Below are 55,856 nucleotides of genomic sequence, written 5' to 3'. Positions count from 1 at the left end.
CTGGGGCAGTCCATGCCGGTGACTTTCCAGCTGAAACGTTGGCTGCCGGAAGGGGGAGCGGCGGCCGGCCTGTCGCTTTCCTCATCCGGATCGTCGGGCGCGGCGGTGCAGCAGCCGCTATCGCCATGATCGTGATGGTGGTGGGTGTGTTCGGCCTGTGCGGCGGCGTTTTTCGGCGTGCTGCTGCAGCCATGCTGAGTTTTGCTGTGGCTGTGGTTGCAGCCGCATCCGCCTTCGGCGTGGTGATGTTCCTGATGATTATGATTTTGCTGATTGTGCATAACGTCCCCTTCGAGCTGTTAAACGGGTTTGCTCAGCTGACTCTACACCCTGGAGTCAACTCCAGAGTCAAGCGTCGGATGAGAATTATTGCTAACGGCGTTCGAGCCTATAAAGGGGTATTCATTCAATAATGAATAATGCGAATTTAAATCTATAGGCTTTCCTTATCCCCTATTTGGGGGAAAAGGCTCACTGCCGTTAGTTTAAATAAGAAAATAATATTCCTATAGAAACTAAAAAGTCGCCCGACCTAATAATAAAGAGTTATTAATCTATAACGCTTTAGCAAAATTTACCTTTTTGCCCGTACCAAGCCAGCATGATTCGCTTGTGGCTGCAGGCCGCATTGTTATTGAAGTTTGGTGCCAACTTATCCTCGTTAATTTTCATTTGTTTTGTAAAGAAGCCTAAAAAGCAGCATAACAAACTTTCGTTGAGACAATAAAAGGTTGATTATTTTATGTTCAGTTTCGCGACCCTGCCTATAATTGGAATCGATTACCATTTTTAATGGCAATCTTATTTGCTGATATATATGCATTAATTCTACCTAACACACTGCCGGCAACGGCGCATAAGCCCCTTCCAGCAAGCTTAAGGTTCATTAACCGTAGCTTACGGGGAGGTTATGTCTATCTGTCTGATTGATAACGATCAGATAATGAGTGGAATCGAACCAATGCAATCTACTAAAAAGGCAATTGAAATTACTGAATCCAACTTCGCAGCCGCCAAAACCGGCTACGATGCTGTAGCCGACCTGCTGCATTATCATGAGCGTGGCAACGGGATTCAGATTAATGGCAAGGATTCATTTTCTAACGAGCAAGCTGGGCTGTTTATTACCCGTGAGAACCAAACCTGGAACGGTTACAAGGTATTTGGCCAGCCGGTTAAATTAACCTTCTCCTTCCCGGACTATAAGTTCTCTGCCACCAACGTCGCCGGCGACACCGGGCTGAGCAAGTTCAGCGCGGAACAGCAGCAGCAGGCTAAGTTGTCGCTGCAGTCCTGGGCTGACGTCGCCAATATCACCTTCACCGAAGTGGCGGCCGGTCAAAAAGCCAACATCACCTTCGGCAACTACAGCCAGGATCGCCCCGGCCACTATGATTACGGCACTCAGGCCTATGCCTTCCTGCCGAACACCATTTGGCAGGGCCAGGATCTGGGCGGCCAGACCTGGTACAACGTCAACCAATCCAACGTGAAGCATCCGGCGACCGAAGACTACGGCCGCCAGACGTTCACCCATGAGATTGGCCATGCGCTGGGCCTGAGCCACCCGGGCGATTACAACGCTGGTGAAGGCAACCCAACCTACCGCGACGCGAGCTATGCGGAAGACACCCGCCAGTTCAGCCTGATGAGCTACTGGAGTGAAACCAACACCGGTGGCGACAACGGCGGTCACTACGCCGCCGCTCCGCTGCTGGACGACATTGCCGCCATTCAACACCTGTATGGCGCCAACCTGTCGACCCGCACCGGCGACACCGTGTACGGTTTTAACTCCAATACCGGCCGCGATTACTACAGCACCACCAGCAACTCGCAAAAACTGATCTTTGCGGTCTGGGATGCGGGCGGCAACGATACCTTCGACTTCTCCGGTTACACCGCGAACCAGCGCATCAACCTGAATGAGAAATCGTTCTCCGACGTGGGCGGCCTGAAGGGCAACGTCTCGATCGCCGCCGGGGTGACCATCGAGAACGCCATTGGCGGTTCCGGCAATGACGTGATCGTCGGCAATGCGGCCAACAACGTGCTGAAAGGCGGCGCGGGCAATGACGTGCTGTTCGGCGGCGGCGGGGCGGATGAGCTGTGGGGCGGTTCCGGCCAGGATACCTTCGTATTCACCGCTGCCAGCGATTCTGCACCGGGTGCTTCGGACTGGATCCGCGACTTCCAGAAAGGGATCGACAAAATTGACCTGTCGTTCTTCAACAAAGAGGCGCAGAGCAGCGATTTCATCCACTTCGTCGATCATTTCAGCGGCGCGGCCGGTGAAGCATTGCTCAGCTACAATGCTTCCAACAACGTGACCGATCTGGCGGTGAACATCGGGGGTCATCAGGCGCCGGACTTCCTGGTGAAAATCGTCGGTCAGGTAGACGTCGCCACCGACTTTATCGTGTAACACAGCAACGACACGCCCGGCGCAGTCTCGGCCGGGCGTGATGCGGGAGCCCGGTATGAAAGGTACTTTAACGCGCACCGCTCTGGCGGCGGGCGGCATGATGGTGACGAGTGCGGTCATGGCCGGCAGCCTGGCGCTGCCGACCGCGCAGTCGCTGGCGGGACAATGGCAGGTTGCCGACAGCGAACGGCAATGCCAAATCGAGTTTTTGGCGAATGAGCAAAGTGAAACCAACGGCTATCAGCTGGTGGATCGGCAACGCTGTCTGCAAAGCGTGTTTGCGGCCGAGGTAGTGGGCTGGCGCCCGGCGCCGGACGGCATCGCCCTGCTGCGGGCGGATGGCAGCACGCTGGCGTTCTTCTCGCGCGACGGCGATCTGTATCGCAATCAGCTGGGCGCCGATGATGCCTTAACATTGAAAGCGTTGGCTTGATGTGGAAACGGGTTCGGCGTGCCGAACCCGCGGTAGGTCGTTACAGGTAGAGTGAGCGCACGATCAGGAAGTGGCCGGAGAAGTAACAGAAAGCGACGATGGCGTCCGCTGCGCGGAAGGTGAAACGGTAGCGGTTGATCAGCCAAACCACGTTGGCCAGCAGCAATAGCGAGGTGCCGGTCAGCAGCGAGAAGCCGAAATCGGTGCTGCGCAGGAAATATTGTTCGCCCGCCAACCAGACCATCAGCAGCGTCATCGCCACATAGGTGACGATCGGCCAGCGCATCTCTTCCAGCCGGGTCCAAAGGGTGGCCAGCAGCAACGCGCCTATCGCCAGCAGCGCCAGCGGCAGCGGCCAGAACAGACTGAACGTCATCTGGCTGGCAAAGCTCAGGGTATACAGCAGGTGCGAGAGGAAAAAGGCGCCGATGGCGTATAGCACCCGCTCGCGCGGCAACAGGAGCAGCGCGTCGCCGATCAGCGTCGCCAGCAGGCCGAGTACGATCAGATAACCTGCCGCGCTGAGCACCGGCGCCTGCCAGGCCAACAGCAACAGCAGCAGCAGCGTGACGGGTTTGAACACCCAGCGTTGCCAGCGCGGCCCACGGTATGAGGCGTCGACGAACAGCCAACCGGAAAAGAATACGGCAAGGAACGGCCAACTCATTATGTCTTCCTTATGTATGAGGGAACCGCAACAACCGGCTCCAAACTGTCACCCATGTCACTTCTTATTTCAGTGTAGGTAGCCTGCCGACGATCGACAATGCTTTCTTGAGAATGCTATGTTTACGCCGATTTGGCCGCGAAGGAAATGGGAAACCGATGAGTAAGCCACCGTTGTTTTTTGTCGCCGTGATTGCGCTGATCGCCGTGCTGGCCACGCAACGCTATTTCAAACAGCGCCAGCAGGAGGCGGAAAACGACCGCGCACCGATGCGCAGTCTGCAGGTGACGGTGAGCGACAAACGCAGCTTCCCGGTCGCCAAAACCCGTGCGCCGCAGCGCGAACCGCTGGTCAATGAGCCGATGTATTACGAGGTGGTGTTCCGCCCGGTACAGGGCGGTGAAGACATCACGCTTCGGCTGAAACAGTGGCAATACAACCCGATAGAACAAGGCGCGCAGGGCACGTTGAACATGCAGGGCACGCGCTTTGTCTCTTTCACCGTTCAGCCGTAGCGGTCACTTCTTCTTGATGGGCGGCTGTTTCTTCTGCCAGGCCAACAGCTCGAACACGCCAAAGATAAAGATCTTGGCTTCTTGCCAGTAGCTGATCGGCTGATCCTTCGGCTGGGTGGATTTCAGTAGCACCAGCTGCAGGCCGTGCATCACCACCATAAAGAACAGCGCCACGTCGATGAAATACTTCAGCGGCTTGGGAAACGGATGGAACAGGTTAGAGAGCAGGAAGCCCCACACGCACAGCATCAGCAGGCGGCCCAGATTAATCAGCATGGTCGGTTTTCTCTTGCGAACGAATATAAAGGCGATAGGCCACCTGGCCGGCGACTTTCTCCCGGTGCAGCTGCCAGCTGGCAGGCACGTCCGCCGCGGCGCTTTCCGCCTCGGCTTCTACATAGATCCAGGCCTCGTCGGCCAGCCAGCCTCGCTGCTCCAGCAACAAGGCGGTCTCCGCCAGCAGGCCTTTGCGAAACGGCGGATCGAGAAACACCACGTCAAACGGTTGGCCCTCGCCCGCCAGCCAGCTCAGCGCGTTGGTGTTGATAACCACCCCTTTGCCCTGCAGCAGCGCCAGATTTTTTTCCAGCTGCTGCGCCACCGGCCGTTCGAATTCCAGCAGCGTGGCGCTGCCGGCGTAGCGCGACAGCGCTTCCAGCCCTAATGCGCCGCTGCCGGCGAAACAGTCCAGACAGCGCGCGCCCTGAATCACCGGCGCCAGCCAGTTGAACAGGGTTTCACGCACCCGATCGGTGGTGGGGCGCAGCCCCGGGCTGTTCGGCACCGGAAGCTTGCGACCGCGCCATTGGCCGCCGATGATGCGGATCTGTCCGGCTGCGGCCTGGGGCGGTTTTTTGGCCGCCGCCCGTGGCGAGAGTCTTGTCATAAGCGTTGTTTGATTTCTTTTGCGGCGCGGGGCCGCAGAGGTTAACGAAAAGTTGCCCCTATTCTACCGGTGACGGGCGTCGGGGGGAACGGTAAAACTTTGTTGTCTGATTTCACACCGGAAAGCATGCCGGATGCGTGTTGCTGCGCGAGGGAAAGTGATAGACTCGGCGGATTATTGTCAGCATATATCCTTCAGGTATGTAGGGTAAGCGAGCCTTCGGTACGGAGTAGAGTCATAACATGGCAAAAGATAAGAAACGTGGGTTTTTCTCCTGGCTGGGCTTTGGCCAGAAGGAAAAGGAAGAAGAGCAACAGCAACCTGAGCAGCCGGTAGAGCAGGCGGAGCCTCAGGCCGCGGAGACGCCGGCTGAACCGGCAGCCGCCAAGCTGGATGACAAGCTCCCCGCCCAGGAATCTGAACCTGCCGCCTCCGTCGACACCCCGGGAGAGTGGGATAACGGTCAGGCCGGCGAACAAATCGCGGAGAACCTGCCGGCGGCGGCCGAACACCCAACGGCGCAAGCGTTGGCCGAAGAGATTGTCAGCGTGACCGAGCAGGTGGTGGCGCAGCAGCAGCCGATCGTCGAGTCAGAGCCGGTCGTCGAACCTGAGCCGGTCGTCGAGCCAGAGCCAGTTGTTGAACCTGAGCCGGTCGTCGAGCCCGAGCCGGTTGTTGAGCCTGAGCCGGTCGTCGAACCTGAGCCGGTCGTTGAGCCCGAGCCGGTTGTTGAACCTGAGCCGATTGTTGAGCCAGAGCCGATTGTTGAGCCTGAGCCAATTGTTGAGCCCGAGCCGGTCGCCGAACCTGAACCGGAGCCGGAAGAAGAAGCGCTGCTTGAACCTGTGGTGCCGGCCGCTGCGCAAGAGCAGGAGCGCCCGACCAAAGAAGGCTTCTTCGCTCGCCTGAAGCGCAGCCTGCTGAAGACCAAGCAAAACCTTGGCTCCGGCTTTATGGGGCTGTTCCGCGGTAAAAAGATCGACGACGACCTGTTCGACGAGTTGGAAGAACAGCTGCTGATCGCCGATGTCGGCGTGGATACCACGCGCAAGATCATCACCTCCCTGACCCAGCACGCCAGCCGCAAGCAGCTGAAAGACGCCGAAGCGCTGTACGGCAAGCTGAAGGAGGAAATGTCCGGAATTCTGGCCAAGGTCGATCAGCCGCTGGATGTCAGCGGGAAAACCCCGTATGTCATCCTGATGGTCGGCGTGAACGGCGTGGGTAAAACCACCACCATCGGTAAGCTGGCGCGCCAGTTCCAGGCGGAAGGCAAGTCGGTGATGCTGGCGGCGGGGGATACTTTCCGCGCCGCGGCGGTAGAGCAGCTGCAGGTGTGGGGCGAACGCAACCGCATCCCGGTGGTGGCGCAGCATACCGGCGCGGATTCCGCTTCGGTGATCTTCGATGCGGTGCAGGCTGCCAAGGCGCGCGGCATCGATGTCTTGATCGCCGATACCGCCGGCCGTCTGCAGAACAAATCGCACCTGATGGAAGAGCTGAAGAAGATCGTCCGCGTCATGAAAAAACTGGACGACCAGGCCCCCCATGAGGTTATGCTGACGCTCGATGCCAGCACCGGCCAGAATGCGGTCAGTCAGGCGAAATTATTTAATGAGGCCGTGGGCTTAACCGGCATCACGCTGACTAAACTGGACGGTACCGCCAAGGGCGGGGTGATCTTCGCCATCGCCGATCAGTTCGGTATCCCGATTCGCTATATCGGCGTCGGGGAAGGCATCGAAGATTTGCGGCCGTTTAAGGCTGACGATTTTATTGAGGCACTTTTTGCCCGAGAGGATTAATACGGATGATTCGCTTTGAACAGGTCAGTAAAGCTTATCTGGGCGGACGGCAAGCGCTGCAGGGGGTCGATTTCCATCTGCGCCCGGCGGAAATGGCGTTTCTGACCGGCCATTCCGGCGCGGGGAAAAGTACCCTGCTGAAACTGATTTGCGGTATCGAACGGCCCAGTGCCGGCCACATCTGGTTTGGCGGCCACGACATCAGCCGTTTGAAAAACCGCGAGGTGCCGTTCCTGCGTCGGCAGATCGGCATGATCTTCCAGGATCACCATCTGCTGCTGGATCGCACGGTGTATGACAACGTGGCGATGCCGCTGATCATCGCCGGCGCCAGTACCGAAGACATCCGTCGCCGCGTCTCCGCCGCGCTGGACAAGGTCGGTTTGCTGGATAAAGCGAAAAACTTCCCGATTCAGCTGTCCGGCGGTGAGCAGCAGCGCGTGGGCATCGCCCGTGCGGTGGTGAACAAGCCGGCGGTGCTGCTGGCGGATGAGCCGACCGGCAACCTGGACGACGCGCTGTCGGAAGGCATTCTGCGCCTGTTTGAAGAATTCAACCGCGTCGGCGTCACCGTATTAATGGCGACGCACGACACCGGGCTTATCGCCCGCCGTAATTACCGCATCCTGACGCTGAGCCAGGGCCGCATGCAAGGGGGCGCTCACCATGGCCAATAACGCAAAAACCGCCAAGAGCAAGGCGCTGCGCGGCGGCTGGCGCGAACAGTGGCGTTACGCCTGGATGAACGCCATCAAAGACATGCTGCGTCAGCCGTTGGCGACGCTGCTGACGGTGATGGTGATCGCCATCTCCCTGACGCTGCCGAGCGTGTGCTACATCGTGTGGAAAAACGTCAGCACCGCGGCCAGCCAGTGGTACCCGACGCCGCAGCTGACGGTCTACCTGGATAAGTCGCTCGATGACGACGCGGCGCTGAAAGTGCTCGATGCCATCAAGGCGGAAGCCGGCGTGGAGAAGGTGAACTACCTGTCGCGTGAAGAAGCGCGCGGCGAGTTCCGCAACTGGTCGGGCTTTGGCGGCGCGCTGGACATGCTGGAAGAGAACCCGCTGCCGGCGGTGGCGATCGTCACGCCGAAGATGAGCTTCCAGAGTTCGGACACCCTCAACACCCTGCGCGATCGCGTAGCGGCGGTGCAGGGCGTGGAAGAAGTGCGTATGGATGACAGCTGGTTTGCCCGCCTGGCGGCGCTCACCGGGCTGGCGGGCCAGATCGCGGCGATCATCGGCGTGCTGATGATCGTGGCGGTGTTCCTGGTGATCGGCAACAGCGTGCGTCTGAGCATCTTCAGCCGTCGCGACACCATCAATGTGATGAAGCTGATCGGCGCCACCGACGGCTTTATCCTGCGGCCGTTCCTCAACGGCGGGGCGATGCTGGGCTTTGCCGGCGCGCTGCTGTCGCTGGTGCTCTCCGGCGCGCTGGTGTGGCAGCTGGAGTCGGTAGTCGCAGGGGTAGCCAAGGTATTCGGCACCACCTTCACCCTGCACGGGCTGGGCTGGGACGAGGCGCTGCTGCTGCTGATCATCTCCGCGATGATCGGCTGGATCGCCGCCTGGCTGGCGACAGTGCAACATTTACGCCGATTTACACCACAGTAAGATTTTTTTGGTATACTCTTCTCCTGCTGCTTTTGATCGCGTTGCGGGAGAAGAGTGACCTCAAGCGAAGTCAGCACCACACCTCTCTTCTTAGCGCACAAATTCCCTATCGGCCTGCACCTTCGTCACGTATTGTCAGCAACAATGCTTGCAAAAAAGGGTGAACTTATAGGGCGGAGTACGGTCAAAAATTGCAGCAAATGTTAAGGTGCCCGGCGTGTGGAACCGCTTTTGCTTCAGCAACTGCCGTAGAATCAATCATTTCCCCGCTGTAATAATCACCTGCATGATTTTGTATTCTCATAGAGAGGGTTTGAATGACCAAAGAAATGCAAACTTTAGCCTTAGTACCCCAAGGTAGCTTGGAAGCCTATATCCGGGCAGCCAACGCCTATCCGATGCTGACGGCAGAGGAAGAGCGGGAGCTGGCTGAACGGCTGCATTATCAGGGCGATCTGGATGCCGCTAAGCAGCTCATCCTGTCTCACCTGCGCTTTGTCGCTCATATTGCCCGCAACTATTCAGGCTACGGTCTGCCGCAGGCGGACCTGATTCAGGAAGGCAATATCGGCCTGATGAAAGCCGTTCGCCGCTTCAACCCTGAAGTCGGCGTGCGTCTGGTTTCCTTTGCGGTGCATTGGATTAAGGCGGAAATCCACGAGTACGTATTGCGCAACTGGCGCATCGTGAAAGTGGCGACCACCAAAGCGCAGCGCAAGCTGTTCTTTAACCTGCGCAAAACCAAACAGCGTTTGGGCTGGTTCAACCAGGACGAAGTGGAGCTGGTGGCCCGCGAGCTGGGCGTCACCAGCAAAGACGTGCGCGAGATGGAATCTCGCATGGCGGCGCAGGACATGACTTTCGATCCGACTCCGGACGACGAGGCCCGCGATGGCCAGGCGATGGCGCCGGTGCTGTACCTGCAGGACAAGAGCTCCGACTTCGCCGAAGGCATCGAGGAAGATAACTGGGAAAGCAACGCCGCAGACAAACTGGCCTATGCGCTGGAAGGTCTGGACGAGCGCAGCCAGCATATCATCCGCGCCCGTTGGCTGGACGACGACAATAAGTCGACGCTGCAGGAGCTGGCCGATCAGTACGGCGTTTCCGCCGAGCGCGTGCGCCAGTTGGAAAAGAACGCCATGAAGAAATTGAAAATGGCGATTGAAGCCTGAGTCGATGCGATATTCGAAAAAAAAAGCCCGGCAAGCCGGGCTTTTTCATGCCTGAAATTCGGCGTTATGGCGCAACAGTGGCGAAGTCCGGCGCCGGGCAGTCGTAGCCGAATTTTGCCGCCCACGGGTAGCGGGTGCCGGTGTTGATGTAGCGCTGATAAAGTGCCCGGCCGGTCTTGGCGTCACGCTTGATAACCCAGCTGGCGGCGTTACACAGCACGGCGGCGTAGGCCTGGCTTTTCGGCGGCAGCAGATCGGCCGCCTGCTGCGCCAACCCCACGGCCTGCCAGCGATAGTGCAGGAAACGGTTGTCCTGCGCCGGCAGCGCCGCCTTGGCGCGCGCCGCTTCTGCGCTGTCTATCCAGCTTTTGTGCTTCAGCTCGCGAGTATCGAACGCATCCCCCAGATAGGAATAGCCGGCGCCATAGATGGCGTAGTCCGGCGTCATCTCATAGCCGGTAAACTCCAGCCCCTGGGCGCGTAGCAGGTTGGCGGCGCGATAGTAAGCCTGTGCGCGCGTCAGCGGCGCGGCGGACTTGTCCTTGGCGGCCTTCAGCTCGTCGGCATACTGCTGCGCCGCCTGGCGGTAGTTGGGGATATCGAAGTAGGCCTGCGCCTCTGCGGCCCGCCCGGCGCGCATCAAGCGCCGCGCCAACAGTTCGCGCAGCTGCACTTCCGGCGTGATCTGCTGGCCGCCGTAGTCGTCCGGGTTAACCGGCTTGAGCGGCGTCGTCGGCGCCGGGGCGTGCTTATCGACAAAGCCTTTCAACTCATCGACGGTCAGCACCCGCTCCGCCACGTCGGCTACGTCGGCCCAGTAGATCGCCTTGCCGCGATACAGCAGGTCCATCGCCTGCAGATAGTCGCCGCGGTTGAGCGCCAGGATAGCCTGTTCGCCGGCCACCCGGCACTCGGGCACGATGGTTTCCGCGACGAAGTCGGCGTTGCGCTGTTCGCCCCAGCTTTCGTCGGCGGGGAATGCGCTTGCCGCCTTGGCATAGGCGGCGGTGGCAGCTTTCACGTCACCGTCACGCAGCGCCATTTTGGCGCGCAGCCACCACGCCAGGCCGCTGTCGCCGGCGTTTTTCAGCAGGCTGGCCGCCATCGGGTACTGCCCGGAACGGTAGGCCAATGCCGCCAGCCGATCGCTGCCGGCGAAGCCGCTTTTCACCGTGCCGTCCAGCAGCGTCAGGATCTGGCTGATGATCTGTGCGGAGCGGCCGTTGCCGTCGGTATCCGCCATCTGCAGGTTGCCGCTGCGGGCGAACAGTTCAATGGTCACCAGCTGTTGGATTAAGGGATCGCCGATAACCTGTTTCAGCGTTTCCAGATGGTCGGGATTGACCAGGAAACTGGAGACGTACTGCAGCGACTGCCCGCCGCTCGGATCGCCCTGCGCCGCCTGCTGTGCGTACAGGTGGGCGGCGGGAGCGACGTCACCCAGCCACAGGTGGATGCGCGCCTGCTGCCCGAGGCTGCTCAGCGCCAGCTGATCGGGGTCGGCGGCGCCGCTTTTCACCCGATCGATCACTTGCTGGAACGCCGCCAACGCCTGTTCAAGTTCGGCTTTAGGCGGATGCTCGGCGGCGGGCGCCGCTTCACCCGATTCATTCATCGGCGTACCGTGGTCAGCCATCAACACCCGCCCAAGCGAATACTGCGCCCGCAGTCCCCAGTCGCCCTGTTCGGCGGCCGGCAGCTTCAGCACCTGCTGGAAATACTCTGTGGCGCGCGGATCGTGGTTGGCGAAAGCGACGGCGCCCAGTTGATAAAGGCGCGCGGCGTTGGACAACCCCTGAGTATTGACGGCGTCAGCCTCTTCCACCGTTTTGGCGGCGCGCATTTTGCCGATTGCCACCGTTTCCGGCGACTGCGGCATCGGTTTCGGCGGCATCGGCGGCGGGGGGGCTTGCCAGTGCGGCAGCTGCTTATCCGCCGGCACCAGTCGGCCGGCTTCGAAGGCGAAATTGCCCTCCGGCATATACAGCAGGGTGCCGTTGCGGTCGATCAGCAGCCGGTTAGGAAAATCCGGACCGCAGGCATAGCCGTTCAGCGGCAGCGCCAGCGCGGCGCCGATCAGCATGGCCAGCGGAAGAAGGCGGCGGGTGTTCCGTGCCGCGCGCGAATCAAGGTGTGACAAGGGTGCCTCCTGGCGTCAGTTGTTGGCAGCGCAGCCAGCCCAGCGGCCGGGATTGCCCGGCGCGCAGCTGGTCGCCGCTGATGCGGATAAAGCGTTGCCGTTGCGGTGCGGATTCCAGCCGGTAGTTGCCGACCGCGTCCGCTGCCAGGCAGTCGTCGGCGCGGATGACCACCTCTTGCGGCAGCGGGGCGTCCACCGGCCCGTTGTTATGAATTATCAGATCATACAGCCCGTTTTGCTGTGGCTGAGGCCTAAATTTTACCTGCCAGTCGACGTTCAGTGGCCGCCGTTCGATCACCGCTCGCAGCGTGGCGAGCGACCAGGCGCGCCGATCGTCCGCCAGCGGCAAGCGGAACCAGATAATGCCGCGCAGCCGGGGCGGCGTTTGCTGCGCCAGCGCTTGCAGAAAATCGGCGATCTGCTGCGGCGCGACCGTCAGCTCGCGGCCGTTGCCCGCCACGCGCAGCGAGGATTCGCTCTCCACCTGCGCGCCCTGCGCATCAAACCCCAGCAGCGCCATGCCGTAGGCCGGCAGCGCGATGCGAAACGGCTTCGGTGTGACGGCGGCGTACTGCCGCACCCAATGCAGCGCCAAGGGGCCGTCAAACAGCCCCTGCTGCGGCGAGAGCACCGCGTGCACCTGCAGGACGGAGCTGTCGGCCTGCTGCAGTACGCCGGGCAGAGCGGGTGAGCCGATCCAGGCCGGCAGGGCGGTGATGCCGAGTTGCAAAGCGGTGGGCAGCCGTTGGCGCAGCCGCTGTAGAAAGCGCTGGTAGTCCGGCAGGCGGGCGGTGGCGGCGTCATGATCGATCTCGACGCCGGTGACGGGCAGCCCGGTCGCCTGCCAGCGTTGGGTGAGCGCCAGCAGACGCTGGATAATGGCTTCTTGGTCCAGCTGCGGCAGCTGGCCGTCGAGGCGTGCTACCAGCCAGAGCGGGCGGCCGTCCTGCTTCAGCAGGCTGAGATCGGCTGGGATCTCCCGCCAGCCCTCGCGCGGATGTACCTGCAGCGCCAGCACGCGCAGCCCACCGAACAGATCGCGGCTGTGCGCCAGCGCATCGGCGTGCTGCGGCGTCCAGACCCGCTGCCAGACATAAACCTGCTGATCCCAGCTTGAGGCCAGGCGCAGCGCCTGCTGGCGCCCGAGGAGCGCGGCCGCCAGCCCCAGCGCAATCAAGACCAGCGCCGCCAGCCGGCGTTTCATTTTTGCCAGAGATCGCCCAGCGGTGCGAAGCCGCAGGCGCGCATGAAGTTATCGACTTCCCCGCGTTCGCGCGGCGCCAGGCCGGCGGTCGACAGTTGCCAGTGGGCGACCTGTGGCAGCTGACGCTGCGCATCCTGCACCAGGTAAAGACCGACGCCGCGGCGGCGCGTCACTTCGCGCACCAGCAGGTCCTGCAGTTCGGCGCGGTCGTCCTGCAGCGCGATTTTCACCGCCCCCAGCAGCCGCTCGTTGAAGCGGGCGGCGAACAGCGCCTTGCCGTTGCTCAGCCAGCTCTGCCACTGTTCCGGCTGCTGGTGCGGCCAAATTTTACCGAGGTCGATAAGGTCTTGCGGGGACAGCGCGGTCAGGCGCTCGATGGTCAGTTTCATGCAGAATTTCCGCGCAGCTAAATGATGCCGACAGTGTAATAGATCTTGTGCAGAGCGTTGTGTAAGTTTTTCTGTACGATTACTGTGCAATATGTTTTTTGCACGGGGCATTTTCCGAGTAAATAGTTAGTAAACGGATTGTTAACCAGCACAACGCACTACGCCTCAAGGTAAAGAGCGCAGATTTAATTCGAATTTTATCCTGTTTACACCGCTTGTTTCTGCCGGATGAAGTTGATTTGCAGAAGAAAATTCCTGTTTAATGGTATGAAAAATAAAGTCTTATTAGAAAATAATGCCGATAAAACGCCTAAATCATTATTACTTATAACAAAAGCGGTCAATAACGATCGGGCGCAGGCAAACACAACAGGTACGTTCACAACGACAGATGGGGATTTGCGGATGAAATTAACAACAGGTAAGGCACTGCTGGCGGGTTGTATTGCGATGGCCATGAGCCAGGCGGCCATGGCGAAAGACATCAAGGTGGCGATCGTCGGGGCGATGTCCGGCCCGGTCGCGCAGTATGGCGACATGGAGTTTACCGGCGCGCGCCAGGCGATTGCCGACATCAACGCCAAGGGCGGCATCAAGGGCGACAAGCTGGTCGGCGTGGAATACGACGACGCCTGCGACCCGAAACAGGCGGTTGCGGTCGCCAATAAGGTGATCAACGACGGCATTCGCTACGTGATCGGCCACCTGTGCTCCTCGTCCACCCAGCCGGCGTCCGATATCTATGAAGACGAAGGCGTGATCATGATTACCCCGGCGGCCACCAACGCCGATCTGACCACCCGCGGCTACAAGATGATCCTGCGCACCACCGGCCTGGACTCGGATCAGGGCCCGACCGCCGCCAAATACATCCTCAGCGACATCAAGCCGAAGCGCATCGCCGTGGTGCACGACAAGCAGCAATACGGCGAAGGCCTGGCGCGCTCGGTGCGCGACAGCCTGAAAAAACAGGGCACCGAAGTGGCGATGTTCGAAGGCATCACTGCCGGCGACAAAGACTTCTCCACCCTGGTGGCGCGCCTGAAGAAAGAAAATATCGACTTCGTGTACTTCGGCGGTTACTACCCGGAAATGGGCCAGATCCTGCGTCAGGCCAAGCAGGCCGGGTTAACCACCCGCTTCATGGGGCCGGAGGGCGTGGGCAACTCCTCGCTGTCCAACATCGCCGGGGCCGCTTCGGAAGGCATGCTGGTGACGTTGCCGAAACGCTACGATCAGGTGCCTGCCAACCAGCCGATCGTCGATGCATTGAAAGCCAAGAAGCTGGATCCGACCGGCCCGTTCGTCTGGACCACCTATGCCGCGCTGCAGTCGCTGACCACCGGCATGGAGCGCAGCGGCAGCCAGGAGCCGGCGGATATCGTCAAGGATCTGAAAACCGGCAAGCCGGTGGAGACCGTGATGGGGCCGCTGACCTGGGATGACAAGGGCGATCTGAAAGGCTTCGAGTTCGGCGTGTTCGAATGGCATGCCAACGGCACGTCCACACCGATCAAATAAGCCATAATGATTAGGGTGGGGCGCAGCCCGCTGCGCCCGGCGGGTCGGCTTGCCGGCCCCGTCTCCCTTTACCCGCCGGTTCTCCGCCGGCGGGTTTCGCAGCCAAGGGTTCAGAGTATGTCAGAGCAGCTCCTCTATTTTCTGCAGCAGATGTTCAACGGCTTAACGTTGGGCAGCACCTATGCATTGATCGCCATCGGTTACACCATGGTTTACGGCATCATCGGCATGATCAACTTCGCCCACGGCGAGGTGTACATGATCGGTAGCTATGTCTCCTTTATCGTCATCGCCGCCCTGATGATGCTCGGTATCGACGTCGGCTGGTTGCTGATCGGCGCCGCGTTCCTGGTCTCGATCGTCATCGCCAGCGCCTACGGCTGGAGCATCGAGCGGGTGGCCTACAAGCCGGTGCGCAACTCCAAGCGCCTGATTGCGCTGATCTCGGCCATCGGCATGTCGATATTCCTGCAAAACTACGTCAGCCTGACGCAGGGCTCACGCGATCTGGCGCTGCCCAGCCTGGTGACCGGCCAGTGGGTGCTGGGGGAAAGCAACGGCTTCGCCGCCACCATCAGCACCATGCAGCTGATCATCTGGCTCGTGACCTTCCTAGCGATGCTGGCGCTGACGCTGTTTATCCGTTATTCGCGCATGGGCCGCGCCTGTCGCGCCTGTGCGGAAGACCTGAAGATGGCCAGCCTGCTGGGCATCAACACCGACCGGGTGATCTCGCTGACCTTCGTCATCGGGGCGGTGATGGCGGCGGTGGCCGGGGTATTGCTCGGCCAGTTCTACGGCGTCATCAACCCTTACATCGGCTTTATGGCCGGTATGAAAGCCTTCACCGCCGCGGTTCTGGGCGGTATCGGCAGCATTCCCGGCGCGATGATCGGCGGCCTGGTGCTGGGCGTGGCGGAAGCGCTGACCTCCGCCTACCTCAGCACTGAATATAAAGACGTGGTGTCGTTCGCGTTGCTGATCGTGGTGCTGCTGATCATGCCGACCGGCATCCTCGGGCGTCCGGAGGTTGAGAAAGTATGAAACTCAATCTGCTCAATGCGCTGATCGCCACGGCGGTGCTGTTCGTGATGGCGTCATTCCTGATGGGCATGCAGCTTAGCCTGGACGGCACCAAGCTGGTGGTGCACGGCGCGGCGGAAGTGCGCTGGATGTGGATCGGCATCGGCTGCGTCATCGTCTTTTTCTTCCAGCTGTTGCGCCCGCTGCTGCAGCAAGGATTGAAAAAAGTCTCCGGCCCGGCGTTCGTGCTGCCGAGCTTCGACGGCACCACGCCGCGGCAAAAGCTGCTGGCGGCTCTGCTCATCGTCGCGGCGGTCGCCTGGCCGTTCCTGGTCTCGCGCGGCACGGTGGATATCGCCACCCTGACGCTGATCTACGTGATGCTGGGCCTCGGCCTCAACGTGGTGGTGGGCTTGTCCGGTCTGCTGGTGCTCGGCTACGGCGGTTTCTACGCCATCGGCGCTTACACCTACGCGCTGCTGAATCACTATTACGGCCTCGGCTTCTGGGAGAGCCTGCCGCTGGCGGGCATCGTCACCGCCGCCTTCGGCTTCCTGCTCGGTTTCCCGGTGCTGCGGCTGCGCGGCGACTATCTGGCAATCGTGACGCTCGGCTTCGGTGAGATCGTGCGCATCCTGCTGCTGAACAATACCGAGATCACCGGCGGACCGAACGGCATCAGCCAGATCCCGAAACCGACCTTCTTCGGCCTGGAGTTCAACCGCAGCGTGCGCGACGGCGGCTGGGATACCTTCCATAACTTCTTCGGCCTGAAATACGATCCGAGCGATCGCATCGTGTTCCTGTACCTGGTGGCGCTGCTGCTGGTGGTGCTGACGCTGTTCGTCATCAACCGCCTGCTGCGTATGCCGCTGGGGCGCGCCTGGGAAGCGCTGCGCGAAGACGAGATCGCCTGCCGCTCGCTGGGCCTCAGCCCGACGCGCATCAAGCTGACCGCTTTTACCATCAGCGCCGCTTTCGCCGGGTTTGCCGGCACGCTGTTCGCCGCGCGCCAGGGGTTCGTCAGCCCGGAATCCTTCACCTTCGTCGAATCGGCCTTCGTACTGGCGATCGTCGTACTGGGGGGCATGGGCTCGCAGTTCGCGGTCATTCTGGCGGCGATCCTGCTGGTGGTGTCGCGCGAGCTGATGCGCGATCTGAATGAATACAGCATGTTGCTGCTGGGTGCGCTGATGGTGCTGATGATGATTTGGCGGCCGCAGGGGCTGTTGCCGATGAAACGGCCGCAGCTGAAGCTGCAGGCGGCGGACATTCACGCGGGCAAGGGGGAGCAGGCATGAGCGTTCAACCTTTGCTGCAGGTGGAGGGCCTGTCGATGCGTTTCGGCGGGCTGCTGGCGGTCAACAACGTGGCGTTGACGCTGAACGAAGGTGAAATCGTGTCGCTGATCGGCCCCAACGGCGCCGGTAAGACCACGGTGTTCAACTGCCTGACCGGTTTTTACCGCCCGACCAGCGGCACCATCAAATTGCGCGATCGCCACCTGGAAGGGTTGGCGGGGCAGGCCATCGCCCGCATGGGGGTGGTGCGCACTTTCCAGCACGTGCGGCTGTTCCGTGAAATGACGGTGATCGAAAACCTGCTGGTGGCGCAGCATCAGCACCTGAAAAGCGGCGTGTTTGCCGGGTTGCTGAAAACCCCGGCCTTCCGCCGCGCCGAAGCCGAAGCGCTGGCGCGCGCGGCGGAGTGGCTGGAGCGCGTCGGCCTGCTGGAGATGGCTAACCGTTCGGCGGGCAACCTGGCCTATGGGCAGCAGCGGCGGCTGGAGATCGCCCGCTGCATGGTGACCCGGCCGGAGCTACTGATGCTGGATGAACCGGCCGCCGGCCTCAACCCGAAAGAGACCGACGAGCTGGATCACCTGATCGTCGAGCTGCGCGATCGGCATAAGGTATCGGTGCTGCTGATCGAGCACGACATGAAGCTGGTGATGGGCATTTCCGACCGCATTTACGTGGTGAATCAGGGCACGCCGCTGGCGCAGGGCACACCGGCGGAGATCCGCAACAACCCGGACGTGATCCGGGCTTATTTGGGCGAAGAATAATATGTTGTCATTCAATCAGGTATCCGCCCATTACGGAGAAATTCAGGCGCTGCATCAGGTCAGTCTCACGATAAGCCAGGGGGAAATCGTGACGTTAATCGGCGCCAACGGCGCCGGTAAAACCACGCTGCTCGGCACCCTGTGCGGCGAGCCGCGCGCCAGCGAAGGCAGCATCGTCTTTCAGAACCAGGACATCACCCAGTGGCAAACCTCGCGCATCATGCGCGAAGCGGTGGCGATCGTGCCGGAAGGGCGGCGCGTCTTCTCGCGCATGACGGTGGAAGAAAACCTGGCGATGGGCGGCTTCTTCGCCGATCGCCGGCAGTATCAACAGCGCATCGAACGGGTGTTCACTCTGTTCCCGCGCCTGCTGGAGCGCCGAAGCCAGCGCGCCGGCACCATGTCCGGCGGCGAGCAGCAGATGCTGGCCATCGGCCGTGCGCTGATGAGCCAGCCGAAGCTGCTGCTGCTCGACGAGCCCTCGCTCGGGCTGGCGCCCATCATCATCCAGCAGATTTTCGACATCATTCAGCAGCTGCGGGAAGAGGGCATGACCATCTTCCTGGTGGAACAAAACGCCAATCAGGCGCTGAAATTGGCGGACCGCGGTTATGTGCTGGAAAACGGCCGCGTGGTGTTGGAAGATACGGGGGCTGCATTGTTAGCCAACGAAGCAGTGAGGTCGGCGTATCTGGGCGGTTAATCCGCCCCCCTACGAATTAAAATAATCAGGTACGAGAAGAAGAAATGAAGACAGAAGGGTTACTCGCGCAGCGCATCGTTAACGTAAAAAGTTCGGCCATCCGTGAATTGCTTAAACACAGCAAGATGGAACACGTCATTTCGCTGGCGGGCGGCATCCCCTCTGATGCGCTGTTCGATTTCGAAGGATTGAGCATCGCCACCCAGCAGGCGATCACCGAACAGCCGAAAAGCGCGTTCCAGTATGGCCTGACCGAGGGCAGCCCGCTGCTGCGTGAGCGCATTTGCGCGCTGTGCGCCGAGCGCGGCGTCACCGCTGGCGCGGAAGAGGTGATGGTTACCGCCGGCTCGCAGCAGGCATTGGATTTGGTGATGCGCGCCATCGTCAACCCCGGCGACGTGTTCGTGGTGGAGCGCCCGACCTACCTGGCGGCGCTGCAAACGTTGGAGCTGGCGGAAGCCAACATCATGTCGGTCTCGTCCGACAGCGACGGCATGGTGGTGGAAGAGCTGGCCGAGCTGCTGAAAACCCAGCGCATCAAGGGTGTGTACGTGGTGCCGAACTTCGGCAACCCCAGCGGCATCACCCTGAGCGCCGCGCGCCGCGAACTGCTGGTGAAGCTGGCCGCCGAACATAACTTCCTGATCATCGAAGACGATCCGTACGGCGAGCTGCGTTTTACCGAAGAGCGCCACCCGACGCTGCATCAGGTGTCACAGCGGGTGCTGGGCAACACCGACCACATTATCTATACCTCGACCTTCTCCAAGATCCTGGCGCCGGGCCTGCGGTTGGGCTGGGCGATCCTGCCGCCGTTCCTGCTGCATAAAGTGGCGATCATCAAGCAGGCGGCGGATCTGCACGCCAGCGCGCTGTCGCAGAGCATCGTCGAATGCTACCTCGGCCTGGGCCGCCTGCCGGCGCAGATCGACAAGATCCGCGCCGCCTACAAACAGAAGGGCGAGATCCTGGCCGGTTTGGTGGAGCAGGAGCTGGGCGACTACATCACCTTCGATAAGCCGAAGGGCGGCATGTTCCTGTGGGCACGTTTCCGCCAGCCGTTCAACGCCACCGAATGGCTGAACGCTACCCTGCAGCAGGGCGTGGTGTTCGTGCCGGGGGAATACTTCTTCTCCGACAACCCGGATCGTTCGACCTTCCGCCTGTCGTTCGCCACCGCCACCGAACAGCAGATGCAGGAAGCGGTGGCGCGTCTGCGCCGTTCGCTGTAATCCTCGCGGCGGCGGAGCCCATGTCCGCCGCCGACATCAAACCGCCATCTTCACTTCACCTTGCCGTCATGTGGCTGTCATATAACGGTTATTTTTCTGTCATCCGCGCATGGCATGTTATCCCCCGTCATCTTTCGAGCCGCAGCGTTGTTGGCTGCCCGACTGCCCCCCTGTCACTTAGTTAGCTAAGCTCCAGGGTGCCAGCAGGTTGCCGCCTAGCTGCAACTCGAAAGCTATAGGGGGCACTCCCTCATCAAGAATTGATTCTTTTCGCTCACGCGCTTTTACACCAGCTTTTTTCAGGAGTTAGGCATGCTCACCTACGCTATTCGCAAAACCACGCTGTGCGTCGCGTTGACCCTGGCGGTCAGCACTCAGGCGCTGGCGGCGACCGAGATCCCGTTCTGGCATTCGATGGAAGGCGAACTGGGTAAGGAAGTGGATTCCCTGGCGGATCGCTTCAACCAGTCGCACAGCGACGTCAAGATTGTGCCGGTTTATAAAGGCAACTACGAACAGAGCCTGGCGGCGGGCATCGCCGCTTACCGCTCCGGCAAGGCGCCGGCGATTCTGCAGGTTTACGAGGTGGGCACCGCCACCATGATGGCCAGCAAGGCCATCAAACCGGTCTACGAAGTGTTTAAAGAGGCCGGCATCAACTTCGACGAGTCGGTGTTCGTGCCGACGGTAGCCGGCTATTACACCGACAACAAGAGCGGCCATCTGCTGTCTCAGCCGTTCAACAGCTCCACGCCGGTGCTGTACTACAACAAAGACGCCTTCAAGAAGGCCGGCCTGAACCCGGACCAGCCGCCGAAAACCTGGCAGGAGCTGGCGGCGGATACCGCCAAGCTGCGTGAGGCCGGCATGAAGTGTGGCTACGCCAGCGGCTGGCAGGGCTGGATCCAGCTGGAGAACTTCAGCGCCTGGCACGGCGTGCCGTTCGCCAGCGAAAACAACGGGTTCGGCGGCACCAACGCCAAGCTGGAGTTCAACAAGCCGCTGCAAGTCAAGCACATCGAGCTGCTGGAGGCGATGAACAAGAAGGGCGATTTCACCTACTTCGGCCGCAAAGACGAATCCACCGAGAAGTTTTATAACGGCGACTGCGCCATCACCACCGCTTCTTCCGGTTCGCTGGCGGACATCAAGCACTACGCCAAATTCAACTACGGCGTCGGCATGATGCCGTACGACGCCGACGCGAAAAACGCGCCGCAGAACGCCATCATCGGCGGGGCCAGCCTGTGGGTGATGAACGGCAAAGACGCCGCCACCTACAAGGGCGTGGCCGAGTTCCTGCAGTACCTGGCGCAGCCGGAAATCGCCGCCGAATGGCACCAGAAGACCGGCTATCTGCCGATCACCACCGCGGCTTACGATCTGACCAAGCAGCAGGGCTTCTACGACAAGAACCCGGGTGCCGACGTCGCCACTCGCCAGATGCTGAACAAGCCGCCGTTGCCGTTCACCAAGGGCCTGCGCCTGGGCAACATGCCGCAGATCCGCAGCGTGGTGGATGAGGAACTGGAAGGCGTGTGGACCGGTAAGAAAACGCCTCAGCAGGCGTTGGACGCCGCCGTGCAGCGCGGTGACGTGCTGCTGCGCCGTTTCGAAGCATCAACCAAGTAACCCTGCGTCGCGGGCCCGTCCGATCGGGCTCGCGTCTTCACGCCAATCCTTCCGTACCCGATTAATGGTTTAACTGCTATGTCATCTTCCCGTCCCGGTTTCGGCTGCAGCTGGTTGCCCTATGCGTTGGTGCTGCCGCAGCTGCTGATTACCGCCGTCTTCTTTTTATGGCCCGCCGGCGAGGCGCTGTGGTATTCGGTGCAGAGCCTCGATCCGTTCGGCCTGTCCAGCCAGTTTGTTGGGCTGGATAACTTTAAGCAGCTGTTTCAGGATCCTTACTATCTCGACTCGTTCTACACCACGCTGATCTTCAGCTTCCTGGTGGCGGGCATCGGGCTGGCGGTGTCGCTGTTCTTCGCCGCGCTGGTGGACTACGTGCTGCGCGGCAGCCGCCTCTATCGCACGCTGATGATCCTGCCCTATGCGGTGGCACCGGCGGTGGCGGCGGTGCTGTGGATCTTTCTGTTCAACCCCGGCCTGGGGTTGATCACCCATTTCCTCAACGGGCTGGGCTATAACTGGAACCATGCGCAAAACAGCGGCCAGGCGATGTTCCTGGTGGTGCTGGCCTCGGTATGGCAGCAGATAAGCTATAACTTCCTGTTTTTCCTCGCGGCGCTGCAGTCGATCCCGCGCTCGCTGGTGGAGGCGGCGGCCATCGACGGCGCCGGCCCGGTGCGGCGTTTCTTCCATCTGGTGCTGCCGCTGATCGCGCCGGTGAGCTTCTTCCTGCTGGTGGTCAATCTGGTGTACGCCTTCTTCGATACCTTCCCGGTGATCGACGCCGCCACCGGCGGCGGGCCGGTGCAGTCCACCACCACGTTGATCTACAAGATCTACCGCGAAGGCTTCGCCGGATTGGATCTCTCCAGCTCTGCCGCGCAGTCGGTGATCCTGATGCTGCTGGTGATCGGCCTGACGGTGATCCAGTTCCGCTTTGTTGAACGTAAGGTGCGCTATCAATGATTGAGAATCGACGCGGGCTGGATATCTTCAGCCATGTGATGCTGATTATCGGCGTGCTGGTGGTGCTGTTCCCGCTGTACGTGGCCTTTGTCGCCGCCACGCTGGACGACAAGCAGGTGTTTCAGGTACCGATGACGCTGGTGCCCGGCGGCCACCTGTGGGAGAACATCCGCAATATCTGGCAGGGCGGCGTGGGCAACCTCAAGGTGCCGTTCTCGCTGCTGCTGCTGAACAGCGTGATCATGGCGCTGGCGATCACCTTCGGCAAAATTGCGGTGTCGGTGCTGTCGGCTTACGCCATCGTGTACTTCCGCTTTCCGCTGCGCAGCCTGTTCTTCTGGCTGATTTTCCTCACCCTGATGCTGCCGGTGGAGGTGCGTATTTTCCCGACGGTGGAGGTGATCTCCAACCTCAACCTGCTGGACAGCTACACCGGCCTGACGTTGCCGCTGATGGCCTCGGCCACCGCGACCTTCCTGCTGCGCCAGTTCTTCATGACGCTGCCGGATGAGCTGCTGGAGGCGGCGCGCATCGACGGCGCCGGGCCGATGCGTTTCTTCTGGGACATCGTGCTGCCGCTGTCGAAAACCAATCTGGCGGCGCTGTTCGTCATCACCTTTATCTACGGCTGGAACCAATACCTGTGGCCGATCCTGATCACCAGCGACGCCTCGATGGGCACCGCGGTGGCGGGCATCAAGAGCATGATCTCCACTTCCGGCGCGCCGACCCAGTGGAACCAGGTGATGGCGGCGATGATTCTGACTTTATTGCCACCGCTGGCGGTGGTGCTTCTGATGCAGCGCTGGTTTGTGCGCGGTCTGGTTGATAGCGAGAAATAACGACGATGGCAGGATTAAAACTACAGGCGGTCACCAAGTCTTACGACGGTAAAACGCCGGTGATCAAACAGATCGACCTCGATGTGGCGGACGGCGAATTCATCGTGATGGTCGGCCCGTCCGGCTGCGGCAAATCCACGCTGCTGCGGATGGTGGCCGGGCTGGAACGCACCACCAGCGGCGATATCTATATCGATACCCGGCGCGTGACCGATCTGGAGCCCAAGGATCGCGGCATCGCGATGGTGTTCCAGAACTACGCGCTCTATCCGCACATGAGCGTGTACGACAACATGGCCTACGGCCTCAAGATCCGCGGTTTCGGCAAGGATCATATCCGCCAGCGGGTGGAGGAGGCGGCGCGCATCCTGGAGCTGGAGCCGCTGCTCAAACGCAAACCGCGCGAGCTTTCCGGCGGCCAGCGCCAGCGCGTGGCGATGGGGCGCGCCATCGTGCGCGAACCGGCGGTATTCCTGTTCGATGAGCCGCTGTCCAACCTGGACGCCAAGCTGCGGGTGCAGATGCGCCTGGAGCTGCAACAGCTGCATCGTCGTCTGAAAACCACCAGCCTGTACGTGACGCACGATCAGGTGGAAGCGATGACGCTGGCGCAGCGGGTCATCGTAATGAACAAGGGCGTGGCGGAACAGATCGGCACCCCGAGCGAAGTGTACCAACGGCCGGCTTCGCTGTTTGTCGCGGGCTTTATCGGATCGCCGGCGATGAACCTCTTGCCCGGCATCCTCAGCGCCGACGGCGGCCAGCTGCTGCTGGCGGACGGCATGGCGCTGCCGTTGCCGGCGGCCAAACCGCAGTGGGCGGGGCGGCAGTTGACGTTGGGCATTCGGCCGGAGCATATTCAACTGGTGGCGCAAGGCCAGGGCGTGCCGCTGCAGCTGCAGACGCTGGAACTGCTGGGGGCCGACAATCTGGCGCACGGCCAGTGGGGCGGCCACGGGGTGATCGCGCGGCTGTCGCACGAAACCTTGCCGGCGGCGGGCAGTACGCTATATTTGCAGCTGCCTGCTCAGGCGCTGCACTTCTTTGACACCCACAGCGGATTACGGATGGATTGATGACTAGACCCTGGCCTTACCCTCACATCGTTGCCCACCGCGGCGGCGGTTCTCTGGCGCCGGAAAACACCCTGGCGGCGATCGACGTCGGCGCGCGCCACGGCCACAAGATGATCGAGTTCGATGCCAAGCTGGCGCAGGACGGGCAAATTTTCCTGCTGCACGACGACACGCTGGATCGCACCAGCAACGGTTGGGGCGTGGCGGGCGAGCTGCCGTGGGACAAACTGGTGCAGCTGGACGCCGGCAACTGGTACAGCTCGGCCTTCAAGGGCGAGCGGTTGCCGCTGTTGTCGGAGGTGGCGGAACGCTGCCAGGAACACGGCCTGATGGCCAATATCGAGATCAAGCCGACCACCGGCAGCGACGATGAAACCGGCCGGGTGGTGGCGCTGGCGGCGCGGCTGCTGTGGCAAGGGCAGACCGATCCGCTGCTTTCCTCCTTCTCGGTAGAAGCGCTGGCGGCGGCGCAGCGCACCGTGCCGGATTTGCCGCGCGGCCTGCTGCTCGAGGCCTGGGACGACAACTGGCGCGAGCTGACCGAACGCCTGGACTGCGTCTCGCTGCATATCGATCACAAAGCGCTGACCGCCGAGCGGGTAAAAGCGTTGAAAGACGCCGGGCTGCGCATTCTGGTGTACACCGTCAACCAACCGGATCGCGCGCGCCTGCTGCTCGACTGGGGCGTTGACTGCATTTGCACCGACCGGATAGATTTGATCGGCCCGGATTTTTAATCCGGCACCGATGAATCCCGCGACGACAAGCCTTGCCGCCGCACCACCGGAAGGAATGCGATGCCTGGCTTTATCCTGTCACTGTGGCACCAGATCGTGCTGTCTTTACCGCTGTTTGTTCTGATCGCGTTGGGTTATGGGCTGATTCGCTGGGGGAAATGGCCTGCCAGTATCACCGATGGCCTGACGCGTTTCGTGTTTTCCCTCGCCTTGCCCGCCATGCTGTTTCGCATGATGTGCGACTTCTCGCAGCGCCCGGCGGTCGACGCCCGGCTGCTGATCGCGTTCTTCGGCAGTTGCCTGATCGTGTTCGTGCTTGGCCGCCTCGTCGCCCGGCATCTCTTCCGGCTGGATGGCGTCGCCGGATCGGTGTTTGCGCTGGGCGGTATTTTCTCCAATAACGTGATGCTCGGCTTGCCGATCGCCGGCGTGATGCTGGGGGAGGCGGCGATCCCGTCGGTGGCGCTGGTGCTGGTGTTCAACGGCCTGATCCTGTGGACGCTGGTGACGGTGTCGATCGAATGGGCGCGCAACGGTTCGCCGACGCTGAGCGGTTTTGTTAAAACCGCGCGTAGCGTGCTGACTAATCCGCTGATCGTCGGCATCTTGTCCGGCACCCTGTTCAGCCTGACCGGCCTGCCGCTGCCGGCCTTCGTCGATCGGCCGGTCAGCATGCTCGGCCAGGTGGCGGCGCCGCTGTCGCTGGTGGTGCTGGGCATGGGGCTTGCCGAGTACCGCATCAGCGAAGGCTGGCAGCTGAGCAGCGCCATCTGCGTGCTGAAGTTGCTGGTACAACCGTTAGTGATTTGGCTGCTGGCCTGGATGATGGATCTGCCGCCGATGGAAACCCGCGTTGTGGTGCTGCTGGGGTCGATGGCGGTGGGGGTGAACGTCTACCTGATGTCGCGCCAGTTCAATACGCTCACCGGCCCGGCCGCCACCAGCCTGGTGATGTCCACCGTGCTGGCGGCGATCACCACGCCGCTGATCCTCACCGTTATGGGCGTGCGGGCGTAGCCGGCATCGGTGCCTGCGGCACCGCCGGCGCGGTGCGATTGAACGGATCGCGCGGCTGATTGCCATTAGGCAGCAGTTGCCCGCCGTTCGGCGTGGTTTGCATCAGCTGTTGCCGCTGATTGTCGAACTGCCGCTGTTGCTGCAGGCGGCGTTGGTCCATTTGCCGATTGTTCAACAGGCGCTGTTGCTGGGCCTGCTGGCTGCTTTGGTTGAGAAACTGCTGCTGTGAACGCAGATCGGTTACGCCGTTGGCCGCCGCAGCCAGGCCGGGCAGCCACAGCAGGGCGAACAGGATGTGAGAAGTTTTCATGATGGTTACCTCGCCTTTTTATTAAGCCTAACCTAGCGGTGAAATTTTGCCGGTAGTTTATCTTTTGTTCGGATGTAAACCGCCTTTTCACCAACGCGGTGCGCATCTTCCGTTACAATCGCCCTTTCGGTCTTTTTAGGGTGAACCCATCGTGCTGCTTTTGGTTATAACCACCATTCTGTGGGCATTTTCTTTCAGCCTGATTGGCGAGTACCTGGCGGGCCACGTCGACAGCGGATTCTCGGCGCTGGTGCGCATCGGGCTGGCGGCGCTGGTGTTTCTGCCGTTTCTGCGTTGGCGCAACATCAAACTCAAGGTGATCCTGCTGTATATGCTGGTGGGCGCCTTCCAGCTGGGCATCATGTACCTGTTCAGCTTCCGCGCCTATCTGTACCTGACGGTGCCGGAATTCCTGCTGTTCACCGTGCTGACGCCGCTGTACATCACGCTGATCTACGACTTGCTGAGCGGCCGACGCCTGCGTTGGGGCTATGTCTTCAGCGCGTTGCTGGCGGTGCTGGGCGCGGCGATTATCCGTTATCACCAGCTGAGTGAGCATTTCTGGTGGGGGCTGCTGTTGGTGCAGGCGGCGAATATCAGCTTCGCCATCGGCATGGTCGGCTATAAGCGCCTGATGGAAGTGCACCCCTTGCCGCAGCACACCGCATTTTCCTGGTTCTACCTGGGGGCGGCGGCGGTGGCGGTGGTGGCCTGGTTCCTGTGGGGCAATCCGCAGCAGCTGCCGACCACCAATCTGCAGTGGGGCGTGCTGATCTGGCTGGGCGTGGTGGCGTCGGGGTTGGGTTACTTCATGTGGAACTACGGCGCGACGCAGGTGGATGCCGGCACGCTCGGCATCATGAACAATATGCATGTGCCAGCCGGTTTGTTGGTCAACCTGGCCATCTGGCAACAGCAGCCGCATTGGCCGAGCTTTATCATCGGCGGGGCGGTGATCGTCGCTTCGCTGTGGGTGCATCGCCGCTGGGTGGCGCCGAAACAGCTCGGCTAAGCGGGCGGGCCACCCCGGCCCGGGGGGCCCGAAAGTTTATACGCCGGCCGCCAACGCTTTGGCGCCGGTCGCGCCGGGACGTGCGGCGTCGCGCACAAACGGCAGATGATCGCAGGCGTGCTGGCGGGCCGAGCGGATAAAGGCTTCGGTCACCGCCTGGCGCTGTTCACCGTCGCGCACGGCGGCATACAGGCGGCTCCACAGGCCGTCACCCAGGGTTTTGGTCACCACCAGACCCTGCTGTTCGAAACTCTCCACCACCCAGTGCGGCAGCGCCGCAATCCCCATTCGCGCCGATACCATCTGGATCAGCAGCAGCGTGTTATCGACGTTCTTCAACGCCGGGCTGACGCCCGCCGGCTGCAGAAAATGCCGCCAGATATCCAGCCGTTGGCGCTGCACCGGGTAAATCAACAGCGTTTCGTCACTCAAGTCTTCCGGTTCGATGTGCGGTCTGCCGGCCAGCGGATGATCCGGCGCCAGCACCAGGCGCACCTCGAAATCGAACATCGGCGAATAGTGCAGGCCGCTGCGCGGCAGAATATCCGACGTCATCACCAGATCCAGTTCGCCCTGTTGCAAGGCCGGCTGCGGATCGAAAGTCACGCCGGAAGTGAAGTCCATCACCACCTGCGGGAAACGTCGGCGGAAGTTGTCCAGCGCCGGCGTCAGCCACTGAATGCAGCTGTGGCATTCGATGGCGATGCGCAGCGTGGTCTGATGCGGCTCGTGGCAGGCCTGCAGCGCCTGCTGGATCTGCGGCAGCACCTGCTCCGCCAGCTGCAGCAGGATTTCGCCCTGGGCGGTGAAGCGCAGGGGCTGGCTCTTGCGCACGAACAGCTTGAAGCCCAGACGTTGTTCAAGATCGCTGAACTGGTGCGACAGGGCAGACTGCGTCTGATGAAGTTGGGCCGCCGCCCCCGCCAGCGAACCGCTGTTGCGCAGGGCCTGCAGCGTCCGTAAATGTTTCAGTTCGATCATGAGAGTCCTTCACATTGACAGTGAATAAATTGCGCTTGTGGTTAATACAGTACCTGCTGATTATGGATGTGTAAACATCTGGACGGCTAAATGGGGAATATGACGATGGCAATTTTGAATCACACACTGGGTTTTCCTCGCGTTGGGCTACGACGTGAGCTGAAAAAAGCTCAGGAAAGCTACTGGGCCGGCAACTCAACGCAGGAAGAGCTGTTGGCGGTTGGCCGCGAGCTGCGCGCTCGTCATTGGCAGCAACAGCAGCAGGCCGGGGTGGATTTGGTGCCGGTCGGCGATTTCGCCTGGTACGATCATGTGTTGACCACCAGCCTGCTGCTGGGTAACGTGCCGGCGCGCCATCAGAATGCGGATGGTTCGATCGATCTGGACACGCTGTTTCGCATCGGCCGTGGCCGCGCACCGACCGGCGAGCCGGCGGCCGCGGCGGAAATGACCAAATGGTTCAACACCAACTATCACTACATGGTGCCTGAATTCCAGCAAGGCCAGCAGTTCAAGCTGGGCTGGACTCAGCTACTGGACGAAGTGGACGAAGCGCTGGCGCTCGGCCATCGCATCAAGCCGGTGCTGCTGGGCCCGGTGACCTATCTGTGGCTGGGTAAGGTGAAGGGCGAGCCGTTCGACCGCCTGTCGCTGCTGAAAGACATCCTGCCGGTTTACCAACAGGTGCTGGCCGAGCTGGCGAAACGCGGCGTCGAGTGGGTGCAAATTGATGAACCTGCGCTGGTGCTGGAGCTGCCGCAAGCCTGGCTGGATGCGTTCAAACCGGCTTACGACGCGCTGCAGGGGCAGGTGAAGCTGCTGCTGACCACGTATTTCGACAGCGTCGGCCACAACCTCGATACCGTCCGCACGCTGCCGGTGCAGGGGCTGCACGTCGATCTGGTCGCCGGCCATGACGATATTGCCGCGCTGAGCGCCGCATTGCCGAACGACTGGCTGCTGTCGCTGGGGGTCATCAACGGCCGCAACGTCTGGCGCGCCGATCTGAGCCGCTGGTTCGAACGTCTTCAGCCGCTGGTGGGCACCCGCCCACTGTGGATCGGCAGCTCCTGTTCACTGCTGCACAGCCCGATCGACCTGAGCGTGGAAAGCCGTCTGGACGAAGAAGTGAAAAGCTGGTTCGCCTTCGCGCTGCAAAAATGCGCCGAGCTGGCGCTGTTGAGCTCGGCGCTGAACGCGCCTGACGCGGCCAAGCAGGCTGAACTGGATGCCTACAGCGCACCGATCCGCGCCCGCCGTCAGTCGAGCCGCGTGCACAACCCACAGGTTGAGCGTCGCCTGGCCGCGATCACCGCGCAGGACAGCGAACGCCACAGCGCTTACGCCGAGCGCGCCAGGGCGCAGCGCGAGCGTTTCAACCTGCCGGCCTGGCCGACCACCACCATCGGTTCGTTCCCGCAGACCACCGAGATCCGCGGCCTGCGTCTGGACTTCAAACAGGGCCGCTTGGACGGCAACAACTACCGCACCAGCATCGGTGAGCACATCAAACAGGCGATCGTCGAGCAGGAGCGCCTCGGGCTGGATGTGCTGGTGCACGGTGAAGCGGAGCGTAACGACATGGTGGAGTATTTCGGCGAGAACCTGGACGGCTTCGTGTTTACCCAAAACGGCTGGGTGCAGAGCTACGGCTCCCGCTGCGTGAAGCCGCCGGTCATCATCGGCGACGTCAGCCGCCCGGAAGCCATCACCGTCGAATGGGCCAAATTCGCCCAGTCGCTGACCGACAAACCGGTGAAAGGCATGCTGACCGGGCCGGTGACCATCCTGTGCTGGTCGTTCCCGCGTGAAGACGTGACCCGCGAAGTGATTGCCAAGCAGATTGCGCTGGCGCTGCGCGACGAGGTGGAAGATCTGGAAAAAGCCGGTATCGGCATCATCCAGATCGACGAACCCGCCCTGCGCGAAGGGCTGCCGCTGCGCCAATCCGACTGGGCCGCGTACCTGAACTGGGCGGTGGACGCCTTCAAACTGAACGCCGCCGTGGCGCGGGACGACACCCAGATCCACACCCACATGTGTTACTGCGAGTTCAACGACATCATGGACTCCATCGCCGCGCTGGACGCTGACGTGATCACCATCGAGACCTCGCGTTCCGATATGGATCTGCTGGAAGCCTTCAAAGAGTTCGAATACCCGAACGAAATCGGGCCGGGCGTCTACGATATCCACTCGCCGAACGTGCCGAGCGTGGAATGGATTGAAGCGCTGCTGCGTAAAGCGGCGCAGAACATCCCGGCGGAACGCCTGTGGGTTAACCCGGATTGCGGCCTGAAAACCCGCGGCTGGCCGGAAACCCGGCAGTCGCTGGCCAACATGGTATTGGCGGCACAGCGCCTGCGCGAGCACGCGTGATGCCGTGCGGCGGATAAACCGCCGCTTATAGATCTACTGGTGTGATGATTGGGCGCTTCGGCGCCCTTTTTTATGCGCGGGAAATTATTTGACGCCGTGCTGGGCGAACCATGCCAGCATGCGCTGCCAGCCGTCTTGCGCCGCTTCGGCGTTGTAGCTGGGACGATAATCGGCGTTGAACGCATGCCCGACTTCGGGATACACCACGATTTCGGCCTCGGCGTTGGCGGCGCGGATCGCCTGACGCATGGTTTCCACCGTCTCCAGCGGGATGCCGCTGTCCTGCCCGCCATACAGCCCCAGCACCGGCGCCGACAGTTGGGTGGCGACGTCGACCGGCTGCTTCGGTGAATTCAGCGTTTTCTCACCGACCAGTTTGCCGTACCAGGCGACCGCCGCCTTCAACTGCGGGTTATGCGCCGCGTACAGCCAGGTGATGCGGCCACCCCAGCAAAAACCGGTGATAGCCAGCTTGCCGGCGTCGCCGCCGTGGCGGATAGCCCAGTGTGCGGCGTGATCCAGATCCGACAGCACCTGACGATCCGGCACCTTGGTGACCAACTGCTGGAACAGCTCGCCGATATCGGTGTAGTCGTTGGCGTCGCCCTGGCGGAAATAGAGCTCGGGCGCGATCGCCAGATAGCCCTGCTTGGCCAGGCGGCGGCACAGATCCTGAATATGTTCATGGACGCCGAAGATTTCCTGCACCACCAGCACGATGGGGAAAGGGCCGCTCTGGTCGGCGGGTTTGGCGACGTAGGCCGGCAGCGCGTCGCCCTGAGAAGGAATGGTCGTTTGCCCGGCGTGAATGCCCTGTTCGTCGGTGATAATCGCGGAGGCGGCCAACGGCGCGGCGGCCGGGGCGAATCCCCCCTGAGCCTGTTCTAATGTCATCACATGTTCGGTTTTCATTGCGGTCTCCGTGCAATAGAAAAAAGCGCTGAGATTAACTATAGGAAAGATTACCCATTATTGGCGCTGCGTGGCGCACTTTCGGACAAGTTGATAAAAAACGGCTAATTATCTGGCTTTGCGGCATTTTTAAGCGCTTTTTATCATGTTATTACGCGTTTTGTCCCGCGTAAGTGCCATAAGGTGCGTTAGAGGGCTTTTTTGTCCCTAAGCAACCGATAAGATGGGGTTATTTGGGATTGATCAGCTAAATAGTTTCAGCCGGCAACCAACGGCAGAGGGCGGCAAGATTTGTCGGCTAGACTGAGGTATAGCGGTGCGCTCTGGGGGCGTTACAGTGCTTTTTTGTGATAAAAATCACAAAAAATATGTAGCATGTAATTTGTTTCTCTTTTCATAGTGACTATCGTCACGAAATTAAGCGGCGATTTTCAGTAGAGTGCTTTTTTGTTCCTCCCAATAAACATGATCCATGAGGAGTCTCGTATGTCTCAGTCTGACGTTTTTCATCTCGGCCTCACCAAGAACGATTTACAAGGGGCCCAGCTTGCCATCGTGCCGGGCGATCCGCAGCGCGTAGAGAAGATTGCCAAGCTGATGGAAAATCCGGTGCATCTGGCCTCCCATCGTGAATTCACTACCTGGCGCGCGGAGCTGGACGGCAAGGCGGTGATCGTCTGTTCTACCGGTATCGGCGGCCCGTCTACCTCTATCGCGGTGGAAGAGCTAGCGCAGCTGGGCATTCGCACTTTCCTGCGCATCGGCACCACCGGCGCCATTCAGGCGAACATCAACGTCGGTGACGTGCTGGTCACCACGGCGGCGGTACGCCTCGACGGCGCCAGCCTGCACTTTGCACCGATGGAGTTCCCGGCAGTCGCGGACTTCGCCTGCACCACCGCGCTGGTGGAAGCGGCCAAGGCTAGCGGCGCTACCACGCACATCGGCGTGACCGCTTCCTCCGATACCTTCTATCCGGGCCAGGAGCGTTACGACACTTACTCCGGCCGCGTGGTCAGCCGTTTCAAAGGCTCGATGGAAGAGTGGCAGGCGATGGGCGTGATGAACTATGAAATGGAATCCGCCACGCTGTTGACCATGTGCGCCAGCCAGGGCCTGCGTGCCGGCATGGTGGCTGGGGTGATCGTCAACCGCACCCAGCAAGAGATCCCGAACGCCGAGACCATGAAAAACACCGAAAGCAAAGCGGTGCAGATCGTGGTGGACGCCGCCCGCCGCCTGCTGTAATCGCCTTTCCCCCAGCGGGCCGTCGACGCGGCCCGTTTTTCCATTCGCGGCGAATCTGTTACGGTGATACTCCTCAGCGCTGCGCCGATGGCTGCCGCGCGTTGTCATAACAAAAACAACGAGGACGTTTATGACCGCCCAGATCCTGCTTCATCCTTCGCTCGCGCCGCTCGACGGCGGCATCAATTTCCGCGACTTCGGCGGCAACGGCGTGGCCGACGGGCGCCGCATCAAGCGCGGCCTGCTGTTCCGCTCCGGTTCCCTCGAGCGGCTGACGGAAAACGACTGCACCTTTCTCGCCGGCGTGCCGGTGCGCTCGGTGCTGGACTACCGCGATGCCGACGAGGTGCAGGCCAAGCCGGATATTCTGTGGAGTGGCGCCGACTATCACCACGTGCCGGCCAACCCGCTGAGCAGCGAAGTCAACGCCAACCTGGAGAAGCTCACCAACGAAACGTTGGCCGCTTTCGACGCCCGGGCGTTCATGCTGGAGCTGTATCGCCGCCTGCCGTTCGGCAATGCGGCCTATCAGCGGCTGGCGCAGCTGTTGAGCAATCCTGGCGGCGGCGCCATCGTGCAGCACTGCGCGGTCGGCAAGGATCGCACCGGGGTCGGTTCGGCACTGGTGCTGTTCGCGCTGGGGGCCGACGAAGCGACGGTGCTGGAAGACTATCTGCTGACCGAAACCACGCTGGCCACTTTCCGCGAGCAGATGCTGGATCAGCTGTCTATCAAGCTGAATGCGGCGGCGCTGGAGCAATTCGCCTACGTGCTCAGCGCGCGCGAGGAGTTCCTGATGACGGCGTTGGGCTGCATCCGTCAGCAATACGGTTCCACCGACCGCTGGCTGGAAGCGGAATACGGCCTGGGCGCAGCCCAGCGCGAAGCGCTGCAGGCGTTCTACCTCGAGTAAATCGCCGCGCGTTTAGCCGGGGTTTAACTCGCCCCGGCCTATCCTAGGCGGCGAATTATCGCGTATCAGGAGCCCCGCATTGAGCCTCAATGACGTTATCAACTGGGTCAGCGACGTCGTGCGTCAGCACGAAGGCTGGGCCATTCCCATCATCTTTTTCCTGGCGTTCGGCGAGTCGCTGGCGTTTTTGTCGCTGCTGCTGCCGGCCACGGTGATCCTGCTGGCGCTGGGCGCGCTGATCGGCGAAAGCGGCATCGCCTTTTGGCCGATTTGGGCCGCTGCCGCCGTCGGGGCGTTTTTCGGCGACTGGCTCTCTTACTGGATCGGCTATCACTATCAGGACCGGGTGGCGCATATGTGGCCGCTGTCGCGCAATCCGCAGCTGCTGGCGCGCGGCCACGCGTTCTTTGAACGCTGGGGCGTGCTGGGCATCTTCATCGGCCGCTTTTTCGGCCCGCTGCGCGCCGTGGTGCCGCTGGTGGGCGGCATTTGCGGCATGCCGCAGCGTTATTTCCAGTTAGCCAACGTCACGTCGGCGATGATCTGGGCGTTCGGCATTCTGGCGCCGGGGGCATTCGGCATCAAGTGGCTCAGCCAGTGGCTGGGCTGATTTCTCGCTAAATTGCGCAGCGCCGCGCAATATTGTGCGCGGCGGGCAAAATCAGGCTGGACATCCATACAGGCTCCCCTTAACGTGACGGGCAATGGGCGTGCGAAACGCCGGAACGGCAAGGTGCAACAGGAGGCAGGGTGGATACCAGTCTGATTTATGGGATTGGCGGCGTAACGATCGGCATGCTGTTGGGGTGGCTGATCGCCAGTCTGCGGGTGCAGCAGACGAATGCGCAACATGAAACCGAGCTGCGGTTGCTGGAGCAAGCGTTGCAGCAGGCGCAGCAGGAAACGGCGGCGCGGCAGGAGGCTCTGCAGCGCCACGAGCAGCAGCTGCGGCAGAGTGAGCTGGAGCTGCGTAACCTGCACAGCCAGCTGGCGGCCGGGCATGAAAAGCTTCAACAGCTCAACCATTGGCGCAACGAATGCGAATTGCTCAACCAGGAGCTGCGCGCCCAGCGCGAGGTTAACAGCGCGCAGGAGGCCGAGCTGCGCGAAGTCACCATCCGTCTGGAAGAGACGCGCATGGCGGCGGAGGAGAAGCAGCGCCTGCTTATCAACAGCGAACAACGCCTCACCACCCAGTTTGAAAACCTCGCCAACCGCATTTTTGAACACAGCGGCCGCAAGGTGGACGAGCAAAATAAGCAAAGCTTGGATCGGTTGCTGCTGCCGCTGCGTGAACAGCTGGACGGTTTCCGCCGTCAGGTGCAGGACAGCTTTGGTCAGGAGGCGCGGGAACGTCACACGCTGACGCACGAAATACGTAATCTGCAGCAGTTGAACGCACAGATGGCGCGCGAGGCCATTAACCTCACCAAGGCGCTTAAAGGCGACAACAAAACGCAGGGCAACTGGGGCGAAGTGGTGCTGAGCCGGGTGCTGGAGGCCTCCGGCCTGCGCGAAGGGCACGAGTATGAAACGCAGGTCAACGTGCGGGTGGATCACCAGAGCCGCATGCAGCCCGATGTGATCGTGCGCCTGCCGCAGGGCAAGGACGTGGTGATCGACGCTAAGATGTCGCTGATCGCCTACGAGCGCTATTTCAACGGTGAAGACGAGGTGGAGCGCGAAGCGGCGCTGAGCGAACATATCGCCTCGCTGCGCGGCCACATTCGCATGCTGGGCCGCAAGGACTATCAGCAGCTGCCGGGGCTGCGCTCGCTGGACTATGTGCTGATGTTCATTCCGGTCGAGCCCGCCTTCCTGCTGGCTATCGATCGCGAGCCGGAGCTGATCAGCGAAGCGCTCAAGCACAACATCATGCTGGTCAGCCCGACCACGTTGCTGGTGGCGCTGCGCACTATCACCAACCTGTGGCGCTATGAGCATCAAAGTCAGAACGCCCAGCGCATCGCCGATCGCGCGGCGAAACTGTATGACAAGATGCGGCTGTTCGTGGACGATATGTCCGCGCTGGGGCAGAGCCTGGACAAAGCGCAGGGCAGTTATCGTCAGGCGATGAACAAACTGAGCGAAGGCCGTGGTAACCTTATCGGCCAAATTGAAGGTTTCCGCGCGTTGGGGGTTGAGGTCAAACGGCCGATCAACCCGCTGCTGGCGCAGCAAGCCGGCGCGCAACACGATGAAGCGGAAGAGGCGAACGACGATGATGTCGCCGCGCTGCCGCAGACGAAAGACGATGACGATACCGCCGGGGAACCGGGCTTCGTTTCGCACGGCTGAGGCCGTGGCGAGGTGGGGTATTCCCCAGGCTTCTGGTACACTCATCCACACAAAATTGACTGAATAGCAGGCAGGACAATGGCAGATCAACCGCAGGAAACCACCGATTTCGGTTTTCGCACCGTCGCTAGAGACGAAAAACAGGCCATGGTGGCGGACGTTTTTCATTCGGTAGCGGCAAAGTATGACGTGATGAACGACCTGATGTCGTTCGGCATCCACCGTATCTGGAAGCGTTTCACCATTGACTGCAGCGGCGTGCGCCGTGGGCAGCGCGTGCTGGATCTGGCCGGCGGTACCGGCGATCTGGCGGCCAAGTTCTCCCGCATGGTCGGCGAGCAGGGGCAGGTGGTGCTGGCGGACATCAACGATTCGATGCTGAAGATGGGACGCGAGAAGCTGCGCGATCGCGGCATCGTCGGCAACATCAATTACGTGCAGGCCAACGCCGAAGCGCTGCCGTTCCCGGACAATTACTTCGATTGCATCACCATCTCCTTTGGCCTGCGCAACGTCACCGACAAAGACAAAGCGCTACGCTCGATGTTCCGCGTGCTGAAGCCGGGTGGCCGCCTGCTGGTGCTGGAATTCTCCAAGCCGCTGCTGGCGCCGCTGAGCAAAGCTTACGATGCCTACTCGTTCCACGTATTGCCGAAGATCGGCGAGCTGGTGGTGAAGGATCCGGACAGCTACCGCTACCTGGCGGAATCGATCCGCATGCACCCCGATCAGGAAACCCTGAAGGGCATGATGGGCAACGCCGGTTTTGAAAACGTCACCTATTTCAACCTGACCGGTGGGATTGTCGCCCTGCATCGCGGCTTCAAGTTCTGAGAGGGAGATGCCGATGCTGTTTACCCCTCTGCTGACCGGTGCGCTGGAAACCTCGCTGAATAATCTGCTGTTTCGCGATCGCAGCATGAAAGCCGCTCGCCAACGCCTGGCGGGCAAGGTGCTGCGTATCGAACTGGAAGAGCTGGCTTCACCGCTGGTGCTGGTGTTCAGCGAACTGCGCGTGGACGTGCTGGGCCAGTCTGAGGACAGCGCCGATTGCACCGTGCGCAGCCGCATTCCCGCCTTACTGAAGCTGCGCGATCGCCAGCAGTTGCCGGTGCTGATGCGCAGCGGCGAATTGACGGTGGAAGGCGATATTCAGGTGGTGCAACAGCTGGTTGGCCTGCTCGATCTGGCGGAGTGGGATCTGGCGGAGTGGCTGGCGCCCTATATCGGCGATATCGCCGCCCAGGGCATTACGCAGGCGCTGGGAAAAGGCGCCTCGCTGCTGAAAACCGGCTTTATGCGCCGGCAGCAGGACATGGCGGAGGCATTGACGGAAGAGTGGCGTCTGGCACCGGGGCCGCTGGAAGTGGTGTGGTTCAACGAGGAAGTTGATGCACTCGCCCGCAGCGCGGAAGCGCTGTCTGCCCGCATGGACAAGTTGGAGGGCAAGCGATGACCCCAGGCGAACTGCGCCGTTTGTATTTTATCGTCCGCGTTTTTCTCAGCTATGGGCTGGACGAACTGATCCCTAAAATGCGTTTGACGCTGCCGCTGCGCTTCGGCCGCCGGCTGCTGTTCTGGATGCCGAATCGGCACAAGGACAAGCCGCTGGGTGAACGCCTGCGGCTGGCGCTGCAGGAGCTGGGGCCGGTCTGGATCAAGTTCGGCCAGATGATGTCGACCCGCCGCGATCTGTTTCCGCCGCAGATTGCCGATCAGCTGACTTTGTTGCAGGACCGGGTCGCGCCTTTCGACGGCGCGCTGGCGCGTAAACATATCGAACTGGCGATGGGCGGCCCGCTGGAAACCTGGTTCGACGATTTCGATCAGCAGCCGTTGGCCTCTGCTTCGATCGCGCAGGTGCATACCGCGCGGCTCAAAACCACCGGCCAGGAAGTAGTGCTGAAGGTGATCCGGCCGGATATCGGGCCGATCATCAAGGCCGACGTGCGCCTGATGTACCGTTTGGCCGGCTGGGTGCCGAAGCTGTTGCCGGACGGCCGCCGTCTGCGCCCGCGCGAAGTGGTGCGCGAGTACGAGAAAACCCTGCTGGACGAATTGAACCTGCTGCGAGAAGCGGCCAACGCCATTCAGCTGCGCCGCAATTTCGACGGCAGCCCGATGCTGTACGTACCGGAAGTTTATTCCGACTACTGCCGTGAAAGCGTATTGGTGATGGAGCGCATCTACGGCATTCCAGTCTCGGATATCGCCACGCTGGAGCAGCAGGGCACCAACATGAAACTGTTGGCGGAACGCGGCGTTCAGGTGTTCTTTACCCAGGTATTCCGCGACAGCTTCTTCCATGCGGACATGCATCCCGGTAATATTTTCGTCAGCTACGAACATCCGGAAGATCCTTGCTATATCGGCATCGACTGCGGCATCGTCGGCTCGCTGAACAAGGATGATAAACGCTACCTGGCGGAAAATTTCATCGCCTTCTTCAACCGCGATTACCGCAAGGTGGCGGAACTGCACGTCGACTCCGGTTGGGTGCCGCGCGACACCAATGTGGAAGACTTTGAATTCGCCATCCGCACCGTGTGCGAGCCGATTTTCGAGAAACCGCTGGCGGAGATTTCCTTCGGCAACGTGCTGCTGAACCTGTTCAACACCGCACGCCGCTTCAATATGGAAGTGCAGCCGCAGCTGGTGTTATTGCAGAAGACCTTGCTGTATGTTGAAGGACTGGGGCGCCAGCTCTACCCGCAGCTGGATCTGTGGACCACGGCCAAGCCGTTCCTTGAGAGCTGGCTGCGCGATCAGGTCGGCATCCCTGCCGTGGTGCGCGCGCTGAAAGAAAAAGCACCGTTCTGGGCGGAGAAGCTGCCGGAACTGCCCGAGCTGTTTTACGACAGCCTGCAGCAGCATAAACTGTTGCAACAAAGCGTTGATAAGCTGACCAACCAAATGCAGGCTCAGCGGGTTCGTCAGGGGCAGTCACGTTATTTGTTCGGCGTTGGCGCTACACTCTTGGTAAGCGGCACGCTGTTGCTGCTGGGGCAAATCGAGGTGTTTCCTGCCTGGATGATGGCCGCCGGCATCGTATGCTGGGTGATTGGCTGGAAGCGAACCACCTGATTTAATTCGTCACTCTGGTAAAGTCGGCCCTATAATGCGGGCTGGCTTTGAAAGACCCTTTAAAATTAGAGGTAATTAAAATGGGCGGTATTAGTATTACGCAATTGTTGATCATCGCAGTGATCGTGGTGCTGCTGTTCGGTACCAAAAAACTGCGCACGCTGGGCTCCGATCTCGGCGCCTCGATCAAGGGCTTCAAGAAGGCGATCGGCGACGACACGCCGTCGACCCCCAACACGGCTGAGAAAAGCAGCCTGGATGACGCTGACTTCTCGGCCAAGCCTATTACCGATAAGCAGCCGGAAGTGAAACCGGAAGAGTCGAAGAACAAAGAGCAGGTATAAACCGTGTTTGACATTGGGTTTAGTGAGCTGCTGCTGGTGCTGGTGATCGGCCTGGTTGTTCTGGGGCCGGAACGGTTGCCGGTCGCGGTCAGAACGGTGTCGGGCTGGATCCGCGCGCTGCGCTCGCTGGCGGCCTCGGTGCAGCACGAACTGTCTCAGGAACTGAAGCTGCAGGAGCTGCAGGACAGCCTGAAAAAAGCGGAACAGGCCGGTTTGCAGAACCTGACGCCGGAGCTGAAGGCGTCAATGGATGAGCTGAAAGACGCGGCGGAATCATTGAAACGCACCTACCGGGGCGAGAAAGAAGAGCTGGCGAACACCATTCATAACCCGCAGGTCACCGATCCGGAAGCCTTGCACGACGGCGTGACGCCGGCGGAAGCGGCAACCAGCGCCAGCGCGCCCGCCGCCGTGCCAAAACCGGCAGCGGAGCCTGAGGCCGTCGCGCCTGTGTCACCGGCCGCGCCAGTGCCAGCGCAGCAGGCTAAAGCGCCGGTGGAAACCGCGCCGGCACCTGTCGAACCTGTTGCGGATAAAACCCCAGCGTCTCACCAACCTAGTGGCGATCGTTAATACATGGCTGTTGAAGATACCCAACCCCTTATCAGTCATCTGATAGAGCTGCGCAAGCGGCTGTTGAACTCGATTATTTGCGTGCTGGCGGTGTTCGTGGTGCTGGTGTTTTTCGCCAACGACATCTACCAGCTGGTCTCTGCGCCGCTGCTCAAGCAGCTGCCGGCCGGGGCGAGCATGATCGCTACCGACGTGGCGTCACCGTTCTTTACGCCGATCAAGCTGACCATGATCGTCTCGGTGTTCGTCTCAGCGCCGATGATTCTGTATCAGGTGTGGGCATTCATCGCACCGGCGCTGTACAAGCATGAACGCCGCCTGATGATGCCGCTGCTGGTGTCCAGCAGCCTGCTGTTCTACCTCGGCATGGCTTTCGCCTACTTCATCGTGTTCCCGCTGGCCTTCGGCTTCTTTGCCAAGACCGCGCCGATGGGGGTGACCATTGCGACCGACATTAAAAACTACCTCGATTTCGTCATGGCGCTGTTTATGGCGTTTGGCGTCGCCTTCGAAGTGCCGGTCGCCATCATTCTGCTGTGCTGGAGCGGCGTCACCTCGCCGGAAGATCTGAAGAAGAAACGGCCGTATGTGTTGGTCGGCGCGTTTGTGGTCGGCATGCTGTTGACGCCGCCGGACGTGTTCTCGCAAACCCTGTTGGCAATACCGATGTATCTGCTGTTTGAAGTGGGGGTGTTCTTCGCTCGCTTCTATACCGGTAAACGTCGCCCGCAGGCGGAAGAAGAAGACGAGGGTGACGAACCCCCAGCACCCTGATCCACATTGATTGCGAAGCCGCCCATTGGGCGGCTTTTGCTTTGGAAAAAACCATGTTTGATATCGGCGTTAATCTCACCAGCAGCCAATTCGCCAAAGACCGCCAGGCGGTGGTGGAACGCGCCCGCGTTGCGGGCGTGACGGGGATGTTGATTACCGGCACCGATCTGGCGGAGAGCCGCGAGGCCGCCGAACTGGCGCAGCAACATGCGGGCTACGGTTGGTCTACCGCCGGCGTGCATCCGCACTACGCCAGCGGTTGGGATGAACACACCGCCGAGCAGATTTATGCGTTGGCCGCGCGCCCTGAAGTGGCGGCGATCGGCGAATGCGGCCTGGATTTCAATCGCAACTTCTCGACGCCCGCGCAGCAGGAAGCGGCGTTCACCGCGCAGCTGGCGCTGGCGGCGGAGTTGGCGCTGCCGGTGTTTCTCCACTGCCGCGACGCACACGCACGTTTTGCCGAGCTACTGACGCCGTGGTTGGATAAACTGCCCGCGGCCGTGGTGCACTGCTTCACCGGCACCGCCGAAGAATTAACAAGCTGCCTGTCGCTGGGCCTGTCGATCGGGATTACCGGTTGGGTCTGCGACGAGCGGCGCGGCCTGGAATTGCGCGCCCTGTTGCCGCAGATCCCGGCCGAGCGTCTGTTGCTGGAAACGGACGCCCCTTATTTGTTGCCCCGGGATTTACAACCTAAACCCGCATCTCGCCGCAACGAACCCTGTTTCCTGCCCCATATCGTGCATCAGGTCGCCGTCTGGCGACAGGAAGAGCCGCAATGGCTGGGGCAAAAAACCGATGAGAACGCCCGCCGGCTATTCCGGCTGGTTTGAGCTAGGAGAAAACTATGAGCTATGCATTTCCGGGTACCTTCCCTGGTCGCCGTATGCGCCGCGTGCGCCGTCATGACTTCAGCCGCCGCCTGGTCGCCGAAAACCAACTGACGGTCAACGACCTGATTTATCCGGTGTTTGTCATGGAAGGCAGCAACCGTCAGGAAGAAGTGGCCTCGATGCCGGGCGTATCGCGCATGACGATCGATCTGCTGGTCAAAGAAGCGGAAACCATTGCCAAACTCGGCGTGCCGGTGATCTCCCTGTTCCCGGTGATCGAGCCGGGCCTGAAATCGCTGCATGCGGAAGAAGCCTATAACCCGGAAGGGTTGGTGCAGCGCACGGTGCGCGCGCTGAAAGACGCGGTGCCTGAGCTGGGCATTCTGACCGACGTAGCGCTCGATCCCTACACCACGCATGGGCAGGATGGGGTCATCGATGAGCAGGGCTATGTGATTAACGACGTGACCAAAGACATCCTGGTGCGTCAGGCGCTGTCCCATGCCGAAGCGGGTGCGGAAATCGTGGCGCCGAGTGACATGATGGACGGCCGCATCGGGGCGATCCGCGATCGTCTGGAATTGCAGGGCCTGGTGAATACCCAGATTATGGCCTATTCCGCCAAGTATGCTTCCTGTTACTACGGCCCGTTCCGCGATGCGCTGGGCTCCAGCGGCAACCTGAAGGGCGGCAACAAGAAGACCTATCAGATGGATCCGGCCAACAGCGACGAAGCGCTGCAGGAGATTGCACAGGATCTGCAGGAAGGCGCGGACATGGTGATGGTGAAACCGGGCATGCCGTACCTCGACGTCGTACGCCGCGTGAAGGATACCTTCGGCGTGCCAACCTTCGCTTATCAGGTGTCCGGCGAGTACGCGATGCATATGGCGGCGATTCAGAACGGCTGGCTGCAAGAGCAACCTGCGGTGATGGAGTCGTTGATGTGTTTCAAACGCGCCGGCGCCGACGGTGTGTTGACCTACTTCGCCAAGCGTGTCGCCCAGTGGCTGCACGACGACGCGATGCGTCGTTAAGCGCCAACTGAGCCAACAAAAAGGCGCCTGAGGGCGCCTTTTGCATTACATCTTCTGGAACTGTCGGTTGTCGATGCTTTGACTGACCTGTTTGTTGATCAGGTTCAGCAACAACATGGAACGCGCCTCGCCGTCCGGCTCGGTGTAGATCGCCTGCAGCCCTTCGAATACGCCGTCGACGATCAGAACGGTATCCCCCGGCTGCGGGGTTTCCGGATCGACATAGGTTTCGCTGGCGTGCGTGCGCAGCTCATCGATCACCTTGCTCGGGATCACGCTCGGCAACGCGCCGAAACGCACGAAGTGGCTGACGCCGCGGGTGGCGCTGATGGTGGTGGTGTGAATGCGCTCCGGGTCGAACTCCACAAACAGATAGTTGGGAAACAGGGGTTCGCTGACCGCGATGCGCTTGCCGCGCACGATCTTTTCCAGCGTGATGATCGGGCTGAGGCAGTTTACCTGCTGCCGTTCCAGATGTTCCTGCGCTCGCAACAGCTGACCGCGTTTGCAATAAAGTAGATACCAGGATTCCATAATTTCACATGCCTTTCTGCCAGCCGGTAAGCATATCAAAAGCTATTCCGGATACATAGTGATGCAAGTTTCAGCGTGTAACATCACCTATCTCTATGAATATGCGGCTATTAGCGAGGGGTCACACACTTATCGATACGGCGCTGGTATAACAGAGGGCTGAAAATTTGTTACCGTCACAGTATGGCAAGGCGTTGCGCTACCGGCTGTGACGCTATTCATCGTTTTTGACCGAGGGGGAAAGAAATGGAGCTGTTTCTGTTGAGCAACGGCAAGCTGTCTGGCGAAGCCGAGCTGCTGGGGTACGCCAAAAGCCAACTGCTGGCGATGATTGCGCGTCGCGGCATCAAATCCGCCGTCTTTATCCCTTACGCCCTGATCCGTTATGACTACGACCAGCGTGCGCAGGAGCTGGCGCAAACGCTGGGCATCGAAGTCACCAGTATCCACCACGCCGCTTCGCCGGCGGCGGCGATCGCGCAGGCGGAGTGTATTTTGGTCAGCGGCGGCAATACCTGGTTGCTGAACCAAATGCTGCACGAACAAGGCCTGATCGTGCCTATCCAGCGCGCGGTGCGCGAGCGTGAGGTGCCTTACGTCGGCTGGAGCGCCGGTTGCAACGTGGCTACGCCGAGCATTCGTACCACCAATGATATGCCGGTGCGCTGCAGCGTGGTGCTGCCAGCGCTGGGGCTGTTCCCGGTGCAGATCAACCCGCATTACATCGACGCGCATATCAGCGGCCACATGGGCGAAACCCGTGACGAGCGCCTGGCGGAGTTCTGCGCGGTCAACCCGAGTGAATCGGTGGTGGCGCTGCGTGAAGGCAGCCTGCTGCACGTTGAAGGCGATGCGCTGCGTTACTTCAGCGCTAACGGGCAGGGCTTCAAGGTGTTCCGCCACGGCGAGGAGACGCGCGAATATCAGGATACGCGTGCGCTGGCCACGCTGGTGCCGTTCAACTGCGGCTGAGGGCCACCCCGCAGCGGGCGGCGTTAACAAAATTGCAGCAACAACCGTGAAGAGGGCTTATAATGCCCTCCCCACTGGCCGTTATAATGATCAGCATGAAATACCGTGACTTACGCGATTTCCTCTCGTTGCTGGAGAAGAGAGGGGAACTAAAACGCATCAGCCAGCCGATCGATCCTTACCTGGAAATGACGGAGATTGCCGATCGCACCCTGCGGGCGGGCGGCCCGGCATTGCTGTTTGAAAACCCGAAAGGCTACGACATGCCGGTGCTGTGCAACCTGTTCGGCACCGCCAATCGCGTGGCGATGGGCATGGGGCAGGAAGACATCAGCGCGCTGCGCGAAGTCGGCAAACTGCTGGCGTTCCTCAAAGAGCCAGAGCCGCCGAAAGGCTTCCGCGATCTGTTCGACAAAATGCCGAAGTTCAAGCAAGTGCTGAACATGCCGACCAAGGTGCTGGGATCCGCGCCTTGTCAGGAGCAGGTATGGCAGGGTGAGGATGTCGATCTGGGCCGTATTCCGGTGATGCACTGCTGGCCGGAAGACGCCGCGCCGCTGATTACCTGGGGGCTGACGGTGACCCGCGGCCCGCATAAAGAACGGCAAAATCTCGGCATCTATCGCCAGCAGGTGCTGGGCAAGAACAAAGTGATCATGCGCTGGCTGTCGCATCGCGGCGGCGCGCTGGATTATCAGGAGTGGTGCCAGGCGCACCCCGGCGAGCGTTTCCCGGTCGCGGTAGCGCTGGGCGCCGATCCCGCCACCATCCTCGGTGCGGTCACGCCGGTGCCGGATACCTTGTCTGAATACGCTTTTGCCGGGCTGCTGCGCGGCAATAAAACCGAAGTGGTCAAGTGCCTTTCCAACGATCTGGAAGTGCCCGCCAGCGCCGAAATCGTGCTGGAAGGCTATATCGAGCCGGGTGAAATGGCGCCGGAAGGCCCTTACGGCGACCACACCGGTTACTACAATGAAATCGACCAGTTCCCGGTGTTCACCGTCACCCACATCACCCAGCGCCGCAACGCGATCTACCACTCGACCTATACCGGCCGCCCGCCGGATGAGCCGGCGATCCTGGGCGTGGCGCTGAATGAAGTGTTCGTGCCGATCCTGCAAAAACAGTTCCCGGAAATCGTCGATTTCTATCTGCCGCCGGAAGGGTGCTCGTACCGCCTGGCAGTAGTGACCATGAAAAAACAGTACGCCGGCCACGCTAAACGCGTGATGATGGGCGTCTGGTCGTTCCTGCGGCAGTTTATGTACACCAAATTTGTTATCGTCTGCGATGACGACGTCAATGCGCGCGACTGGAACGACGTGATTTGGGCGATCACCACACGAATGGATCCGGCAAGGGATACCGTTCTGGTGGAGAATACGCCGATCGACTATCTGGACTTCGCCTCGCCGGTTTCCGGCCTGGGTTCGAAGATGGGGCTGGACGCCACCAATAAATGGCCGGGTGAAACCGATCGCGAATGGGGCCGTCCGATTCAGATGGATGAAAAGGTACGTGCGCGCGTCGACGAAATCTGGGATGAGCTCGCAATCTTCAGTGACAGGGAACCGACGCTGTAGCGTCAGGCCCTGTTCTCAGCTTTGCATTGATGACCCGACAGAGGGAACGCATGACAATATTGAGCTGTAAAGTGACCTCGGTAGAGGCCATTACCGATACGGTTTATCGGGTACGTCTGGTGCCCGAGCAGCCGTTTTCTTTCAAGGCAGGGCAATATCTGATGGTGGTGATGGACGAGCGCGACAAGCGTCCGTTCTCGCTGGCATCTACCCCGACGCAGCAAGATTATATCGAGCTGCACATCGGCGCTTCGGAGCTGAATCTGTATGCCATGGCGGTGATGGATCGCATCCTGAAAGAGCAGGCGATCACCGTCGACGTGCCGCACGGCGACGCCTGGCTGCGGGAAGAGGGCAGCCGTCCGCTGGTGCTGATCGCCGGCGGCACCGGTTTCTCTTACGCGCGTTCAATCTTGTTGACCGCGTTGGAGCAGCAGCCCGATCGCGACATTTCGATCTACTGGGGCGGGCGTGAGCTGAAGCACCTGTACGATTTGAGCGAGCTGGAAGCGCTGTCGTTGCAGCATCCGAATCTGAAGGTGATCCCGGTGGTCGAGCAGCCGGAAGCCGAATGGCGCGGCCGCAGCGGCACCGTGCTCAGCGCGGTGCTGCAGGATTTCGGCACGCTGGCGGAGCATGATATCTATATCGCCGGGCGTTTCGAGATGGCGAAAATCGCCCGTGAGCGTTTCTGCGCCGAGCGCGGCGCGCTGGAAGCGCATATGTTCGGCGACGCGTTTTCGTTTATCTGACAGAGGCGATGCGCAGTGAACGGGGTGGCCGAGGGTCGCCCCGTTTTTATTTGGGCGCCGGCAAACTTCAGGCATAAAAAACCCGCCCCTGACAGGCGGGAAGAACGGCAACTAAACTTGGCGGGATGCCGCGATTTGAAGTGGTGACGCGGTCATCCCAAGATAGACACAGCTAAACGCGTTCGAAGACGGTGGCGATGCCCTGGCCCAGGCCGATGCACATGGTCGCCAGGCCGAACTGCGCGTCGCGACGTTCCATGTTGTTCAACAGGGTGGTCGAGATGCGGGAGCCTGAACACCCCAGCGGGTGGCCGAGCGCGATGGCGCCGCCGTTCAGGTTGATCTTGTCGTCGATGCTGTCCATCAGCCCCAGATCCTTGATGCACGGCAGCGACTGGGCGGCGAACGCTTCGTTCAGCTCGAACAGATCGATGTCCTGCACGCTCAGACCGGCGCGTTTCAGCGCCAGCTTGCTGGCCGGCACCGGGCCGTAACCCATGATGGAAGGATCGCAGCCGACGACCGCCATCGAGCGGATGCGGGCGCGGGCCTTCAAACCGAGCGCTTTGGCGCGCGATTCGCTCATCAGCAGCATGGCGGAAGCGCCGTCCGACAGGGCGGAAGAACTGCCGGCGGTGACGGTGCCGTTGACCGGATCGAACGCCGGACGCAGGGCCGACAGGCTTTCGACGGTGGTTTCCGGGCGAATGACTTCATCGAAATCGTAACGGGTCAGCACGCCATCGGCGTCGTGGCCGTTGGTCGGTATGATCTCGTTTTTGAAGTACCCTGCCAGCGTCGCCGCATGCGCGCGCTGGTGGGAGCGGGCGGCAAACTCATCCTGCATCTGGCGGCTGATGTTGTGCATCTTGGCCAGCATTTCGGCGGTCAGCCCCATCATCCCGGCGGCTTTGGCCACGCTGCGGCTCAGCCCCGGATGGAAATCCACGCCGTGGTTCATCGGCACATGACCCATGTGTTCCACGCCGCCGATCAGGCTGACGTGCGCGTCGCCGACCATGATGGCGCGCGCCGCGTCGTGCAGCGCCTGCATCGAAGAGCCGCACAGGCGGTTGACGGTCACCGCCGGCACGCGGTGCGGGATCTCGGCCAGCAGCGCGGCGTTGCGGGCGATGTTGAAGCCTTGCTCCAGCGTCTGCTGCACGCAGCCCCAGTAAATGTCATCGATCTCGGCGGCATCCAGCGCCGGGTTGCGGCTCAGCACTTCACGCATCAGGTGAGCGGAGAGATCTTCGGCGCGCACCTGGCGGAAGGCGCCGCCCTTGGAGCGGCCCATCGGCGTGCGTACGGCATCAACAATAACTACGTTTTCCATCTTTATGACCTCATGCCGGTTGGCGGGTAGCGACGTCGGACAGCGGTGTCGCCACCGGGTAGTAGCTTTCATTGCGTTCGGCCTTGGCGCGCAGACCGGCCGGCACCTGATACAGGGCGCCGAGGTGTGCGTAGCGCTGGGCCAGCTCAACGTAGTTGGCGGTGCCGAGCGTATCCAGGTAGCGGAACGCGCCGCCGTGGAACGGAGGGAAGCCAATGCCGTAGACCAGCGCCATATCGGCTTCCGCCGGGCTGGCGACGATCTTCTCTTCCAGGCAGCGAACCACTTCGTTGATCATCGGGATCATCATGCGCGCGATGATTTCTTCGTCGCTGATGGTCTGGCGCGGTTGGCTCACTTCGGCCAGCAGCGCGTCGGTCTGCTCGTCGTTGTCCTTGCGCGGTTTGCCTTTGCTGTCCTGGCTGTAGCGGTAGAAGCCCAATTGATTTTTCTGACCGAAGCGCTGGTTGTCGAACATCACGTCAATGGCGTCGCGATAGTCTTTGCTGATGCGATCCGGGAAGCCGGCGGCCATTACCGCCTGCGCGTGGTGCGCGGTGTCGATGCCCACGACGTCGAGCAGGTAGGCCGGGCCCATCGGCCAGCCGAACTGTTTTTCCATCACTTTATCAATCTGACGGAAGTCGGCGCCGTCGCGCAGCAGCAGGCTGAAGCCGGCGAAATACGGGAACAGCACGCGGTTGACGAAGAAGCCCGGGCAGTCGTTCACCACGATTGGCGTTTTGCCCATGCGGCTGGCGTAGGCCACCACTTTGGCGATGGTGTCATCGCTGGTCTGTTCGCCGCGGATGATTTCAACCAGCGGCATGCGGTGTACCGGGTTAAAGAAGTGCATGCCGCAGAAGTTTTGCGGGCGCTTCAGCGATTTTGCCAGGTGATTAATCGGAATGGTCGAGGTGTTCGACGCCAGAACGGTGTCCTCATCGATCAGGTTTTCCACTTCCGACAGCACGGCGGCTTTGACCTTCGGATTCTCGACGACCGCTTCAACGATCACCTGTGCGCGTTCGATGCCGGCGTAGTCCAGCGTCGGCTGAATGGTCGACAGCACCTGCGCCATTTTCAGGCCATCCAGTTTGCCGCGCTCCAGCTGCTTATTGAGCAGTTTGGCCGCTTCGCTCATGCCCAGCGTCAGCGACTTGTCGCTGATGTCTTTCATGATCACCGGCACGCCTTTCAGCGCCGATTGGTAGGCGATGCCGCCGCCCATGATGCCGGCGCCCAGCACCGCCGCCTGTTTCGGCGCATCCACATTCTTGGCCAGCTTTTTCGCCTGGCCCTTCACGAACTGATCGTTAAGGAAGATGCCGACCAGCGCGCGCGCTTCGTTGGAACGCGCCAACGGCACGAAGCTGGCGGTTTCCAGTTTCAGCGCTTCATCGCGGCCCAGCTTGGCGGCGGCTTCAATGGTTTTCACCGCGGTCATCGGCGCCGGGTAATGTTTCCCGGCGGTCTGCAGCACCATGCCTTTGGCGGTGGTGAAGCTCATCGCGGCTTCAATCGGGCTGAGCTTCAGCGGCTCCAGCTTAGGTTGACGCGCGGCGCGCCAGTCCAGCTTGCCGTCGATCGCCTGTTGCAGCATTTTCAGCGCCGCTTCGGCCAGTTTTTCCGGTGCCACTACCGCATCCACCAGACCGACTTTCAACGCGTCTTTGGCGCTGACGTCTTTGCCGGCGGCGATGATTTCCAGCGCGCTGTCGTTACCCAGCAGGCGCGGCAGGCGGACGGAACCGCCGAAGCCCGGCATGATGCCCAATTTGGTTTCCGGCAGGCCGATGCGCGCGTCCGGTGAGGCGGCGCGGAAATCGGTCGCCAGAATGCATTCGCAACCGCCGCCGAGCGCATAGCCGTTAATGGCCGAAATGGTCGGCACCGGCAAATCTTCCAGCCGGTTAAAGACGTTGTTGGCGAACACCAGCCACTCTTGCAGCTTTTCAGCCGGTGCGGCGAACAGAGAAAGGAATTCGGTGATATCGGCGCCGACGATAAACGCGGCTTTGGAGGAGCGCAGCAGCAGCCCCTTCAGCTCAGGCTGGTTTTCCAGCACGGTGAGCGCTTCGCCCAGGCTGGCGACGGTGCGGGTGTCCAGCTTGTTGACCGAGCCCGGTGCGTTGAACACCAGCTCGGCGATGCCGTTATCGAGCCAGTGCAGTTGTAATGTTTCGCCTTGGTAGAGCATGTCTATCTCCTGAATCAGCGTATGATCTGGTATGACCAGATGATGAGGAGTGTGGTTTTTATGTTAAAAATATGCAAATGAGAGATTGCATATTTGCTGGTCGGATCACATCTCGCCAAGTTAGTTTTTTGATTTAAAACGAAGTTATATTTTATGTGCTATCGGCATTTGCTGGAGTCTGTCGGCCCTCATACACTTGCCTGCAGCGATTTAGCATTCAGACGAGGTAAGGCATGACTAAGGCGGCTTGTGTCAAACGCAGCGGCTTATGGAGTATTCCCGCCAGAACCATGACGCTGGCGTGTCTGTTGGTATTTATGGCGCAGATGGCGACGACCGTGTACCTGCCTTCGCTGCCGACGGTGATGCGCGAGTTGGCAATGAGCCGGCGCGCCACCGAGCTGTCCATTTCGATCTTCGTCATCGGCGCTGCCTTGCCGGTGCTGTTCTGGGGCGCGGCTGCCGATCGCTTTGGCCGCCGAGCGCCGCTGACGCTTTCCCTGCTGCTTTTCATTGGCTGCAGCGGGCTGTTGGCGCTGTGCAGCAACGGCGCCCAGCTGCTGGCGCTGCGCGCGCTGCAGGGTGTGGGTGCCGGTGGCGCGGCGATCATTGCACGCATCATCGTGCGGGATAACTGGAGCGGTGACGAGCTGGCGCGGCGGCTGTCGGTGCTCTCTATCGCTTTTATCACCGCGCTGGGCGGCGGTCAGTTCGTCGGCGGCCTGCTCAGCCAATATTCGCACTGGCAGATGGGCTTCGTCTTGATGGGTGCCACCGGTTTGGCCATTCTGGCGCTGATGGCGACGCTGCCGCTGGAGGCGGGTCGCGATCGCGGGCCTCGCCCGGCGATGACGGCTACCTACTTCGCCATCCTGCAGCGGCCGGGATTTTTTTGGCCGGCCTGCGTCGGCGGGCTGGGTTTCGCCACCACGGTGACGCTGCAGGAGGTGAGCCCGTTCGTCATGCAACAGGGTTTTGGTCTCAACGTCACGGCGTTCGGCGCGCTGGGCTTGGTGATCGGCATCGCCTACTTTAGCGGCGCGTTGACGGTGAACCGTACGGTGGCGCGCGTCGGCGGGAAAAAACTGATGCAAACCGGCAGCGGCATCGTGGCCCTGGCGACGGTGACGATCCTGATATTGTGGTGGAGCGGCATTCTGGCCGGCCTTTCCGGTATGGCGCTGTTCATCGCGCTGTATTGCCTGACTATTTTTGGCCAGGCGGTGTTGTTTCCCAACAGCATGGCGATGGCGGTCAGCGACGCCAAAGAGTACGGTGCCTATGCGATGGCACTGTGTGGCTTTCTGCAGCAGTGTCTGGCGGGCGTCGCCGCAGCCGGCGCGGTGTTGTTGGAGCACCATGGCCTGTGGGCGCTGGCGATAGCGGTGCTCGGCCTGGCCGGTTGGCTAATGGTTAAACTGCGGATGTAACGGCATTTGCAGGGAATTGCGAGCTGCTCCGCATGCCCAACGCGATGAGGTTGGTGCGTCGGAGCGCTGTGTTAAGATGACTTCTTTCGTGCTAAGGCATAAGGGTACTGTGATGGAAACGCTGGCTTCTTTGTATAACGACCACCTGGCAGAGCTGCAAAAACGCGCGCGCGAAGTGCTGGAGCGCAACAAGTTGGATGCGCTGCTGATTCACTCCGGGGAACTGCAAAAGGTATTTTTGGACGACCATAGCTATCCGTTCAAAGTGAACGCGCATTTCAAAGCCTGGGTGCCGGTGACGTCGGTGCCGAACTGCTGGTTGTGGATCGACGGTGTCAACAAGCCGAAGCTGTGGTTCTACTCCCCAGTCGACTACTGGCACAGCGTAGAGCCGCTGCCGGAGAGTTTCTGGACCAAATCCCTTGAATTGATGCCGCTGGCCAACGCCGACGCCATCGCCCAGCAGCTTCCGCCGCAGCGCGAGCGCGTGGGCTATATCGGTTATGCGCAACAGCGCGCCCGCGATCTCGGCATCCCTTCCGAGAACATCAACCCGAAAGCGGTGTTGAACTACCTGGATTTCCACCGTTCGATCAAAACCGGCTATGAGCTGGCCTGCATGCGCGAAGCGCAGAAGACGGCGGTAACCGGCCATCGTGCGGCGCATGAGGCCTTCCTCTCCGGCATGAGCGAGTTCGACATCAACCTGGCCTACCTGACGGCGACCGGCCACCGCGATACCGACGTGCCTTACGACAACATCGTGGCGCTGAACGAACACGCTTCGGTGCTGCACTACACCAAGCTGGATCATCAGCCGCCGGCCGAATCCCTGAGTTTCCTGATCGACGCCGGCGCGGAATATAACGGCTACGCCGCCGATCTGACCCGCACCTACGCGGCGCAAAGCGGCAGCGAGTTCGCCCACCTGGTGAAAGATCTCAACGGTGAGCAGCTGGCGTTGATCGACACCATCAAAACCGGCGTGCGTTATACCGACTACCATGTGCAGATGCACCAGCGCATCGCCAAGCTGCTCAAGAATCACAAGTTGGTGAACGGCCTCAGCGAAGAGGCGATGGTTGAAACGGGTATCACTACGCCGTTCCTGCCGCACGGGCTGGGCCACCCGCTGGGCCTGCAGGTGCACGACGCCGCCGGCTTTATGCAGGACGAGCAAGGCACCCATCTGGCGGCGCCGTCCAAGTATCCGTTCCTGCGCTGCACTCGCGTGTTGCAGCCGGGCATGGTGTTGACCATCGAGCCGGGTCTGTACTTCATCGACTCTCTGTTGGCGCCGTGGCGCAGCGGTGAGTTCAAGCAGCACTTCGCCTGGGATCGCATCGATGCGCTGAAGCCATACGGCGGCATCCGCATCGAAGACAACATCGTGATCCACGAAAAGCGCATCGAGAACATGACGCGCGATCTGAACCTGGCCTGATGCGGCCGTACCCGATACCGGCGGAAGCAACCTGCTTTACCGAAGAAATAAAGAAGAGCCGTTTTATCACCCTGCTGGCGCCGACCAGCGGGGTAGAAGCGGCAAAGGCGTTTATTCAGCAGGTGCGGGATGAGCACCCAACGGCGCGGCACCATTGTTGGGCATTCGTCGCCGGCAGCCCCGATGACTCGCAGCAGCTGGGGTTCTCCGACGATGGAGAACCGTCGGGCACCGCCGGCAAACCGATCCTCGCGCAGCTGATGGGCAGCGGTATCGGCGAAGTGACCGCCGTGGTCGTTCGTTACTATGGCGGCGTCAAGTTGGGCACCGGCGGGCTGGTGAAAGCCTATGGCAACGGTGTTCAACAGGCGTTGAAGCAGTTGGCGTTGGTACAAAAGGTGCCGGAAGCAGAATATATCTTGCAGTGCGACTATGCGCAGTTGGCGCTGGTGGAGAACTTGCTGCAGCAAACCGCAGGCCGGATCCTGCAGGGCGAATACGGCGCCGCCGTCGTGCTGCATCTGGCCTTGCCGGCCACCGAGGTCGAGCTGTTTGGAAATAAATTGCGTGATCTCAGTCGCGGTAATTTGCAATTAACCCCCATTTCGCAATAATTCCTCCCAATTGAATTGCTAAGGATCGTGCTGAAATGCATTTTCGCGCCATAACCCGTATCGTTGGTCTGCTGGTCATCCTGTTCTCCGGGACGATGTTTATTCCCGGCCTGGTGGCATTGATTTACCGCGATGGGGCGGGGCGTGCGTTCAGCCAAACCTTCTTCGTGGCGCTGACCATCGGTCTGATGCTGTGGTGGCCGAACCGCAAACAGAAACACGAGCTGAAGCCCCGAGAAGGCTTTCTGATCGTCGTGCTGTTCTGGACCGTGCTGGGCAGCGTGGGGGCATTACCGTTCCTGTTTTCGGAACGGCCCAACCTGTCGCTGACCGACGCCTTCTTTGAATCCTTCTCGGGATTGACGACCACCGGTGCGACGACGCTGGTGGGATTGGACTCGCTGCCGAAGGCCATTCTGTTCTATCGCCAGATGCTGCAATGGATGGGCGGCATGGGGATCATCGTATTGGCGGTGGCGATACTGCCGATACTCGGCGTCGGCGGCATGCAGCTGTATCGGGCGGAAATGCCCGGGCCGCTGAAAGACAACAAGATGCGTCCACGCATCGCCGAAACCGCCAAAACCCTGTGGCTAATCTATGTATTGCTGACCGTCGCCTGTGCGCTGGCGCTCTGGGGGGCTGGGATGTCGGTGTTCGACGCCATCGGCCACAGTTTCTCGACCATTGCCATCGGCGGTTTTTCTACCCACGACGCCAGTATCGGTTATTACGCCAGTCCGACCATCAACACCATCATCGCCGTGTTCCTGCTGATTTCAGGCTGTAACTACGGCTTGCACTTCGCTTTGCTAAGCGGTCGCAGTCTGAAGGTGTATGGGCGCGATCCTGAATTCCGCATGTTCATCTTCGTCCAGTTGACGCTGGTGGTGGTATGCACGTTGGTGCTCTGGGGGCATGGCGTCTATAAGAGCGGTATGGAAACGCTCAATCAGGCGTTCTTCCAGGTGGTATCGATGGCGACCACGGCCGGTTTTACGACCGACAGCATCGCCAAGTGGCCGCTGTTTCTGCCTATGTTGTTGCTGTGCTCGGCGTTCATCGGCGGTTGCGCCGGTTCGACCGGCGGAGGCCTGAAGGTGATCCGTATCCTGCTTCTGTACCTGCAGGGATCGCGCGAGTTGAAAAGGTTGGTGCACCCCAACGCGGTCTATACCATCAAATTGGGCAACCGCGCGCTGCCGGAACGCATCCTGGAGGCGGTATGGGGATTCTTCTCTGCCTATGCGCTGGTGTTTATCGTCAGCATGCTGGCGATCATTGCCACCGGCGTTGACGACTTTTCCGCGTTCGCCGCAGTGACGGCAACGCTCAATAACCTCGGCCCCGGCCTGGGCGTAGTGGCGGATAACTTCACCACGATGCCGGCGGCGGCCAAGTGGATCCTGGTGGTGACGATGCTGTTCGGGCGCCTGGAAGTGTTCACATTGCTGGTGCTGTTCACGCCAACCTTCTGGCGTGAGTGAGTCTGATATAAGGAGTACGCCATGAAGGCATTGATACTTTATTCGAGCCGTGACGGGCAAACACGCGCTATCGCTTCTTATATAGCAAGCAAGCTGCAGGACACGCTGCGTTGTGAGGTGATCGATCTGCTGCAGGCGCAACAGGTCGATCTTAGCCAGTATCAGCAGGTGATGATCGGCGCTTCTATCCGTTACGGGCACTTTAACCCGGCGCTGGATAAATTCGTCAAGCGTCATGCCGAGCAACTGAATCGAATGCCGAGCGCGTTCTTTGCCGTGAACCTGACCGCGCGTAAACCGGAAAAGCGCTCGCCGCAAACCAACGCTTATACTCGCAAGTTCCTGCTGGCCTCGCCGTGGCAGCCAAAACAGTGCGCGGTGTTTGCCGGCGCATTGCGTTATCCGCGCTATCGCTGGTTCGACCGCATCATGATTCAATTTATTATGCGTATGACGGGCGGTGAAACGGATACCAGTAAGGAAGTGGAGTACACCGATTGGCAGCAGGTCGACCGTTTCGCCCAGGAATTTAGCCAGATCCAGTACGAAAAGTGACAAAAATGCGGGTTTGGCCAGCGTTTTGCCGAAAAAACCCGCGCTTGAAAAGTTTTTTGCAATTAGGGGTTGCGGCCCGCCGAGAACTCCCTATAATGCGCCTCCACTGACCGGGAACAACGACTGACAAGCCGCCGGGTCAGCGAGAGGGAAGCGAAATAAACGCTTGACT

At 60.8% G+C, this 55,856-nt stretch carries 54 protein-coding genes (1 of these 54 running past the window's edge); 41 read left to right on the top strand and 13 right to left on the bottom strand.

Translation table 11 applies throughout. The features are described from left to right. Positions 1–281, bottom strand: the 5' end (the start) of a protein-coding gene (locus tag EKL15_RS21625) for a zinc/cadmium/mercury/lead-transporting ATPase (protein ID WP_203090339.1). 2,038 nt of this gene lie to the left of the window's left edge; only the first 281 of its 2,319 coding nucleotides appear in the window; its start codon is at positions 279–281; its stop codon lies off the left edge, out of view. A gap of 680 nt (positions 282–961) precedes the next feature. Here EKL15_RS21625 and EKL15_RS21620 point away from each other — a divergent pair. Beyond that, on the top strand, positions 962–2,425 hold the full coding sequence (locus EKL15_RS21620) for a serralysin family metalloprotease (protein ID WP_194572544.1): 1,464 nt from the start codon (positions 962–964) through the stop codon (positions 2,423–2,425). Between the two features lie 55 nt (positions 2,426–2,480). Further along, the gene (locus EKL15_RS21615; protein WP_038874139.1) at positions 2,481–2,858 is read left to right on the top strand and encodes an AprI/Inh family metalloprotease inhibitor; all 378 of its coding nucleotides are present in this window, start codon (positions 2,481–2,483) and stop codon (positions 2,856–2,858) included. Positions 2,859–2,898: 40 nt separating this feature from the next. Here the strand turns inward: EKL15_RS21615 and EKL15_RS21610 are convergent, their stop codons facing one another. Next, positions 2,899–3,525 (bottom strand): lysoplasmalogenase, encoded by a 627-nt coding sequence (locus EKL15_RS21610; RefSeq protein WP_049200035.1) that lies wholly within the window; start codon positions 3,523–3,525, stop codon positions 2,899–2,901. Positions 3,526–3,683: 158 nt separating this feature from the next. Here EKL15_RS21610 and EKL15_RS21605 point away from each other — a divergent pair, with 158 nt between their 5' ends. After that, positions 3,684–4,040, top strand: a complete 357-nt coding sequence (locus EKL15_RS21605; protein WP_049200034.1) for a DUF2500 domain-containing protein — start codon at positions 3,684–3,686, stop codon at positions 4,038–4,040. A 3-nt stretch (positions 4,041–4,043) separates the two neighbouring features. Here EKL15_RS21605 and EKL15_RS21600 read toward each other — a convergent pair whose 3' ends face one another. Both EKL15_RS21600 and rsmD read right to left on the bottom strand, forming a co-directional pair. Beyond that, positions 4,044–4,316 (bottom strand): DUF1145 family protein, encoded by a 273-nt coding sequence (locus EKL15_RS21600; protein ID WP_004934327.1) that lies wholly within the window; start codon positions 4,314–4,316, stop codon positions 4,044–4,046. Continuing rightward, positions 4,306–4,926 carry a 16S rRNA (guanine(966)-N(2))-methyltransferase gene (gene rsmD, locus EKL15_RS21595; protein ID WP_033636678.1) on the bottom strand — a complete coding sequence of 207 codons (621 nt, stop codon included), beginning with the start codon at positions 4,924–4,926 and terminating at the stop codon, positions 4,306–4,308. The genes EKL15_RS21600 and rsmD overlap by 11 nt, the downstream gene beginning before the upstream one ends. A gap of 242 nt (positions 4,927–5,168) precedes the next feature. Here rsmD and ftsY point away from each other — a divergent pair, with 242 nt between their 5' ends. The 4 genes from ftsY to rpoH all read left to right on the top strand — a co-directional run bounded on the left by ftsY (position 5,169) and on the right by rpoH (position 9,526). After that, complete coding sequence (ftsY, locus tag EKL15_RS21590; protein ID WP_203090337.1) at positions 5,169–6,731, top strand: signal recognition particle-docking protein FtsY; 1,563 nt, start codon at positions 5,169–5,171, stop codon at positions 6,729–6,731. 5 nt (positions 6,732–6,736) lie between these two features. Then, positions 6,737–7,408: a cell division ATP-binding protein FtsE gene (gene ftsE / locus EKL15_RS21585; RefSeq protein ID WP_004934337.1), complete on the top strand. Its 672-nt coding sequence runs from the start codon at positions 6,737–6,739 to the stop codon at positions 7,406–7,408. Then, positions 7,398–8,351 (top strand): permease-like cell division protein FtsX, encoded by a 954-nt coding sequence (gene ftsX / locus EKL15_RS21580; RefSeq protein WP_033636680.1) that lies wholly within the window; start codon positions 7,398–7,400, stop codon positions 8,349–8,351. Before ftsE ends, ftsX begins: the two co-directional genes overlap by 11 nt. Positions 8,352–8,668: 317 nt before the next feature. Continuing rightward, positions 8,669–9,526 carry an RNA polymerase sigma factor RpoH gene (gene rpoH, locus EKL15_RS21575; protein ID WP_038874147.1) on the top strand — a complete coding sequence of 286 codons (858 nt, stop codon included), beginning with the start codon at positions 8,669–8,671 and terminating at the stop codon, positions 9,524–9,526. A 64-nt stretch (positions 9,527–9,590) separates the two neighbouring features. Here the strand turns inward: rpoH and EKL15_RS21570 are convergent, their stop codons facing one another. Genes EKL15_RS21570 through panM form a run of 3 tightly spaced genes read right to left on the bottom strand, consistent with a single transcriptional unit; the run spans position 9,591 to position 13,259 of the window. Then, positions 9,591–11,609, bottom strand: coding sequence for a hypothetical protein (locus tag EKL15_RS21570; RefSeq protein WP_369803992.1), 2,019 nt, complete (start codon positions 11,607–11,609; stop codon positions 9,591–9,593). Positions 11,610–11,652: 43 nt separating this feature from the next. Further along, positions 11,653–12,870: a DUF3142 domain-containing protein gene (locus EKL15_RS21565; RefSeq protein WP_203090335.1), complete on the bottom strand. Its 1,218-nt coding sequence runs from the start codon at positions 12,868–12,870 to the stop codon at positions 11,653–11,655. Next, positions 12,867–13,259: an aspartate 1-decarboxylase autocleavage activator PanM gene (gene panM / locus EKL15_RS21560; RefSeq protein WP_060441198.1), complete on the bottom strand. Its 393-nt coding sequence runs from the start codon at positions 13,257–13,259 to the stop codon at positions 12,867–12,869. The genes EKL15_RS21565 and panM overlap by 4 nt, the downstream gene beginning before the upstream one ends. A 405-nt stretch (positions 13,260–13,664) precedes the next feature. Between panM and EKL15_RS21555 the strand changes: the two genes are divergently transcribed. The 12 genes from EKL15_RS21555 to EKL15_RS21500 all read left to right on the top strand — a co-directional run bounded on the left by EKL15_RS21555 (position 13,665) and on the right by EKL15_RS21500 (position 26,076). Continuing rightward, positions 13,665–14,780: a branched-chain amino acid ABC transporter substrate-binding protein gene (locus EKL15_RS21555; RefSeq protein ID WP_025304902.1), complete on the top strand. Its 1,116-nt coding sequence runs from the start codon at positions 13,665–13,667 to the stop codon at positions 14,778–14,780. Positions 14,781–14,897: 117 nt separating this feature from the next. Next, a complete protein-coding gene (gene livH / locus EKL15_RS21550; protein WP_038874154.1) occupies positions 14,898–15,824 on the top strand; it encodes a high-affinity branched-chain amino acid ABC transporter permease LivH in 927 nt (308 codons plus the stop codon). Next, on the top strand, positions 15,821–17,104 hold the full coding sequence (locus tag EKL15_RS21545) for a high-affinity branched-chain amino acid ABC transporter permease LivM (RefSeq protein WP_060441197.1): 1,284 nt from the start codon (positions 15,821–15,823) through the stop codon (positions 17,102–17,104). The genes livH and EKL15_RS21545 overlap by 4 nt, the downstream gene beginning before the upstream one ends. Next, on the top strand, positions 17,101–17,871 hold the full coding sequence (livG, locus tag EKL15_RS21540) for a high-affinity branched-chain amino acid ABC transporter ATP-binding protein LivG (protein ID WP_203090333.1): 771 nt from the start codon (positions 17,101–17,103) through the stop codon (positions 17,869–17,871). The genes EKL15_RS21545 and livG overlap by 4 nt, the downstream gene beginning before the upstream one ends. A gap of 1 nt (position 17,872) precedes the next feature. Then, positions 17,873–18,574: a high-affinity branched-chain amino acid ABC transporter ATP-binding protein LivF gene (livF, locus tag EKL15_RS21535; protein ID WP_203090331.1), complete on the top strand. Its 702-nt coding sequence runs from the start codon at positions 17,873–17,875 to the stop codon at positions 18,572–18,574. A 44-nt stretch (positions 18,575–18,618) separates the two neighbouring features. Then, the gene (locus EKL15_RS21530) at positions 18,619–19,806 is read left to right on the top strand and encodes a PLP-dependent aminotransferase family protein (RefSeq protein ID WP_049202437.1); all 1,188 of its coding nucleotides are present in this window, start codon (positions 18,619–18,621) and stop codon (positions 19,804–19,806) included. Between the two features lie 312 nt (positions 19,807–20,118). Then, the gene (ugpB, locus tag EKL15_RS21525) at positions 20,119–21,438 is read left to right on the top strand and encodes a sn-glycerol-3-phosphate ABC transporter substrate-binding protein UgpB (RefSeq protein WP_049195230.1); all 1,320 of its coding nucleotides are present in this window, start codon (positions 20,119–20,121) and stop codon (positions 21,436–21,438) included. Positions 21,439–21,516: 78 nt separating this feature from the next. After that, complete coding sequence (ugpA, locus tag EKL15_RS21520) at positions 21,517–22,404, top strand: sn-glycerol-3-phosphate ABC transporter permease UgpA (RefSeq protein WP_015376293.1); 888 nt, start codon at positions 21,517–21,519, stop codon at positions 22,402–22,404. Further along, entirely contained in the window at positions 22,401–23,246 is an 846-nt protein-coding gene (gene ugpE / locus EKL15_RS21515; RefSeq protein ID WP_019455301.1) for a sn-glycerol-3-phosphate ABC transporter permease UgpE, read from the top strand. Before ugpA ends, ugpE begins: the two co-directional genes overlap by 4 nt. 5 nt (positions 23,247–23,251) lie before the next feature. Then, positions 23,252–24,322 (top strand): sn-glycerol-3-phosphate import ATP-binding protein UgpC, encoded by a 1,071-nt coding sequence (locus EKL15_RS21510; RefSeq protein WP_100396571.1) that lies wholly within the window; start codon positions 23,252–23,254, stop codon positions 24,320–24,322. Continuing rightward, complete coding sequence (gene ugpQ, locus EKL15_RS21505; RefSeq protein WP_141957700.1) at positions 24,322–25,059, top strand: glycerophosphodiester phosphodiesterase; 738 nt, start codon at positions 24,322–24,324, stop codon at positions 25,057–25,059. Before EKL15_RS21510 ends, ugpQ begins: the two co-directional genes overlap by 1 nt. Positions 25,060–25,119: 60 nt before the next feature. Further along, positions 25,120–26,076, top strand: a complete 957-nt coding sequence (locus EKL15_RS21500; RefSeq protein WP_049202434.1) for an AEC family transporter — start codon at positions 25,120–25,122, stop codon at positions 26,074–26,076. Here EKL15_RS21500 and EKL15_RS21495 read toward each other — a convergent pair. Next, positions 26,057–26,386 (bottom strand): hypothetical protein, encoded by a 330-nt coding sequence (locus tag EKL15_RS21495; RefSeq protein WP_038874168.1) that lies wholly within the window; start codon positions 26,384–26,386, stop codon positions 26,057–26,059. The genes EKL15_RS21500 and EKL15_RS21495 overlap by 20 nt on opposite strands. Positions 26,387–26,537: 151 nt before the next feature. Between EKL15_RS21495 and EKL15_RS21490 the strand changes: the two genes are divergently transcribed. Continuing rightward, positions 26,538–27,398: a carboxylate/amino acid/amine transporter gene (locus EKL15_RS21490; protein WP_048232416.1), complete on the top strand. Its 861-nt coding sequence runs from the start codon at positions 26,538–26,540 to the stop codon at positions 27,396–27,398. A gap of 36 nt (positions 27,399–27,434) precedes the next feature. Here the strand turns inward: EKL15_RS21490 and metR are convergent, their stop codons facing one another. After that, positions 27,435–28,379, bottom strand: a complete 945-nt coding sequence (gene metR / locus EKL15_RS21485) for an HTH-type transcriptional regulator MetR (protein ID WP_038874173.1) — start codon at positions 28,377–28,379, stop codon at positions 27,435–27,437. A gap of 90 nt (positions 28,380–28,469) precedes the next feature. On the opposite strand from metR, the gene metE reads away from it, so the two are divergent. After that, on the top strand, positions 28,470–30,758 hold the full coding sequence (gene metE, locus EKL15_RS21480) for a 5-methyltetrahydropteroyltriglutamate--homocysteine S-methyltransferase (protein WP_072271075.1): 2,289 nt from the start codon (positions 28,470–28,472) through the stop codon (positions 30,756–30,758). Between the two features lie 84 nt (positions 30,759–30,842). On the opposite strand, the gene EKL15_RS21475 is transcribed toward metE, so the two are convergent. After that, a complete protein-coding gene (locus EKL15_RS21475) occupies positions 30,843–31,670 on the bottom strand; it encodes a dienelactone hydrolase family protein (protein ID WP_100396569.1) in 828 nt (275 codons plus the stop codon). Between the two features lie 486 nt (positions 31,671–32,156). On the opposite strand from EKL15_RS21475, the gene udp reads away from it, so the two are divergent. The 12 genes from udp (at position 32,157) to hemB (ending at position 42,777) form a co-directional block, all read left to right on the top strand. Beyond that, positions 32,157–32,918, top strand: a complete 762-nt coding sequence (gene udp / locus EKL15_RS21470; RefSeq protein ID WP_004934432.1) for a uridine phosphorylase — start codon at positions 32,157–32,159, stop codon at positions 32,916–32,918. Positions 32,919–33,048: 130 nt separating this feature from the next. Next, positions 33,049–33,831 carry a tyrosine-protein phosphatase gene (locus EKL15_RS21465; RefSeq protein ID WP_038874176.1) on the top strand — a complete coding sequence of 261 codons (783 nt, stop codon included), beginning with the start codon at positions 33,049–33,051 and terminating at the stop codon, positions 33,829–33,831. 79 nt (positions 33,832–33,910) lie between these two features. Then, a complete protein-coding gene (locus EKL15_RS21460; protein WP_019455291.1) occupies positions 33,911–34,441 on the top strand; it encodes a DedA family protein in 531 nt (176 codons plus the stop codon). Between the two features lie 140 nt (positions 34,442–34,581). Then, positions 34,582–36,129, top strand: a complete 1,548-nt coding sequence (gene rmuC / locus EKL15_RS21455) for a DNA recombination protein RmuC (protein ID WP_060424144.1) — start codon at positions 34,582–34,584, stop codon at positions 36,127–36,129. A 78-nt stretch (positions 36,130–36,207) separates the two neighbouring features. Continuing rightward, positions 36,208–36,963, top strand: coding sequence for a bifunctional demethylmenaquinone methyltransferase/2-methoxy-6-polyprenyl-1,4-benzoquinol methylase UbiE (ubiE, locus tag EKL15_RS21450; protein ID WP_025304918.1), 756 nt, complete (start codon positions 36,208–36,210; stop codon positions 36,961–36,963). A gap of 13 nt (positions 36,964–36,976) precedes the next feature. Next, positions 36,977–37,585: an SCP2 domain-containing protein gene (locus tag EKL15_RS21445; RefSeq protein ID WP_100396567.1), complete on the top strand. Its 609-nt coding sequence runs from the start codon at positions 36,977–36,979 to the stop codon at positions 37,583–37,585. Then, on the top strand, positions 37,582–39,213 hold the full coding sequence (gene ubiB, locus EKL15_RS21440) for a ubiquinone biosynthesis regulatory protein kinase UbiB (protein ID WP_038874180.1): 1,632 nt from the start codon (positions 37,582–37,584) through the stop codon (positions 39,211–39,213). The genes EKL15_RS21445 and ubiB overlap by 4 nt, the downstream gene beginning before the upstream one ends. Positions 39,214–39,293: 80 nt before the next feature. Beyond that, entirely contained in the window at positions 39,294–39,557 is a 264-nt protein-coding gene (gene tatA / locus EKL15_RS21435; RefSeq protein ID WP_004934452.1) for a Sec-independent protein translocase subunit TatA, read from the top strand. A gap of 3 nt (positions 39,558–39,560) precedes the next feature. Continuing rightward, complete coding sequence (gene tatB / locus EKL15_RS21430) at positions 39,561–40,130, top strand: Sec-independent protein translocase protein TatB (RefSeq protein WP_060424141.1); 570 nt, start codon at positions 39,561–39,563, stop codon at positions 40,128–40,130. A gap of 3 nt (positions 40,131–40,133) precedes the next feature. After that, positions 40,134–40,904, top strand: a complete 771-nt coding sequence (gene tatC, locus EKL15_RS21425) for a Sec-independent protein translocase subunit TatC (protein ID WP_004934456.1) — start codon at positions 40,134–40,136, stop codon at positions 40,902–40,904. Between the two features lie 53 nt (positions 40,905–40,957). Then, positions 40,958–41,740, top strand: coding sequence for a 3'-5' ssDNA/RNA exonuclease TatD (gene tatD, locus EKL15_RS21420; RefSeq protein ID WP_070915677.1), 783 nt, complete (start codon positions 40,958–40,960; stop codon positions 41,738–41,740). A gap of 14 nt (positions 41,741–41,754) precedes the next feature. Further along, complete coding sequence (hemB, locus tag EKL15_RS21415; RefSeq protein ID WP_033636707.1) at positions 41,755–42,777, top strand: porphobilinogen synthase; 1,023 nt, start codon at positions 41,755–41,757, stop codon at positions 42,775–42,777. A gap of 45 nt (positions 42,778–42,822) precedes the next feature. On the opposite strand, the gene rfaH is transcribed toward hemB, so the two are convergent. Beyond that, entirely contained in the window at positions 42,823–43,311 is a 489-nt protein-coding gene (rfaH, locus tag EKL15_RS21410; protein WP_004934466.1) for a transcription/translation regulatory transformer protein RfaH, read from the bottom strand. A gap of 246 nt (positions 43,312–43,557) precedes the next feature. Between rfaH and pepE the strand changes: the two genes are divergently transcribed. From pepE to fre, 3 genes are all read left to right on the top strand, one after another. Continuing rightward, positions 43,558–44,283, top strand: coding sequence for a dipeptidase PepE (gene pepE, locus EKL15_RS21405; RefSeq protein ID WP_060424139.1), 726 nt, complete (start codon positions 43,558–43,560; stop codon positions 44,281–44,283). Positions 44,284–44,369: 86 nt separating this feature from the next. Next, the gene (ubiD, locus tag EKL15_RS21400) at positions 44,370–45,866 is read left to right on the top strand and encodes a 4-hydroxy-3-polyprenylbenzoate decarboxylase (RefSeq protein WP_025304926.1); all 1,497 of its coding nucleotides are present in this window, start codon (positions 44,370–44,372) and stop codon (positions 45,864–45,866) included. A 50-nt stretch (positions 45,867–45,916) separates the two neighbouring features. Beyond that, on the top strand, positions 45,917–46,618 hold the full coding sequence (gene fre / locus EKL15_RS21395; RefSeq protein ID WP_004934474.1) for an NAD(P)H-flavin reductase: 702 nt from the start codon (positions 45,917–45,919) through the stop codon (positions 46,616–46,618). 172 nt (positions 46,619–46,790) lie between these two features. Here fre and fadA read toward each other — a convergent pair whose 3' ends face one another. Together fadA and fadB are read right to left on the bottom strand one after the other, a co-directional pair. Continuing rightward, a complete protein-coding gene (gene fadA, locus EKL15_RS21390; RefSeq protein ID WP_025304928.1) occupies positions 46,791–47,954 on the bottom strand; it encodes an acetyl-CoA C-acyltransferase FadA in 1,164 nt (387 codons plus the stop codon). A gap of 10 nt (positions 47,955–47,964) precedes the next feature. Continuing rightward, on the bottom strand, positions 47,965–50,154 hold the full coding sequence (gene fadB, locus EKL15_RS21385) for a fatty acid oxidation complex subunit alpha FadB (RefSeq protein ID WP_203090329.1): 2,190 nt from the start codon (positions 50,152–50,154) through the stop codon (positions 47,965–47,967). A gap of 233 nt (positions 50,155–50,387) precedes the next feature. Here fadB and EKL15_RS21380 point away from each other — a divergent pair, with 233 nt between their 5' ends. The 5 genes from EKL15_RS21380 to hemG all read left to right on the top strand — a co-directional run bounded on the left by EKL15_RS21380 (position 50,388) and on the right by hemG (position 55,684). Then, a complete protein-coding gene (locus EKL15_RS21380) occupies positions 50,388–51,584 on the top strand; it encodes an MFS transporter (RefSeq protein ID WP_183907066.1) in 1,197 nt (398 codons plus the stop codon). 112 nt (positions 51,585–51,696) lie between these two features. Then, positions 51,697–53,028: a Xaa-Pro dipeptidase gene (gene pepQ / locus EKL15_RS21375; protein ID WP_070915666.1), complete on the top strand. Its 1,332-nt coding sequence runs from the start codon at positions 51,697–51,699 to the stop codon at positions 53,026–53,028. Next, the gene (locus EKL15_RS21370; RefSeq protein WP_087762646.1) at positions 53,028–53,642 is read left to right on the top strand and encodes an IMPACT family protein; all 615 of its coding nucleotides are present in this window, start codon (positions 53,028–53,030) and stop codon (positions 53,640–53,642) included. The genes pepQ and EKL15_RS21370 overlap by 1 nt, the downstream gene beginning before the upstream one ends. A 35-nt stretch (positions 53,643–53,677) precedes the next feature. After that, positions 53,678–55,129 (top strand): Trk system potassium transporter TrkH, encoded by a 1,452-nt coding sequence (gene trkH / locus EKL15_RS21365; protein ID WP_004934492.1) that lies wholly within the window; start codon positions 53,678–53,680, stop codon positions 55,127–55,129. 21 nt (positions 55,130–55,150) lie between these two features. Then, entirely contained in the window at positions 55,151–55,684 is a 534-nt protein-coding gene (gene hemG, locus EKL15_RS21360; RefSeq protein ID WP_070915670.1) for a menaquinone-dependent protoporphyrinogen IX dehydrogenase, read from the top strand. Positions 55,685–55,856: the final 172 nt, after the last annotated feature.

The organism is Serratia sp. 4542 (genome assembly GCF_016805595.1).
GTDB classification, from domain to species: Bacteria; Pseudomonadota; Gammaproteobacteria; order Enterobacterales; family Enterobacteriaceae; genus Serratia; species Serratia nevei.
The sequence above is the reverse complement of the archived record's forward strand: the minus strand, read 5'-3'. Positions and strand labels throughout refer to the sequence as shown.

Excerpts from the sequence above, each read along its gene's own strand:
- EKL15_RS21445 (WP_100396567.1), top strand. The coding sequence starts at position 36,977 with ATGCTGTTTACCCCTCTGCTGACCGGTGCGCTGGAAACCTCGCTGAAT.
- EKL15_RS21510 (WP_100396571.1), top strand. The coding sequence starts at position 23,252 with ATGGCAGGATTAAAACTACAGGCGGTCACCAAGTCTTACGACGGTAAA.
- hemB (WP_033636707.1), top strand. The coding sequence starts at position 41,755 with ATGAGCTATGCATTTCCGGGTACCTTCCCTGGTCGCCGTATGCGCCGC.
- tatD (WP_070915677.1), top strand. The coding sequence starts at position 40,958 with ATGTTTGATATCGGCGTTAATCTCACCAGCAGCCAATTCGCCAAAGAC.
- EKL15_RS21600 (WP_004934327.1), bottom strand. The coding sequence starts at position 4,316 with ATGCTGATTAATCTGGGCCGCCTGCTGATGCTGTGCGTGTGGGGCTTC.
- ftsX (WP_033636680.1), top strand. The coding sequence starts at position 7,398 with ATGGCCAATAACGCAAAAACCGCCAAGAGCAAGGCGCTGCGCGGCGGC.
- EKL15_RS21380 (WP_183907066.1), top strand. The coding sequence starts at position 50,388 with ATGACTAAGGCGGCTTGTGTCAAACGCAGCGGCTTATGGAGTATTCCC.
- rsmD (WP_033636678.1), bottom strand. The coding sequence starts at position 4,926 with ATGACAAGACTCTCGCCACGGGCGGCGGCCAAAAAACCGCCCCAGGCC.
- EKL15_RS21605 (WP_049200034.1), top strand. The coding sequence starts at position 3,684 with ATGAGTAAGCCACCGTTGTTTTTTGTCGCCGTGATTGCGCTGATCGCC.
- tatA (WP_004934452.1), top strand. The coding sequence starts at position 39,294 with ATGGGCGGTATTAGTATTACGCAATTGTTGATCATCGCAGTGATCGTG.
- EKL15_RS21555 (WP_025304902.1), top strand. The coding sequence starts at position 13,665 with ATGAAATTAACAACAGGTAAGGCACTGCTGGCGGGTTGTATTGCGATG.
- fadB (WP_203090329.1), bottom strand. The coding sequence starts at position 50,154 with ATGCTCTACCAAGGCGAAACATTACAACTGCACTGGCTCGATAACGGC.
- EKL15_RS21500 (WP_049202434.1), top strand. The coding sequence starts at position 25,120 with ATGCCTGGCTTTATCCTGTCACTGTGGCACCAGATCGTGCTGTCTTTA.
- ftsY (WP_203090337.1), top strand. The coding sequence starts at position 5,169 with ATGGCAAAAGATAAGAAACGTGGGTTTTTCTCCTGGCTGGGCTTTGGC.
- EKL15_RS21475 (WP_100396569.1), bottom strand. The coding sequence starts at position 31,670 with ATGAAAACCGAACATGTGATGACATTAGAACAGGCTCAGGGGGGATTC.
- udp (WP_004934432.1), top strand. The coding sequence starts at position 32,157 with ATGTCTCAGTCTGACGTTTTTCATCTCGGCCTCACCAAGAACGATTTA.
- EKL15_RS21615 (WP_038874139.1), top strand. The coding sequence starts at position 2,481 with ATGAAAGGTACTTTAACGCGCACCGCTCTGGCGGCGGGCGGCATGATG.
- EKL15_RS21610 (WP_049200035.1), bottom strand. The coding sequence starts at position 3,525 with ATGAGTTGGCCGTTCCTTGCCGTATTCTTTTCCGGTTGGCTGTTCGTC.
- rfaH (WP_004934466.1), bottom strand. The coding sequence starts at position 43,311 with ATGGAATCCTGGTATCTACTTTATTGCAAACGCGGTCAGCTGTTGCGA.
- ugpQ (WP_141957700.1), top strand. The coding sequence starts at position 24,322 with ATGACTAGACCCTGGCCTTACCCTCACATCGTTGCCCACCGCGGCGGC.
- ugpA (WP_015376293.1), top strand. The coding sequence starts at position 21,517 with ATGTCATCTTCCCGTCCCGGTTTCGGCTGCAGCTGGTTGCCCTATGCG.
- panM (WP_060441198.1), bottom strand. The coding sequence starts at position 13,259 with ATGAAACTGACCATCGAGCGCCTGACCGCGCTGTCCCCGCAAGACCTT.
- ftsE (WP_004934337.1), top strand. The coding sequence starts at position 6,737 with ATGATTCGCTTTGAACAGGTCAGTAAAGCTTATCTGGGCGGACGGCAA.
- hemG (WP_070915670.1), top strand. The coding sequence starts at position 55,151 with ATGAAGGCATTGATACTTTATTCGAGCCGTGACGGGCAAACACGCGCT.
- trkH (WP_004934492.1), top strand. The coding sequence starts at position 53,678 with ATGCATTTTCGCGCCATAACCCGTATCGTTGGTCTGCTGGTCATCCTG.
- metR (WP_038874173.1), bottom strand. The coding sequence starts at position 28,379 with ATGATCGAACTGAAACATTTACGGACGCTGCAGGCCCTGCGCAACAGC.
- fadA (WP_025304928.1), bottom strand. The coding sequence starts at position 47,954 with ATGGAAAACGTAGTTATTGTTGATGCCGTACGCACGCCGATGGGCCGC.
- rpoH (WP_038874147.1), top strand. The coding sequence starts at position 8,669 with ATGACCAAAGAAATGCAAACTTTAGCCTTAGTACCCCAAGGTAGCTTG.
- ugpB (WP_049195230.1), top strand. The coding sequence starts at position 20,119 with ATGCTCACCTACGCTATTCGCAAAACCACGCTGTGCGTCGCGTTGACC.
- EKL15_RS21495 (WP_038874168.1), bottom strand. The coding sequence starts at position 26,386 with ATGAAAACTTCTCACATCCTGTTCGCCCTGCTGTGGCTGCCCGGCCTG.
- EKL15_RS21570 (WP_369803992.1), bottom strand. The coding sequence starts at position 11,609 with ATGCTGATCGGCGCCGCGCTGGCGCTGCCGCTGAACGGCTATGCCTGC.
- tatC (WP_004934456.1), top strand. The coding sequence starts at position 40,134 with ATGGCTGTTGAAGATACCCAACCCCTTATCAGTCATCTGATAGAGCTG.
- livH (WP_038874154.1), top strand. The coding sequence starts at position 14,898 with ATGTCAGAGCAGCTCCTCTATTTTCTGCAGCAGATGTTCAACGGCTTA.
- pepE (WP_060424139.1), top strand. The coding sequence starts at position 43,558 with ATGGAGCTGTTTCTGTTGAGCAACGGCAAGCTGTCTGGCGAAGCCGAG.
- ubiD (WP_025304926.1), top strand. The coding sequence starts at position 44,370 with ATGATCAGCATGAAATACCGTGACTTACGCGATTTCCTCTCGTTGCTG.
- ugpE (WP_019455301.1), top strand. The coding sequence starts at position 22,401 with ATGATTGAGAATCGACGCGGGCTGGATATCTTCAGCCATGTGATGCTG.
- EKL15_RS21530 (WP_049202437.1), top strand. The coding sequence starts at position 18,619 with ATGAAGACAGAAGGGTTACTCGCGCAGCGCATCGTTAACGTAAAAAGT.
- ubiE (WP_025304918.1), top strand. The coding sequence starts at position 36,208 with ATGGCAGATCAACCGCAGGAAACCACCGATTTCGGTTTTCGCACCGTC.
- metE (WP_072271075.1), top strand. The coding sequence starts at position 28,470 with ATGGGGAATATGACGATGGCAATTTTGAATCACACACTGGGTTTTCCT.
- ubiB (WP_038874180.1), top strand. The coding sequence starts at position 37,582 with ATGACCCCAGGCGAACTGCGCCGTTTGTATTTTATCGTCCGCGTTTTT.
- pepQ (WP_070915666.1), top strand. The coding sequence starts at position 51,697 with ATGGAAACGCTGGCTTCTTTGTATAACGACCACCTGGCAGAGCTGCAA.
- fre (WP_004934474.1), top strand. The coding sequence starts at position 45,917 with ATGACAATATTGAGCTGTAAAGTGACCTCGGTAGAGGCCATTACCGAT.
- livF (WP_203090331.1), top strand. The coding sequence starts at position 17,873 with ATGTTGTCATTCAATCAGGTATCCGCCCATTACGGAGAAATTCAGGCG.
- EKL15_RS21620 (WP_194572544.1), top strand. The coding sequence starts at position 962 with ATGCAATCTACTAAAAAGGCAATTGAAATTACTGAATCCAACTTCGCA.
- EKL15_RS21465 (WP_038874176.1), top strand. The coding sequence starts at position 33,049 with ATGACCGCCCAGATCCTGCTTCATCCTTCGCTCGCGCCGCTCGACGGC.
- livG (WP_203090333.1), top strand. The coding sequence starts at position 17,101 with ATGAGCGTTCAACCTTTGCTGCAGGTGGAGGGCCTGTCGATGCGTTTC.
- EKL15_RS21565 (WP_203090335.1), bottom strand. The coding sequence starts at position 12,870 with ATGAAACGCCGGCTGGCGGCGCTGGTCTTGATTGCGCTGGGGCTGGCG.
- EKL15_RS21545 (WP_060441197.1), top strand. The coding sequence starts at position 15,821 with ATGAAACTCAATCTGCTCAATGCGCTGATCGCCACGGCGGTGCTGTTC.
- EKL15_RS21370 (WP_087762646.1), top strand. The coding sequence starts at position 53,028 with ATGCGGCCGTACCCGATACCGGCGGAAGCAACCTGCTTTACCGAAGAA.